The 46,832-nt window shown below is 68.6% G+C and carries 62 protein-coding genes (1 of these 62 running past the window's edge); 41 read left to right on the top strand and 21 right to left on the bottom strand.

Features of this window, described 5'->3' with window-relative positions; genetic code table 11:
- The 7 genes from ACPEH2_RS13735 to ACPEH2_RS13765 all read right to left on the bottom strand — a co-directional run.
- A protein-coding gene (locus ACPEH2_RS13735; protein ID WP_423718905.1) for a crossover junction endodeoxyribonuclease RuvC crosses the window boundary here: on the bottom strand, positions 1 to 91 show its 5' portion. The gene continues 449 nt to the left of window position 1, outside the view; the window shows 91 of its 540 coding nt (coding positions 1-91); the start codon lies at positions 89 to 91; the stop codon falls past the left edge of the window.
- Positions 88 to 282, bottom strand: a complete 195-nt coding sequence (locus ACPEH2_RS13740; RefSeq protein ID WP_423718906.1) for a hypothetical protein — start codon at positions 280 to 282, stop codon at positions 88 to 90. Before ACPEH2_RS13740 ends, ACPEH2_RS13735 begins: the two co-directional genes overlap by 4 nt.
- Positions 283 to 343: 61 nt before the next feature.
- A complete protein-coding gene (locus ACPEH2_RS13745) occupies positions 344 to 571 on the bottom strand; it encodes a hypothetical protein (RefSeq protein ID WP_423718907.1) in 228 nt (75 codons plus the stop codon).
- A complete protein-coding gene (locus tag ACPEH2_RS13750) occupies positions 568 to 726 on the bottom strand; it encodes a hypothetical protein (protein WP_423718908.1) in 159 nt (52 codons plus the stop codon). The genes ACPEH2_RS13745 and ACPEH2_RS13750 overlap by 4 nt, the downstream gene beginning before the upstream one ends.
- Positions 723 to 902 (bottom strand): hypothetical protein, encoded by a 180-nt coding sequence (locus ACPEH2_RS13755; RefSeq protein ID WP_423718909.1) that lies wholly within the window; start codon positions 900 to 902, stop codon positions 723 to 725. Before ACPEH2_RS13755 ends, ACPEH2_RS13750 begins: the two co-directional genes overlap by 4 nt.
- Positions 899 to 1,126, bottom strand: coding sequence for a helix-turn-helix domain-containing protein (locus ACPEH2_RS13760; protein ID WP_423718910.1), 228 nt, complete (start codon positions 1,124 to 1,126; stop codon positions 899 to 901). The genes ACPEH2_RS13755 and ACPEH2_RS13760 overlap by 4 nt, the downstream gene beginning before the upstream one ends.
- The gene (locus ACPEH2_RS13765; RefSeq protein ID WP_423718911.1) at positions 1,123 to 1,413 is read right to left on the bottom strand and encodes a helix-turn-helix domain-containing protein; all 291 of its coding nucleotides are present in this window, start codon (positions 1,411 to 1,413) and stop codon (positions 1,123 to 1,125) included. Before ACPEH2_RS13765 ends, ACPEH2_RS13760 begins: the two co-directional genes overlap by 4 nt.
- A gap of 87 nt (positions 1,414 to 1,500) precedes the next feature.
- Here ACPEH2_RS13765 and ACPEH2_RS13770 point away from each other — a divergent pair, with 87 nt between their 5' ends.
- The 6 genes from ACPEH2_RS13770 to ACPEH2_RS13795 all read left to right on the top strand — a co-directional run bounded on the left by ACPEH2_RS13770 (position 1,501) and on the right by ACPEH2_RS13795 (position 5,013).
- Entirely contained in the window at positions 1,501 to 1,869 is a 369-nt protein-coding gene (locus ACPEH2_RS13770; RefSeq protein WP_423718912.1) for a hypothetical protein, read from the top strand.
- On the top strand, positions 1,866 to 2,324 hold the full coding sequence (locus ACPEH2_RS13775; RefSeq protein WP_423718913.1) for an ImmA/IrrE family metallo-endopeptidase: 459 nt from the start codon (positions 1,866 to 1,868) through the stop codon (positions 2,322 to 2,324). The genes ACPEH2_RS13770 and ACPEH2_RS13775 overlap by 4 nt, the downstream gene beginning before the upstream one ends.
- The gene (locus ACPEH2_RS13780; RefSeq protein ID WP_423718914.1) at positions 2,321 to 2,608 is read left to right on the top strand and encodes a hypothetical protein; all 288 of its coding nucleotides are present in this window, start codon (positions 2,321 to 2,323) and stop codon (positions 2,606 to 2,608) included. The genes ACPEH2_RS13775 and ACPEH2_RS13780 overlap by 4 nt, the downstream gene beginning before the upstream one ends.
- Positions 2,608 to 3,771 (top strand): tyrosine-type recombinase/integrase, encoded by a 1,164-nt coding sequence (locus tag ACPEH2_RS13785; RefSeq protein WP_423718915.1) that lies wholly within the window; start codon positions 2,608 to 2,610, stop codon positions 3,769 to 3,771. The genes ACPEH2_RS13780 and ACPEH2_RS13785 overlap by 1 nt, the downstream gene beginning before the upstream one ends.
- Before the next feature lie 176 nt (positions 3,772 to 3,947).
- On the top strand, positions 3,948 to 4,238 hold the full coding sequence (locus tag ACPEH2_RS13790) for a hypothetical protein (protein ID WP_423718916.1): 291 nt from the start codon (positions 3,948 to 3,950) through the stop codon (positions 4,236 to 4,238).
- 472 nt (positions 4,239 to 4,710) lie between these two features.
- Entirely contained in the window at positions 4,711 to 5,013 is a 303-nt protein-coding gene (locus ACPEH2_RS13795; protein WP_423718917.1) for a hypothetical protein, read from the top strand.
- Position 5,014: 1 nt separating this feature from the next.
- Here the strand turns inward: ACPEH2_RS13795 and ACPEH2_RS13800 are convergent, their stop codons facing one another.
- The gene (locus ACPEH2_RS13800) at positions 5,015 to 5,284 is read right to left on the bottom strand and encodes a hypothetical protein (protein WP_423718918.1); all 270 of its coding nucleotides are present in this window, start codon (positions 5,282 to 5,284) and stop codon (positions 5,015 to 5,017) included.
- Between the two features lie 101 nt (positions 5,285 to 5,385).
- On the opposite strand from ACPEH2_RS13800, the gene ACPEH2_RS13805 reads away from it, so the two are divergent.
- The 25 genes from ACPEH2_RS13805 (at position 5,386) to ACPEH2_RS13925 (ending at position 28,028) form a co-directional block, all read left to right on the top strand.
- Positions 5,386 to 5,745, top strand: a complete 360-nt coding sequence (locus ACPEH2_RS13805) for a hypothetical protein (RefSeq protein WP_423718919.1) — start codon at positions 5,386 to 5,388, stop codon at positions 5,743 to 5,745.
- 16 nt (positions 5,746 to 5,761) lie between these two features.
- Positions 5,762 to 7,429 (top strand): hypothetical protein, encoded by a 1,668-nt coding sequence (locus ACPEH2_RS13810; RefSeq protein WP_423718920.1) that lies wholly within the window; start codon positions 5,762 to 5,764, stop codon positions 7,427 to 7,429.
- 13 nt (positions 7,430 to 7,442) lie between these two features.
- Positions 7,443 to 8,951, top strand: a complete 1,509-nt coding sequence (locus ACPEH2_RS13815) for a phage portal protein family protein (RefSeq protein WP_423718921.1) — start codon at positions 7,443 to 7,445, stop codon at positions 8,949 to 8,951.
- Positions 8,948 to 10,162, top strand: coding sequence for a head maturation protease, ClpP-related (locus ACPEH2_RS13820; protein WP_423718922.1), 1,215 nt, complete (start codon positions 8,948 to 8,950; stop codon positions 10,160 to 10,162). The genes ACPEH2_RS13815 and ACPEH2_RS13820 overlap by 4 nt, the downstream gene beginning before the upstream one ends.
- 1 nt (position 10,163) lies before the next feature.
- Positions 10,164 to 10,532, top strand: a complete 369-nt coding sequence (locus ACPEH2_RS13825) for a DUF2190 family protein (RefSeq protein ID WP_423718923.1) — start codon at positions 10,164 to 10,166, stop codon at positions 10,530 to 10,532.
- A 10-nt stretch (positions 10,533 to 10,542) separates the two neighbouring features.
- Complete coding sequence (locus ACPEH2_RS13830) at positions 10,543 to 11,460, top strand: hypothetical protein (RefSeq protein WP_423718924.1); 918 nt, start codon at positions 10,543 to 10,545, stop codon at positions 11,458 to 11,460.
- Positions 11,460 to 11,846 (top strand): hypothetical protein, encoded by a 387-nt coding sequence (locus ACPEH2_RS13835; RefSeq protein ID WP_423718925.1) that lies wholly within the window; start codon positions 11,460 to 11,462, stop codon positions 11,844 to 11,846. Before ACPEH2_RS13830 ends, ACPEH2_RS13835 begins: the two co-directional genes overlap by 1 nt.
- Positions 11,847 to 11,861: 15 nt before the next feature.
- The gene (locus tag ACPEH2_RS13840) at positions 11,862 to 12,227 is read left to right on the top strand and encodes a hypothetical protein (protein ID WP_423718926.1); all 366 of its coding nucleotides are present in this window, start codon (positions 11,862 to 11,864) and stop codon (positions 12,225 to 12,227) included.
- Positions 12,224 to 12,559: a hypothetical protein gene (locus ACPEH2_RS13845; RefSeq protein ID WP_423718927.1), complete on the top strand. Its 336-nt coding sequence runs from the start codon at positions 12,224 to 12,226 to the stop codon at positions 12,557 to 12,559. Before ACPEH2_RS13840 ends, ACPEH2_RS13845 begins: the two co-directional genes overlap by 4 nt.
- A 13-nt stretch (positions 12,560 to 12,572) precedes the next feature.
- A complete protein-coding gene (locus ACPEH2_RS13850; RefSeq protein WP_423718928.1) occupies positions 12,573 to 12,899 on the top strand; it encodes a hypothetical protein in 327 nt (108 codons plus the stop codon).
- Positions 12,892 to 13,320, top strand: coding sequence for a minor capsid protein (locus ACPEH2_RS13855; RefSeq protein WP_423718929.1), 429 nt, complete (start codon positions 12,892 to 12,894; stop codon positions 13,318 to 13,320). Before ACPEH2_RS13850 ends, ACPEH2_RS13855 begins: the two co-directional genes overlap by 8 nt.
- Positions 13,317 to 14,096 carry a phage tail tube protein gene (locus tag ACPEH2_RS13860; RefSeq protein ID WP_423718930.1) on the top strand — a complete coding sequence of 260 codons (780 nt, stop codon included), beginning with the start codon at positions 13,317 to 13,319 and terminating at the stop codon, positions 14,094 to 14,096. Before ACPEH2_RS13855 ends, ACPEH2_RS13860 begins: the two co-directional genes overlap by 4 nt.
- 67 nt (positions 14,097 to 14,163) lie before the next feature.
- Positions 14,164 to 14,613 (top strand): DUF7426 family protein, encoded by a 450-nt coding sequence (locus ACPEH2_RS13865; RefSeq protein ID WP_423718931.1) that lies wholly within the window; start codon positions 14,164 to 14,166, stop codon positions 14,611 to 14,613.
- On the top strand, positions 14,511 to 14,939 hold the full coding sequence (locus ACPEH2_RS13870; protein ID WP_423718932.1) for a hypothetical protein: 429 nt from the start codon (positions 14,511 to 14,513) through the stop codon (positions 14,937 to 14,939). Before ACPEH2_RS13865 ends, ACPEH2_RS13870 begins: the two co-directional genes overlap by 103 nt.
- Before the next feature lie 6 nt (positions 14,940 to 14,945).
- A complete protein-coding gene (locus ACPEH2_RS13875; protein ID WP_423718933.1) occupies positions 14,946 to 18,953 on the top strand; it encodes a phage tail tape measure protein in 4,008 nt (1,335 codons plus the stop codon).
- Positions 18,946 to 19,734: a hypothetical protein gene (locus ACPEH2_RS13880; RefSeq protein ID WP_423718934.1), complete on the top strand. Its 789-nt coding sequence runs from the start codon at positions 18,946 to 18,948 to the stop codon at positions 19,732 to 19,734. The genes ACPEH2_RS13875 and ACPEH2_RS13880 overlap by 8 nt, the downstream gene beginning before the upstream one ends.
- Positions 19,727 to 22,615 carry a hypothetical protein gene (locus ACPEH2_RS13885; RefSeq protein WP_423718935.1) on the top strand — a complete coding sequence of 963 codons (2,889 nt, stop codon included), beginning with the start codon at positions 19,727 to 19,729 and terminating at the stop codon, positions 22,613 to 22,615. Before ACPEH2_RS13880 ends, ACPEH2_RS13885 begins: the two co-directional genes overlap by 8 nt.
- A gap of 9 nt (positions 22,616 to 22,624) precedes the next feature.
- Positions 22,625 to 22,978 carry a hypothetical protein gene (locus ACPEH2_RS13890; protein ID WP_423718936.1) on the top strand — a complete coding sequence of 118 codons (354 nt, stop codon included), beginning with the start codon at positions 22,625 to 22,627 and terminating at the stop codon, positions 22,976 to 22,978.
- Between the two features lie 65 nt (positions 22,979 to 23,043).
- Entirely contained in the window at positions 23,044 to 23,976 is a 933-nt protein-coding gene (locus tag ACPEH2_RS13895) for an SH3 domain-containing protein (protein ID WP_423718937.1), read from the top strand.
- Complete coding sequence (locus ACPEH2_RS13900) at positions 23,973 to 24,380, top strand: hypothetical protein (RefSeq protein ID WP_423718938.1); 408 nt, start codon at positions 23,973 to 23,975, stop codon at positions 24,378 to 24,380. Before ACPEH2_RS13895 ends, ACPEH2_RS13900 begins: the two co-directional genes overlap by 4 nt.
- Positions 24,377 to 24,868 carry a hypothetical protein gene (locus tag ACPEH2_RS13905; RefSeq protein ID WP_423718939.1) on the top strand — a complete coding sequence of 164 codons (492 nt, stop codon included), beginning with the start codon at positions 24,377 to 24,379 and terminating at the stop codon, positions 24,866 to 24,868. The genes ACPEH2_RS13900 and ACPEH2_RS13905 overlap by 4 nt, the downstream gene beginning before the upstream one ends.
- Positions 24,868 to 25,164 carry a hypothetical protein gene (locus ACPEH2_RS13910; protein ID WP_423718940.1) on the top strand — a complete coding sequence of 99 codons (297 nt, stop codon included), beginning with the start codon at positions 24,868 to 24,870 and terminating at the stop codon, positions 25,162 to 25,164. Before ACPEH2_RS13905 ends, ACPEH2_RS13910 begins: the two co-directional genes overlap by 1 nt.
- Positions 25,161 to 25,472, top strand: a complete 312-nt coding sequence (locus ACPEH2_RS13915) for a hypothetical protein (protein ID WP_423718941.1) — start codon at positions 25,161 to 25,163, stop codon at positions 25,470 to 25,472. Before ACPEH2_RS13910 ends, ACPEH2_RS13915 begins: the two co-directional genes overlap by 4 nt.
- Before the next feature lie 2 nt (positions 25,473 to 25,474).
- Positions 25,475 to 27,100, top strand: a complete 1,626-nt coding sequence (locus tag ACPEH2_RS13920; protein WP_423718942.1) for a hypothetical protein — start codon at positions 25,475 to 25,477, stop codon at positions 27,098 to 27,100.
- Position 27,101: 1 nt separating this feature from the next.
- Positions 27,102 to 28,028 (top strand): hypothetical protein, encoded by a 927-nt coding sequence (locus tag ACPEH2_RS13925; protein ID WP_423718943.1) that lies wholly within the window; start codon positions 27,102 to 27,104, stop codon positions 28,026 to 28,028.
- Between the two features lie 63 nt (positions 28,029 to 28,091).
- Here ACPEH2_RS13925 and ACPEH2_RS13930 read toward each other — a convergent pair whose 3' ends face one another.
- From ACPEH2_RS13930 to ACPEH2_RS13950, 5 genes are all read right to left on the bottom strand, one after another.
- The gene (locus ACPEH2_RS13930) at positions 28,092 to 28,877 is read right to left on the bottom strand and encodes an SGNH/GDSL hydrolase family protein (protein WP_423718944.1); all 786 of its coding nucleotides are present in this window, start codon (positions 28,875 to 28,877) and stop codon (positions 28,092 to 28,094) included.
- Positions 28,878 to 28,911: 34 nt separating this feature from the next.
- The gene (locus ACPEH2_RS13935; protein WP_423718945.1) at positions 28,912 to 29,247 is read right to left on the bottom strand and encodes a hypothetical protein; all 336 of its coding nucleotides are present in this window, start codon (positions 29,245 to 29,247) and stop codon (positions 28,912 to 28,914) included.
- A 28-nt stretch (positions 29,248 to 29,275) separates the two neighbouring features.
- Positions 29,276 to 29,551, bottom strand: coding sequence for a hypothetical protein (locus tag ACPEH2_RS13940; protein ID WP_423718946.1), 276 nt, complete (start codon positions 29,549 to 29,551; stop codon positions 29,276 to 29,278).
- A gap of 30 nt (positions 29,552 to 29,581) precedes the next feature.
- Positions 29,582 to 30,610 (bottom strand): hypothetical protein, encoded by a 1,029-nt coding sequence (locus tag ACPEH2_RS13945; protein WP_423718947.1) that lies wholly within the window; start codon positions 30,608 to 30,610, stop codon positions 29,582 to 29,584.
- 61 nt (positions 30,611 to 30,671) lie between these two features.
- Positions 30,672 to 30,974 (bottom strand): hypothetical protein, encoded by a 303-nt coding sequence (locus ACPEH2_RS13950; RefSeq protein ID WP_423718948.1) that lies wholly within the window; start codon positions 30,972 to 30,974, stop codon positions 30,672 to 30,674.
- A 62-nt stretch (positions 30,975 to 31,036) separates the two neighbouring features.
- Between ACPEH2_RS13950 and ACPEH2_RS13955 the strand changes: the two genes are divergently transcribed.
- Positions 31,037 to 31,216, top strand: coding sequence for a hypothetical protein (locus ACPEH2_RS13955; RefSeq protein ID WP_423718949.1), 180 nt, complete (start codon positions 31,037 to 31,039; stop codon positions 31,214 to 31,216).
- 3 nt (positions 31,217 to 31,219) lie between these two features.
- Here ACPEH2_RS13955 and ACPEH2_RS13960 read toward each other — a convergent pair whose 3' ends face one another.
- Positions 31,220 to 31,588 carry a hypothetical protein gene (locus ACPEH2_RS13960; RefSeq protein WP_423718950.1) on the bottom strand — a complete coding sequence of 123 codons (369 nt, stop codon included), beginning with the start codon at positions 31,586 to 31,588 and terminating at the stop codon, positions 31,220 to 31,222.
- A gap of 91 nt (positions 31,589 to 31,679) precedes the next feature.
- Here ACPEH2_RS13960 and ACPEH2_RS13965 point away from each other — a divergent pair, with 91 nt between their 5' ends.
- Positions 31,680 to 31,952 (top strand): DUF3263 domain-containing protein, encoded by a 273-nt coding sequence (locus tag ACPEH2_RS13965; protein ID WP_423718951.1) that lies wholly within the window; start codon positions 31,680 to 31,682, stop codon positions 31,950 to 31,952.
- A 152-nt stretch (positions 31,953 to 32,104) separates the two neighbouring features.
- Here ACPEH2_RS13965 and ACPEH2_RS13970 read toward each other — a convergent pair whose 3' ends face one another.
- The 5 genes from ACPEH2_RS13970 to ACPEH2_RS13990 all read right to left on the bottom strand — a co-directional run bounded on the left by ACPEH2_RS13970 (position 32,105) and on the right by ACPEH2_RS13990 (position 38,972).
- The gene (locus ACPEH2_RS13970) at positions 32,105 to 33,244 is read right to left on the bottom strand and encodes an acyltransferase family protein (RefSeq protein WP_359921185.1); all 1,140 of its coding nucleotides are present in this window, start codon (positions 33,242 to 33,244) and stop codon (positions 32,105 to 32,107) included.
- A 118-nt stretch (positions 33,245 to 33,362) separates the two neighbouring features.
- Positions 33,363 to 34,643 (bottom strand): hemolysin family protein, encoded by a 1,281-nt coding sequence (locus ACPEH2_RS13975; RefSeq protein ID WP_359921183.1) that lies wholly within the window; start codon positions 34,641 to 34,643, stop codon positions 33,363 to 33,365.
- Between the two features lie 62 nt (positions 34,644 to 34,705).
- Complete coding sequence (locus ACPEH2_RS13980; protein ID WP_359921180.1) at positions 34,706 to 35,743, bottom strand: TerC family protein; 1,038 nt, start codon at positions 35,741 to 35,743, stop codon at positions 34,706 to 34,708.
- A 193-nt stretch (positions 35,744 to 35,936) separates the two neighbouring features.
- Positions 35,937 to 36,839, bottom strand: coding sequence for a hypothetical protein (locus ACPEH2_RS13985; protein WP_217531409.1), 903 nt, complete (start codon positions 36,837 to 36,839; stop codon positions 35,937 to 35,939).
- 33 nt (positions 36,840 to 36,872) lie between these two features.
- A complete protein-coding gene (locus ACPEH2_RS13990) occupies positions 36,873 to 38,972 on the bottom strand; it encodes a S9 family peptidase (RefSeq protein ID WP_359921208.1) in 2,100 nt (699 codons plus the stop codon).
- Between the two features lie 185 nt (positions 38,973 to 39,157).
- Here ACPEH2_RS13990 and ACPEH2_RS13995 point away from each other — a divergent pair, with 185 nt between their 5' ends.
- From ACPEH2_RS13995 to ACPEH2_RS14025, 7 genes are all read left to right on the top strand, one after another.
- On the top strand, positions 39,158 to 40,411 hold the full coding sequence (locus ACPEH2_RS13995; RefSeq protein WP_217531408.1) for an inorganic phosphate transporter: 1,254 nt from the start codon (positions 39,158 to 39,160) through the stop codon (positions 40,409 to 40,411).
- On the top strand, positions 40,408 to 40,743 hold the full coding sequence (locus ACPEH2_RS14000) for a peptidase (protein ID WP_217531407.1): 336 nt from the start codon (positions 40,408 to 40,410) through the stop codon (positions 40,741 to 40,743). Before ACPEH2_RS13995 ends, ACPEH2_RS14000 begins: the two co-directional genes overlap by 4 nt.
- Positions 40,744 to 40,780: 37 nt before the next feature.
- Positions 40,781 to 41,683, top strand: coding sequence for a phosphodiesterase (locus ACPEH2_RS14005; protein WP_359921177.1), 903 nt, complete (start codon positions 40,781 to 40,783; stop codon positions 41,681 to 41,683).
- Between the two features lie 42 nt (positions 41,684 to 41,725).
- Positions 41,726 to 42,115 carry a MerR family transcriptional regulator gene (locus tag ACPEH2_RS14010; protein ID WP_311285560.1) on the top strand — a complete coding sequence of 130 codons (390 nt, stop codon included), beginning with the start codon at positions 41,726 to 41,728 and terminating at the stop codon, positions 42,113 to 42,115.
- Positions 42,112 to 43,095, top strand: coding sequence for an aldo/keto reductase (locus tag ACPEH2_RS14015; protein WP_359921174.1), 984 nt, complete (start codon positions 42,112 to 42,114; stop codon positions 43,093 to 43,095). Before ACPEH2_RS14010 ends, ACPEH2_RS14015 begins: the two co-directional genes overlap by 4 nt.
- A 65-nt stretch (positions 43,096 to 43,160) precedes the next feature.
- Positions 43,161 to 44,618: an aspartate ammonia-lyase gene (locus tag ACPEH2_RS14020; RefSeq protein WP_311285561.1), complete on the top strand. Its 1,458-nt coding sequence runs from the start codon at positions 43,161 to 43,163 to the stop codon at positions 44,616 to 44,618.
- 80 nt (positions 44,619 to 44,698) lie between these two features.
- Positions 44,699 to 45,142: a DUF4190 domain-containing protein gene (locus tag ACPEH2_RS14025; RefSeq protein ID WP_423718952.1), complete on the top strand. Its 444-nt coding sequence runs from the start codon at positions 44,699 to 44,701 to the stop codon at positions 45,140 to 45,142.
- Between the two features lie 64 nt (positions 45,143 to 45,206).
- Here the strand turns inward: ACPEH2_RS14025 and ACPEH2_RS14030 are convergent, their stop codons facing one another.
- On the bottom strand, positions 45,207 to 46,076 hold the full coding sequence (locus ACPEH2_RS14030; RefSeq protein ID WP_359921167.1) for a fumarylacetoacetate hydrolase family protein: 870 nt from the start codon (positions 46,074 to 46,076) through the stop codon (positions 45,207 to 45,209).
- A 149-nt stretch (positions 46,077 to 46,225) separates the two neighbouring features.
- Here ACPEH2_RS14030 and ACPEH2_RS14035 point away from each other — a divergent pair, with 149 nt between their 5' ends.
- Positions 46,226 to 46,555, top strand: a complete 330-nt coding sequence (locus ACPEH2_RS14035; RefSeq protein ID WP_026095586.1) for a hypothetical protein — start codon at positions 46,226 to 46,228, stop codon at positions 46,553 to 46,555.
- On the opposite strand, the gene ACPEH2_RS14040 is transcribed toward ACPEH2_RS14035, so the two are convergent.
- Positions 46,536 to 46,832, bottom strand: a 297-nt coding sequence (locus tag ACPEH2_RS14040) for a transposase (protein WP_423718953.1), incomplete at its 5' end; no start/stop codon positions are given. The two genes, ACPEH2_RS14035 and ACPEH2_RS14040, sit on opposite strands and share 20 nt — an antisense overlap.

Genomic DNA, 46,832 nt, shown 5'->3' on the forward strand with positions numbered 1-46,832 from the left:
CTGACTTCACACGCCGCGTCGAGATGCTGTCATCCGTGCTGATGGCGAGCCCGGTGCACGACAGCGACGGGTCGATACCGACGACGATCACGGGATCACCGCTAGACCGACCACGACCGCCGCGAACGCGACGACCCCGGTCACGATCGTCGCAACGTGCAGCACGCTCAGGACGCGGCCCTCGCGGGAGTACTCCGCGGGCTGATCGTCGACGACGACGCGCCGCGCAGGCACCGGGCGGCGGACGCTGAGCGGCGTCCGGACGCGAAGCTTTCGGGTCATCAGGGGTCTCCAGATAGAGCTGGTGTGCGGGTGTGGAACGAAGGGGACGCGCGTGGTCGCGTCAGAAGGGGGAGCCCGCCGGGGACTCGGCGCTGGGGGAGGCCGGCTCCTGGGGGGACGGAGCGTCCCCGGCGGGGGTCTGGGTGCGGCGCATCACGAGCGCCAGGAACAAGAAGGGCGAGGCGACGCAGATGAGGTCCGCGCTGTTCACGCCGGGCTGTGCCGCGTTCGGGGCGACGAGCGCGACGACGGCGAACAGGGCAACGATCGCGACGGTCCGGCGGATCATGCGGCGACCACCTTCGGGTAGACGACGTACCCGCTGACGCGCTGCGCGATGCGCTCCGCCTCCGTGGCATCCGACGTGCGGATCATCGGCTCGTCGTGCCGGCTCATCACGACGCATTCGCCCTTCGCGAGCGCCGCCTCCGTCGCGCGGCTCATGAGGCCACCTCGCGAACCTTCGTGACGCCCCGCCCGTAGACGGACTCGAGGGACTTGGCGATCTTCCGGGCGATCGCTTCGTCCTGCGCCACCGCGACCACAGTCACCCCGCTGCCTGTGACGTGCTTGACGACGATCTCGTGCGTCAGCGGAGGACGACTATCCAGTGCGCTCACGATGCCGCCCTCACATCGACTCGGGATGCCTCGATCGCTGCGTCGACCTCGTGACGCTCGTACCGGACCAGTCGGCCGATCTTGTGGAACGGGAGGACCCGGACCGCGCCGTCACGGCGCCAGTAGCGGAGAGTGTCGACGGGGATGCGGGTGTGCGCCGAGACCTCCTTCTCGGTCATCCACACGGGGCCGCTCCCCACCGCGGCGGCAGCCGGCGCGGTCATGATGCGACCACCTGGGGGAGCTGAGCGCGGCGGACGACGTCGACGAGGCTGATGCCGAGCCAGTCGCACGCCGCCGCGAGCTCGATCACATCGAACGGGATGTCACCCTTCAGACGCCGACCCGCGGTGTGAGCGGAGATCCCGAGCACCTCGGCGAGCTCCCCGCCGGTGCGCTTCTGCCGCGCCATCTCAGCCCGAAGGTCCCCAGCGATCCACTGCGCGATCCGCAGCGCCTCGGCCTGCGACGCCTGTCGCTCGACCTCTTCGTCGCTTGCATGAAGTTCCATGCGGCTAGATTGCATGGACTTTCATGCGGTGTCAACTTCACCATGCATATTGACGAGAATTCATGCAGTAGGGCAGACTCGTCTCCCGTGGATACCGACTACCCGCAGAACTTCTCCGACGCCCTGGTCTCAGAGATCAAGGCCGAGATGGGCCGCCGCGACCTCTCCTCCCGCGGCCTCGGCCGCCTCATCGGGAAGTCGTCGCAATACATGAGCGACCGGCTCGACGGCGGCAACTCCAAGACCGGGAAACGCGTCACCCTCAACGTCACCGACCTGTTCGCGATCGCCGCGGCACTCGACCTCGACGCCGCGACCCTCATCGAAACCGCGCAGCGCGCCGCGACAACACCCTCGAACGTGGTCACCGGCCGCTTCGGTGTCGGAACCCCCGCCCAGGATGAGCTCGACGCCGTAGCCCGCCCCACCGACCCGGAGCCCGACGAAGAGCCGTGACCCCAGCCGACCACTACCTCGCCGACCTCGTCGACCAAGCCGGGATCACCATCGAGTACGGACGCATCCGCGACGGCCGCGACGGCGAATACCACCACGCCCGCAACCTCATCCGACTCCGCCCCGGCATGAGCGCCCGCAAGCACCGCTCCGTCCTCGCGCACGAACTCGCGCACGCCGCGTTCGCGCACGTCCCGTCCCGGTTCGGACCCGTGCACGCCAAGCAGGAACGCATGGCCGACGAGTGGGCAGCGCTGCGCCTCATCGACATGAACGACTACCGGCACCTCGAAGAACTCCACCACGGCCACGCCGGCGCGATCGCCCTCGACCTCGGCGTCCTCCGCAGCATCGTCATCGCCTACCAGCGCGTCCTCCTCCGCCTCGGCGACACCACCTACGTGCAACCCAAGATGGGCACCGGCATGTACGCGCACCGCGAGGAGATCGCGTGAGCGTCGACCCGACCCCGATCCGCACCCAGCAAGACGGCCACCCCATCGTCCGTGTCGCCTACCGCCGGCACCAGCAACCCGCACCCACCGTCGACCCCACCGACCTCACCGCCGGCTACGCGTACGCCTGGCCGCTCGACCAGCCACCCCAGATCGGCGACCGCGTCATCCTCGAACAGGCCGGCGGAGACACCGGCGTCGTCATCGGCCTCCACACCCGCTACCCCGACGAACTCCTCACCGTCCACGCGATCGCCAAGCAATCGCGACGAGGATCCCGCTGATGGCCCGCCCACACCTCGAGCTCGAAACGTGGGGCAAGATCAACCGCACCACCGTCAACGGGATGCCCGCAGCCGAAGCCCGCTACCGCGACTCCGACGGCGTCACCCGCCGCATGCAACGCCAAGGCAAAACCCCGGCCGAAGCCGAACGGAACCTCATCAAGGCGCTGAAGAAGCGACTCGCGCCGGCATCCGACGACCTCACCCCCGACAGCACCATCGAGCAGCTCGCCGAGAAGTGGCTCGACACGAAGACCAAGCTCGCCGACGGATCCCGCCGCATCTACCGCAACGCGATCGCCACCCACATCACCCCCGGCCTCGGCTCCATCCGGCTCCGCGAGATCACCGTGCCCCGTCTCGACCGGTTCATCAGCACCCTCGCCACCACCTCCGGGCTCGGCACCGCCACCACCGCGCACGTCGTCCTCCGCGGCATGTTCACCCTCGCCGCCCGACACGGCGCCGTCCGCCCCAACCCGATGACCGACGTCCCCGGCCCCGAGAAGCCCAAGCGGAAGAAGAAGCCCGCCTCACCCAAGCCCGAGCAGATCCGCGGCATCCGCACCCGGTTCGAGCAATGGGATGCCGGCACCGAACCCCGACCCGACGGCGACCGACGCCGCCGCCGGCCCCGCGCATCCGACCTCCTCGACACCGCCGACATGATGATCGGCACCGGCATGCGCACCGGCGAAGTGTTCGCCCTCCAATGGGAGCAGCTCAACCTCGAGCAGAAAACCGTCACCATCACCCGCACCATCGCGCAGAGCGAGGACGGACGATTCTTCGTCCAGGACTTCCCCAAGAGCGAAGCCGGCGAACGCGTCCTCCACCTACCCGACCACGTCGTCGACATGCTGCTCCGACGCCGCGTCGCGTCCTACTCCGCGTTCGTGTTCCCCTCCAGCGTCGGCACCTTCCGCCACCCGAACAACTACCGCACCGTCTGGCGCGCAGCCCTCGCCGACACCGAATGGAAGGGCCTCACGCCCCGCTCATTCCGGAAGACCGTCGCCACCGTCGTCCGCGACGAACTCGGCATCACCGCCGCCCGCGACCAGCTCGGCCACGAGTCCGAACGCACCACCGGGATCTACACCGACGACCAGCTGCACACCGGCCCCGACGCCCGCGCCGTCCTCGCCAAACTCTTCGCCTGACCCCCACGACACGCCGACCCGAACCGGCGATGTTGACACCTGAGTACTTGCCGCCCCTACATTCATCGTTAGACAGTTCTCACACACCGAGAACACCGACGAAGGCCCCGCCGAGCACCGACTCACGGGGCCTTCGTCGTCCACCCGGGACACCACCGAGGCGCTATCGTCCGACTATGACCAGCACCCTGAGCGAACGGTTCAAGATCGCCCGCCCATGGCTCATCGCCGGCGCTCTGATCGTGATCTCATTCGGCCTAGGGCTCGCCGCCCAGAGCTACACCCCCGAACTCGTCTACTACGAGCCCCGACCAAACGGGCACAGCATCTACCGGTACGAGTCGACACCAGCATGGCCAGGCGCGCTCCAGCTACTTAGCGGGCTCCTCGGCGCCGTCGGCGTCATCTGGTTGTTCATCCTGTTCGTCAGATGGCGTATGCGCCGCAACCCCGACGGCTGGATCTGACCAGCCCACAGACCCGGGCCGGGAGTACGAGCCCATCACCGCCGACGGCGCCCGTGGAACGGCCCCGGCGGATCGCTCCTCCCGGCCCGAACACCCCACCAAGAAACGCGCCCTGAAAACGCGCCCTGCCCACCAGACCACAGGGCGCGATATTCGAGACAGGGCGCGATCAGGGCGCGATCGAAAACGACCATCGGACCCTCACCTAGCCGCATGATTCCGCGGATCTACCCCCTACAGGGCGCGATAGGGCGCGATATTCCCAATGATGAAATCTCTTTGATTAGTTACTAGGTAACGGAGTTATACGCGCGCAGGGCCGGTATAGCTCCCAGAGCACCAATATCGCGCCCTGCCCACCCACCAACAGACCCCTCAGCCGGGAGTCGAGCAGACCGCGACAGCAGGACCTCGGGTGTCCCGCACACGCCAGCTCCTCCCGGCTGAGGCATCCCCGCCACTGGAGGACACCATGGCCGGAACCCGCACTAACACCCGCCGGCAGCACAAGCTGCGGCAGGAGTACCGCGCCGAGTGTGAAGCCGCCAACGCGCCCTGCTGGCTCTGCGGCCTGCCCATCGACTACGCCGCCGCGTGGGACGACTGGACCAACGACGACCGGTTCCAAGAGGACCACTTCTGGCCCGTCTCCACCCACCCCCACCTGCAGGACGACCCGACCAACAAGCGGCCCTCCCACGCAGGGTGCAACCGCGACCGGGGGAACGGTGCACCCGTCGTCGACCTCGGCCCACCCTCACGCGAGTGGGTCTAGGTCAGCGCAGGAACAGCGCCAGGATCGCCGCCATCGTCGCGATCGCAGACAGCACGGTGCTCGCCACCGCCAGACGCTGCGACTGCTTCGCGAGCCGGTGTGACTCCGCAGCCAGACGGTTAGCCGCCTCCGTGGACCGCTCACGCGAACGGCGGTCCAGCTCCTCCATGTAGTACCCCGTGCCCACGGAGGTGTGCTTCGCGTGCCTGTCGTGCTCCGCGATGAGCTCCTCGTCCGAAGCAGCCCGCAACTGGTCGATCGTCCTCACCATGGCGTCAACCGTAGAGCCACAGACCCCCACCCCCTCGAAAATCCAGCGAAGAGGCATGGGGGCGGACCACCACCGGGGGAGTCTTCCTCTCTCCCCGGGCGATGACGCTCGATTTCTACCAGGGGGTGCCGATGTCGCCGAGGAAGTCGCAGCGCCCGCACCGTGCCGCGTTGACGCGGATGTTGCGGGCGACGGGTCTCGCCCAGATGCCCGATGAGGCGCCCCTTGTCGAGCTGCTCCGTTCGCTCGCCGACGAGATCGACAACGGCGGCGGTTCGCGGCCTCGGATTGAGTACCGGAACGCGCTGAAGGATGCGCGGGCGGTGCTGAACGCGGCGGCCAAGCCGGTCCGGGGGACGAAGGCGCCGGCGGAGAAGGTGGCCGAAGAGCCGGAGCCGGCGTCGCCGGCTGGCGTGCCGGACAACCTGCTGCAGTTCGAGCAGAAGCACGGGCTCGCGTAGTCCTCGGGAGGTCCGTGTGGCGAAGCTCTTCGGTCGCACGGAACCCCGCCTCTGGACGAAGCCGCTCCGCGACCTGACGCCGGAGACGTCGCTCGGCTTCCAGGTGATCGACTTCGCCCTCACCGTTCTCGGCGTCACCCTCTACCCGTGGCAGCGGTGGCTGCTGATCCACGCGCTCGAGCTGCTCCCCGACGGGACCTACCGGTACAAGCGCATCATCGTCCTCGTCGCGCGGCAGCAGGGGAAGACGATGCTCGCGTCGGTGCTCGCCGCGTGGTGGCTGTTCGTCGACTCGAAGCGGCATCCGGACCGGGTGCCGCCGCTGAAGTTCAAGGTCGTCGGCGTCGCGCAGAACCTCGACATCGCGAAGGAACCGTGGCAGGTCGTGAAGACCTGGTGCGACCCGAAGCCCGAGACCGAGGAGGACGCCGAGCTCGCGATCCCCGCGCTGCAGGGACGGACCGCGAAGGTCGTCGACACGAACGGTGCGCTCTCGATCGTTGCCCGCACCCGCGCACACTACGAGATCCGCGCCGCGAAGAACGCCCGAGGCAAGCCCGCCGCGCGCGTCCTCATGGACGAGATGCGCGAGCAGAAGGACTGGTCGGCCTGGAACGCGGTGTCGCAGACGACGAAGTCGTTCTTCAACGGGATGCTCATCGGCTTTTCGAACGCGGGCGCGGCGGATGCCGTGGTGCTGCACACGCAGCGCGCCGCGGGGATCGAAGACCTGGGGACGTGGGCGGCGTACGTCGAAGCCGGGCTCATGTCGGCGGAGGAGTACGCGAACACGCACGACGTCTCCCTCGGACTGTTCGAGTGGTCCGCTCCGGAGGGCTGCGAGAAGGACGACGTCGACGGGATCCTTCAAGCGAACCCGTCGATCGGGCACGGCGAGATGACCGTGCAGTCAGCTCTCGCTGACATCCGAGGCATGACGGATGCCGGCTACCGCACCGAGGTGCTGTGCCAGTGGGTGCTCTCCCGGGTCGAGCCGTACATCGACGCGGCGTCGTGGGAGCAGGCCGCCGACGCGCCCGAGCTCGACAGCGACGGTGTTCCGGTCCGGTTCGGATCGGAGATCGCCGCCGGCTCGCGCATGGTCATGGGCATCGACGTGCACCGCGAGAAGCGACTCACACGATCGAGCATCGGCGTCGCCGGCTACCGCACCGACGGCCGCATCCACCTCGAGCTGATCGCCCAGCGAACCGGGATGACGTGGGTCGTGAATCATGCGAAGGCGGTCCGAGAGAAGACCGGCATCACGCAGATCGCGATCCAGACGAAGGGATGCGACGCGGCAGATCTCGTCTCGCTCCTGAAGGACGCGGGGTTCGAGATCGTCGACATCTCCGCCACGACCCTGCTGATCGCGGCGGGCCGTCTTTCAGACCGTCTCCGCGAGGACAAGGTCAGGCACCGCGCGCAGGGACCCCTGGACATGGCGATCGCGAACGGTGCCACGCGCGAGCTCGGCGGCATGCCGGTTTGGGATCGCGACGCGACACCCGTCGACATCGCTCCCGTCGTCGCCCTGACGTACGCGCTCGTGGGCCTCGAGTCGTTCGTCCCGCCGCCCAAAAAGCCGGTCCCGCCCCCACCGCCGCACGCCGTGACCCTCGAGCGCGCACGCGGCCTCATCGCACGAAGCCGAGAGAACCTCCGCACCGTGCAGTTCTGAACGGAGGCCCCTCGTGGCGAATGAGATCGGCTACCAGACGGCACACCTCCCGACGTGGGGGGCGTTCGGCGCGCAGGCGCACGAGACCAACCCGCAGCTCGTCTGGCCGCGATCGAACGACGCCTACGACAAGATGCGCCGCGAGGAGCCGCAGGTCGTGTCGGTCCTCCGTGCGGTGATGCTTCCGATCCTGTCGGCGAAGTTCCAGCTCGAGCAGGGCGAGGCCGGCGACGAGGTCGTCGAACGAATCGCCGCCGACCTCGGGATCCCGATCAAGGGCCGCGACCCGGTGCCGCCCACGCGGACCCGTGGGCGCTTCTCGTTCCGCGAGTACCTCCGGCTGTCGCTGCTGTGCCTCGTCTACGGCCACTCGGTGTTCGAGCAGGTGTACGAGCCCGACGCGTTCGGCCTGCTGCGACTCAAGAAGCTGGCGTGGCGGCCGCCGCGCACGATCTCACAGTTCCTCGTCGCTCCCGACGGCGGGCTCGAAGCGATCACGCAGCACGGTCTTCTGAACGGGCAGCGCGGCGCGGTCAAGATCCCGATCAACCGTCTCGTCGTCCACGTCAACGAGCGCGAGGGCGCGAACTGGATCGGGCACTCGCTGCTGCGATCGGCATGGAAGATGTGCCTCCTGAAGGATCGCGTGCTGCGCGTCCAGACGATGTCGATCGAGCGCAACGGTCTGGGCGTGCCCGTCTACACCGGCGCTGAGGTGCCTGACGGTGCTGACGTCGACGAGCACAAGAAGTGGGTCGAGTCGGAGCGGGAGGCCGGCCTGCAGATCGCGCAGGACTTCCGCGCCGGCGACGACTCGGGAGCCTCCATCCCGAACAGCGCGAAGCTCGAGCTCCTCGCCCTCACCGGCAAGCTGCCCGACACCGACCGGCCGCTCAATTACTTCGACGAGCAGATCGCGCGAGCGGTCCTCGCCCACGTCCTGAACCTCGGCGGCGACGACAGCACGGGGTCCTACGCGCTCGGCGACACCCTCGAATCGATCTTCACCAACTCGCTGAACTCGGTCGCTGCGGACTTCGTCGACGTGACCCAGCAGCACGTCATCGAGGACCTTGTCGACCTGAACTTCGGTCTCGACGAGCCCGCGCCGCGCCTGGTCGTGTCCCGGATCGGTTCGGAGACGCCGGTCACCGCTGACGCCATCCGCGCTCTCGTCGACTGCGGAGCGCTCACCCCGGACGAGGCGCTGGAGGGTCACGTCCGCGAGCTCATGGGGCTCCCCGCTCGGCTCGCCGAGGTCATCCCCGACCCGGAGGGCGGCGTGACGCCGGCGGCCGCCGAGGGGCTGGCGCGGACCATCGCGCATGCCACGGACGCCGAGGAAGCGCGCTTCGCCGCCGAGACGCTCCAGAAGGCGTACCTCGGCGTCGGCAAGGTCCTGAGCCGCCGCGAAATCCGGGAGCTCGTGCGCCGCGCCGGCGCGGACATCGACCCGGACGCAGCACCTGATCCGGCGGACCCAGAACCGTCGTCGACCGCTCCCGAGGAGGAAGCAGCATGAACCCGTTCCGCACACCGCGCACCGGCCCGCGCACGCCCGTCCTGGCCTCCATCCCCCAGGGCATCGACGTCGGCGGCGGAACGGTGACGCTGCGCCTCTACGACCCGATCGACTCGTACGGCGGGGAGTGGGGCGTCTCGGCCAAGGAGTTCGCAGCCGCGGTCGACGCGCTCCCCGACGGGACGACGGAGATCCACCTGCTCATCAACTCGCCCGGCGGCGAGGTCTGGGACGGCATGGCCATCCTCAACACGCTGCGGAAGCATCCTGCGCGGGTGGTCGCCATCGTCGAGGGGATCGCAGCATCCGCAGCTTCGTTCATCGCTGCCGGCTGCGACGAGATGGTCATGGCCCGCAACTCCGAGGTCTACATCCACAACGCCTGGGGCTGGGCTTCCGGTGACGCGGAGGACATGCGCGCCGCGGCCGACGACCTCGACCGCCTCGACCGGAATCTCGCGACGATCTACGCCGAGAAGTCCGGGAAGACCGTCGACTACTGGCTCGCCGAGATGCCCCGGGACCGCTTCATGAGTGCCGAGGAGGCCGTCGAGTCCGACCTCGCCGACCGCATCGAGGGGGAGGGTGACGCGCCCGCCGCGCGCGCCCGCTTCGACCTGTCCGTTTTCGCGCGAGCTCGAGGCGATCGCACGCCCCGCGCCGCGCTCCCTGAACTCCCGGTCTCGACCGAGCCGGGTGAACCCAACCGAAAGGACGATCTCGTGGCTTACGAAGATCTGACGGCTGGCCTCCGCGAGCGGCTCGGTGTGACCGAGACCACCCTCACGGACGACGAGCTGCTCGCTGCTCTCGACGAGTCTCTCGCCGAGCGCGCCGAGACCAACCCCGCTCCCGCTGCCGAGACCGCACCCGTCGTCACCGACGGCGCCGTGCTCGTCGAGGCTGGCGCTCTCGCGGAGCTGCAGCGTCAGGCTGCGCTCGGTGCGTCGGCGCACGCGTCGCAGGAGACCGCCCGTCGCGAGGGCATCGTGCAGGCCGCGATCAACGAGGGCCGCATCGCCCCCGCGTCGCGCGAGCACTTCCTCGCACTCCTCGGGAAGGACGAGGCCGGCACGACCGCGGCGCTCGCGACCTTCCCGAAGGGGACAATCCCGGTCGCCGAGCTCGGTCACTCCGAGTCCGAGGCCGTGACCGACAACCAGCGCCTCGCCGCCAAGGCGGGCTGGGGCCAGACCCAGAAGGGGGCTTGACGTGTCCGACTACCTGCCCAAGTTCAACCCCGGCGCTCAGGTGCCGCTGACCGTCGGCGCAACGCCGGTCGTCGGCGGCCGCCTCGTCGAGGTGTCCACGGCCAACGCGATCGTCCCCTCGGGTGCCGACTCCGCGAAGGTGCTCGGCGTCGCCGCGCAGGACGCCAAGACCGGTGAGCGCGTGACCGTGTTCGCCCGCTCCGGCGGCGTGCACCGGCTCACGGCATCCGGAGCCATCGCCGTCGGCGCTCGCGTGATCTCGGCAACGGCCGGCAAGGTCGCGACGATCGGCGCCGGCGCCAACCCCATCGGCATCGCCCTCGAGGCCGCTGCCGCCGACAACGACGTCATCGACGTCCTGTTCATCTGAGGGAGATGACGTGTCCTACACCTACCCGGTGAAGCACCCCGAGGGGACGCTCACCACGGAGGAGCTGCACCTCCTCCTGTCCAACCCGACCGTCATCGCGCACCGCGTGGCCGAGCTCGCCGACCAGAAGTTCATCGCGGATTTCCTGCTCTCGGGCCGCTTCTCGGCGCAGGGCGGCGGCGTCTTCTACGAGACCGGTGAGGAGATCTACGCGGGCGAGAACCCCGAGGCCATCTCGCCGCTCGGCGAGTACCCGACCGTGACCCTCGAGTCCGGCGAGGTCGTCTCGGCGAAGACCGTGAAGTGGGGCCTCGACTCCGTGGTCAGCGACGAGAAGATCTCCCGCCAGGGGATCTCCTACGTCAACCGCGGCATCACCCGCCTCGTCAACACGGTCGTCCGTCACGTCGACTCCGTCGCGATGGCCGTCATCGCGTCGCGCGTGACGAGCACGTTCGCGTCGCTCGACACCTGGACTAGCGCCGGCCGCGCCGTCGAGGCCATCACCACCATCCAGGCGGAGCGCGCGGCGCTCGGCTTCGGCATCGACCTGGAGACCGTCGTCCTGCGCCCGGCGCAGTACGCCAAGGTGATCCGCCTCCTCATCGACGACAAGGCGCTGCCGCGCGAATCCGGCGACACCGCGATCGCGGGCAACCTGCCCGTCAACGCGCTCGGCCTGACGTGGGCCACGACCCCGCACTTCCAGGGGGCGAACCCGCTGCTCGTCGACCGCGACCAGCTCGGCGGCATGGCCGACGAGAACCTCGGCGGCCCCGGCTACGTCCGGACCGAAGCGTTCGGCGTCGAAGCGAAGACGATCCGCGAGGAGAAGCCCGAGGGCTACACCCTCCGCGCGCGTCGCGTCACCGTCCCCGTCGTCACCGAGCCGCTGGCCGGCGTCGCCCTGACGAACACGGGCCTCTGATGGCTCGCCTCCTGGTGACGGGTGCCGTCGCCGTCCTGCCCACCGCAGACGGCCGCGAGCAGTACTTCTACAAGGGCGCCATCGTCGACTCCGACGCCTTCACGGAGAAGGGCGTTGAGCACGCCCGCAGCATGGGTCTCGTCGACGACGCACCCGAGCTGCCCGAAGAGGACGAGGACCAGGCGCTCACCGCGGCCGACGTCGAAGCTGCCGCGCAGCTCGTCGAGGCCGCGGCGCAGAAGGTCGCCGACGCGAAGGCCGAGCTCGAGCTGGAGCGCCAAGCGCTCGACGCCGAGAAGGCCGAACTCGCCAAGGAGCGGGAGGAGTTCGACGCCGCCAAGGCGAAGGCTCCCGCCGCGAAGCAGACCGCCGCGAAGCAGTCCTGACAGAAGGGGGCGATGATGCCGATCACGCATACGGACATCACCGCGGACGAAGAACTCGGCCGCCGGGTACTGGCGCGTGCTCGCGTCATCGCCCCCTGCCTCGACTCTCTCGACAAGGAGAGCGAGGAAGGGAAGACCGCGATCGCCATCATCAAGGCGGTGATCGCCGAGCTCCCCTCTGCGGGGGAAGCCCGGCTCCGGACGGTCAGCCGGAACGGTTCGTCCGCCTCGTTCGCCGAGATCTCCTCCGCGTTCGACGGCGACGCCACCGTCTCCCTCCGGGCGCTGTGCGGCTCTGCCGCGCAGGTAGGGCTACCGCGTGGCCGCTTCCCCGAACGCTCGGCAGCGAGCCGCTCGTGGCCAGAGGAGCGGTACCCGTGAGCTGGCTCGCGAAGTTCTTCTCGCCGCACACCGTCTCCGTCCGTGCCTACGCCGGCCGAACCGGCACGGGCTACTCGTACGAGGCGGCGCGCGACGTCGCCTGCGAGGTGAAGGACGAGAAGCGGATGGTTCGCGACACGAACGGCGCGGAGGTCGTCTCCTCAACGCAGGTCACCGTCCCTCTCGACGAAGTGGTCCCGCTGCGCTCGCTCGTGACCGTGTGGCCGGGTGTGCCGGGCGCGACGCGCGAGGCCGAGGTGATCGCGATCGAGCGGCACGACAACCGAGACACCCCGGGGCTGCGGTCCCACCAGGTGCTCTCGCTGAAGTGAGGAGGCCCGCAGCATGAAGATGCTCGTCCCCATCCTCAGCATCGGCGAGCAGGCGGCGCAGGCCGGCCTCCGCGAGGTCGCCGAGCAGACGCTCGAGCGCTCGAACGCGCTGTCCCCGACTCTCACGGGCGAGTCTGACGAGTCCGGCTTCGTGGACGTCGACGACCTCACCGCGCAGGTCGGTTACACGTCGTTCGTCTCCCTCCGTCAGCACGAGGTCCTCGACTACAACCACCCGCGCGGCGGGGAGCCGAAGTTCCTCGAGAAGGCGGCCGCCGAGATGGAGTCGCAGGTCGAGCAGGTCATGGCAGCCAAGGTGAGGGCGGCTCTCGGTGGCTGACCTCCGCAACGACGCCGAACTGAACAAGCTCATCTGCCGCTGGGTCGCGACCGTCGCCGGCGGCCAGTGGAACGAGACCGGCGCGACCTACTCGCCGGACTCGCTCACAGTCGTCTACGGCCAGATCGACGAGACGAGCGATCGCGAGATCGCCGTGCAGATCTACCTCTGGACCGACGACGACATCCGCTTCCTCCACTGGCGTCGCGTTCAGTTCCGGATTCGCGGCCGCCGCCACGACCTCACCGACGCGGACGAGATCGCGTGGTCGATCTTCTCCGCCCAGCACACGCTCTCCCGCGAGGGAGGGATCAGCGACGCCCGTCGCGCATCCGTGGCACTCCTCGGTGCCGACAACAACGGCCGTGAAGAGCGGACCGACAACTACACGATCACCCTCGATAACCAGGAGTCATCATGACCAACGCAGTGCAGCTCCCGGCCGGCACCGAGCTCGGCAAGAGCTTCGAGTACGGCCTCGACGTCAACATCGGGACTCACGCGTCCCCCAACTGGATCCCGTTCCGACGGCTGTTCAACTTCAACTTCACACCCACCCCGACCACGCAGGACGCGACCACCTACGACGACAAGGGCTCGACCGCGAGCCTCGTCACGGCGTGGGCATGGGCGCTTGCCTTCGCCTCGCAGGTCAACCGGTCCGCGTCGTCCGGTCAGTACCTGCCCGAGGTCGAGGCGTTTCGTCAGCGGACGCTGCCCGCCTCGGTCGGCTCCCTCGCGGAGATCGAGGTCCGGTGGTACCACAAGCCGGCCACGGGCACCCCCAACCCGGCAGACGCCGGCCAGGGCGTCGCGACCGTCGCATACACCCGGCAGAACACCGGCCCCGAGGGCACCGTCGAGGTGTGGAACTGGACCCTCACGGGCGTCGGCTCCTACGTCCCGATCGCCAACCCGTTCAGCGGGTGGGGTGAGGTCACCAAGCCGAACGTGACCAGCGCAAGCCCCGAGGGTGCGCTCGCTGGTCAGCAGGTGACGATCTCCGGCACCGGCTTCGACGGTGTGACCGCCGCCGACGGTGTGAAGTTCGGCACCGTCAACGCGACCGGCTACGTGGTCCTCAACTCGAGCACCATCGTCGCTATCGTCCCCGCCGGATCCGCCGGGTCCGCGCCCATCAAGGTGAAGAACTCGGCCGGCACGTCGACCGACTTCCCCTACACGCGCGGCGCGTAACGCCGCCTCGGGTGGGGCACTCCGTCACAAGTGCCCCACCCACCCCCTCACCCGAGAGAGGACCACCATGACCGCTGTCGACTTCGACGACTGGGCCGCACCCGACCTCGTCCTCACCATCAAGGGGAACGAGTACCGCGTCCCCCCGCCGTGCACGATCGACGCGAAGAAGATCCTCGCCGCGGCCGCGCTCGGCGAGATCCGACTCGGGCTCGTCAGCGGCGAGGCATCCGAGGAGGTTCAGCGCATCCTCACCGCGGTGCGCCCCGACGACCACTTCGCCCTCACCAACCGGGTGTACGAGCAGATGGTCGCCGACCGTGTCGCGAAGACCACCATCGACCGGATGGCCTACTACGCCGTCTTCTACTGGGCGCGCGGCAAGCAGTACGCCGACATGGTCGCCTCACTGATGTGGTCCGGAGAGATCGCGCTCGAGGCCGCGGCGAAGGCGGCAGACGAACTCCCAAAAGCGCCGCGCTCCTCACGCCCGAAGACTGGGTCCAGTACGGCGTAGGGGAGCCGATCGACCACGACGATGCCGGGCTGCCGATCTTCGCCGACTACCGGCCGCCTCGAGCGGCGATCGAAGCAGCCGCCGTCGACGCGAAGGCGACGGGATCCGAGCCCGAGAACCCGGGATCGCAGACGGTCACGATCGACATCACCACCCTCGGACTCGTCCTCCACTGGGATCTCGTCATCGTCGACATGCGCGAACGCTTCCAGATCGACATGCACTCGCCCGCCGTGCTCGCTCAGCCGTGGCCGCACATCCGCGGCTACGTGCTCTCGCTTCTGTACTCGGAGACCCGACTGCAGGCAGCCCTCATCCGGAGGTGACCGACAATGCGCGTAGCCGAGCTCGAGACCCTGTTCACCGCGAACGTCGACCAGATCGAGAAGGCTGAGCGCCAGGTCCAGCAGACCGGACAGCGCATCGAGTCGAAGCCCATCAAGGCGAAGATCGACGCCGACGCGAAGGGCGCACTCGGCGCCATGGACCGCGTCGAGGGGCAGGCAAAGCGACTCGTCTCCAAGGACCAGGTCGTCCGCCTCGACGCCGACGTATGCCGCGGCGAGGCATCCGTCAAGCGCATCAACGACCAGCTCGAGGCGCTGCGCATCAAGGCCCTTGGCGGGCTCGACGTCACCGCCGAGACGAAGCGCGCCGAGGCGCAGCTTCAGAAGGTCACCCGCAACCTCACCGCGCTGAAGACCGCGCGGAACATGATCGAGGTCCAGGCCGACCCCGCCGACGCTCTCGCCGGCGTCGCGCAGGTCGAGGACGCCGCGAAGCGTCTCGTCACGATGAAGACCGCCCTCCAGGTCAACGCGAACATCTCGAGCGCGGAGGCCCGCGTCGAGCAGCTCAAGTCCCAGATCGAGTACTTCCGGGCGATGTCCCCGACCGTGCAGGTCGACGCCGACATCGCTCGCGCCGAGAACCGTCTCAAGGGCGCCGAGGCCGCGCTCCGTGACCTGAACGGCGCGCGCGCCATGATGGTCGTCGACGTCAACGAGGGTGGCGCTGAGCAGAAGCTCAAGAACGTCGCCGACGTCGCCGAGGAATCGGGCAACGACGGCGGCCGCCGCAGTGGCGCCGCGCTGGTCGGCGGCATCGTCGGCGCACTCGCATCCATCCCGATCGCGGGCGCCGTCATCGGCGTCGGCAAGGCCGCGGCGCAGGCCCTCCTCGACTCGTTCCAGGCTGGCCTCGCGCAGGAGAAGGGTCGCGACGACCTCCAGGCACTCACGGGCATCAGCGAGGCCGCAGCCGCCCGCCTGGCGCGCGCTGCCGGTGAGGCGTACGCGAACGTCTTCGGCGACTCGATCGAGTCCAACATGGACACCACGCGCCTCGCGCTGCAGTTCGACCTGATCGACGAGGACAACACGACGTCGGCAGCTCAGAAGACCATCGAGGGTCTCGCCGGCATCGCCGACGTGCTCCGCGAAGACGTGCAGCCGACCGCGACCGCCGTCACCACCCTGCTGAAGACCGGCATGGCGAAGTCGGCGCAGGAGGCATTCGACCTCCTCGCCACCGGTCAGCGGGAAGGCGCGAACCGCGCCGAGGATCTCCTCGACACCTTCACGGAGTACCCGGTCGTCCTCGCACGGCTCGGCCTGACCGGGCAGGAAATGCTCGGCCTGATCAACCAGGGACTCGAGGCCGGCGCGCGCAACAGCGACGTCGCGGCGGACGCGCTCAAGGAGTTCCAGATCCGCGCGACTGACGGGTCGAAGGCGTCATCCGACGGCTTCAAGCAGCTCGGGCTCGACGCGGAGGACATGACCGCCCGGATCGCCCGCGGCGGGAAGGACGCCCGCGCCGGACTGCAGGAGGTCCTGGACCGACTGCGCGACACCGAGGACCCCGTGATCCGGAACGCGGCCGCCGTCGCGCTCTTCGGCACGAAGGCGGAGGACCTCGGCGAGGCGCTGTTCGCGATGGATCTCACCAGTGCCGTCGACCAGCTCAACGGCGTCGAGGGCGCCGCGCGCCGAATGTTCGACACGATGGCGGACAACGACGCCACCAAGCTCGAGGGCGCTCAGCGCAACATCGAGGTCGCGGTCAGCTCCATGCAGGGCGCCCTCGCCGTCGCCTTCTCCGAGCCGCTGGGCGACTTCGCCGACTGGGTGTCCTCGAACCGTGGACCGCTGCTGCAGTTCTTCGTCGACCTCGCGAACGGGGCCCTCGACTTCGCCGAGACCGCCACCGACGGGATCGGTGCCTTCGTCTCGGGCCCGCTGGCCGAGATGGTCGCTGGTGTCGCCGGCATCATCGACGTCTTCAACGGCAACGAGGGGCGACCCAAGGAGCTCGACGACCTCGCCGAGGGGATGCGCCAGTTCACCGACTACACGGACGGTGCGATCGGCAAGATCGACGAGGCCCGGACCAAGCTCAACGAGTTCGCAGAGCCCGCAGTGGCCATGGCGAACCTCAACGACGCGCAGCGCCGACTCGCCGAGTCCATCGGCCAGGTCGGCGACGAGACGGGCCGGGTCGAGGACCAGGTGCGTGCGGCGCTCCAGGCACTGAAGGACGAGGGAGAAGCGGCCGCGGCGACGGGGGAGAACGTCACCGACCTCAACGCGCGCTACAAGGCGGGCACGGATGCCCTGCTCGACCAGATGGTCGCGACGGGGATGACCCGTGATGAGGCGAAGCGTCTCATCGACACGGTCAAGTCCGGCGCGCGCGGCAAGCTCACATTCGACGTGAACACCGCGGCCGCGTCGAACGCCATCAACCGCCTCATCTCTGCGAACAACGGACGCCGGATCACGCTCAACGTCGTGACCAAGGAGTCCCGCGTCGTCTTCTTCGGGTCGAGCCACGTCGCCACCTCGAAGGCCGTCGGTGGTCCCATCACCGGCCCCGGCTCGGGGACGTCCGACGACGTGCCGATCTGGGCGTCGAACGGCGAGCACATGCTCACCGCCGACGAGGTCATGAAGGCCGGCGGCCACGGGGCTATCTACCGCCTCCGCGAGGCGATCCGATCCGGTGCACTCCGGGAGCGCCTGAGATACGCGACAGGTGGCGAGATCAGCCTGTCGCACGCGCGGCTCATGGTTCGCCGCGCCGAGGAGAAGGTGCGCGCCTCCCGCGGGAAGAAGAAGGACGTCCGCGAGCGTGCCGCCGAGGAGCTCGAGCGCGCTCAGGAGCAGCTCGAGTCGACGCGCGCGTCGATCCGTGGCGAGCACCTCGACTTCAACACCGCGCAGCGTCGCGGCGAGAACCGTGAAGCCGGCATGAACGGCCGCGGGCTCTCGCTGATCGACGAGCTCACCGAGCTGTCGTACTCACTCGGCGGCAAGCAGGGGCCGAGGATGCGCACGCAGGCCGCGTCGATGGAGAAGCAGTACCTCTCCCTCGAGAAGGCCGCAGAGCGCGCAAGCGAGAGCGTCGAGAAGTCGGGCAGTCGACTCTCGGATCTGAAGGACCGGATCGCGTCGATGGCATCTGCGGTGTCGAACTCGCTGCGGCGGACGTTCGACGTCTCTCAGTGGACGGCGAGCACCCGGCAGGTCACGTCGACTCGCATGGTCGACGGGGTCGCGATCACCTCAGCGCAGACGAAGGATGTCCCGCTCACCGCGAAGAGCATCCGCGCCGACGCGAAGGCGAAGGCGCAGGCGATCGAGCGCTTCCAGAAGAAGCTCTCCCAGATGCGGGGCAAGGGGTACGCGGCCGCGCTCGTCGAGGAGATCGCGATGCTCGGATCCGAGGCGGGTGAGCCCGTCGCGGACGCGCTGCTCGGCGGGTCGAAGGACGACGTGAAGTCGATCAACGACTCGTACCAGAAGGCCGGCAAGTTCTCGGACCTCGCCGGCACCCAGTCGGCCGAGGCGCAGACCGAGAACGGCAAGACGATGCGCGAGCTCGTCGACGCCGCGGAGAAGCAGCTCGCCCTCGACGAGCGGAACCAGGACCGGATCGAGGCGAAGCTGTCCACCCTCACCGACAAGGTGATCCGGGCGCTCGCCTCCGGCTACGGGTCGGCGCAGAAGCGCGCGAACGGTGGGCCGATCTTCGGGCCCGGCACTCGCACCTCCGACAGCATCCCGATGTGGGCGTCCACGGACGAGCACATGTGGTCCGCTGCGGAGGTTGACGGCGCTGGCGGCCACCAGGCCGTCGCCCGGATGCGGAAGGCCGCGGTCAGCGGGCAGCTCGACGGGATGATCACGAAGGTCGTCCCCGTCGCGGCATCGCCGGCCGTCAACCGGCAGCTCACGGTCGCTCCACAGTTCGTGAACCCGATCGTCAAGAACCTCGAGCAGGACGCGTGGGAGACCGCGCAGATCCTTGCCGCGGCCGCCGGAGGTGAAGGTGTATAGCGTCGACGGAGTCCCGCTGCAGAACCCCGGCATGGGCTGGAAGTTCCGCGGCCCGTCGAAGCCGCTCTCGGATCTGACGGTGCAGCGCACGTCGCTGCGGGTGCCGGGTCTCCCCGGTGTCGTGGCGGGCGTGGAGAAGACGCTGGAGGCGCTGGACGCGCCGACGCTGATGCTCGTGGTCCAGACCCCTCGATCGGCGTACGAGGACGTCCTGGCGCTGCTGAGCGCCGGGAGCGTGCTGTCCATCACGGACCGTCCGGAGAAGCAGGCCGAGTACGAGCTGCTGACGACCTCCTACGAGGGGCACGGCAACGCTGACGCCATCATCGACGTCACCGCGGTTGTGCGCCTCCCTGGGGTGTTCTGGCGTGACGCCGAGGATACGACGCTCACGACGGACCTGACCAGCGACTCGGTCGTCGCCGACGCGTGGCGGATGACGGGGCTCGTCACGGATGCCGTGATCCGGGTCCGTGGGACGACCGGTCTGCGTCTCATCTCCAGCTCGGCGTACGTCGAGTACTCGCCGACCTTGACCTCGGGCTCGTACTTCCGGTACGAGTGCGCCACCGGCCGGGCGTTCGTCACGACGACGGACACCTGGATCGGTGGCACCGAGGTGTCCGGGGCGGTGGAGGACGATGGGCCGGGCGACAAGTTCGGGATCTACCCGTGGCGGCCGACGCCGCTCGAATCGATCGCACGGCTCAGGGTCGCGTCGACCGCCCGCGCCGCCGGCGCCCGTGTCGAGCTGAGGGGGAGGGGAGCGCACCTTGTCTGACTTCTCGATCCGGGTCCGCCGGTACAACACACCGACGAGCCGCGGTCGAGTCATCCAGGGTGCGCAGATCACCTTCACCGACGTCGCCGACGAGGCATCCGTCCTGACCCTCACCGTCCCCGAGGCAATCGCCGGGACGCTGCCGACCCCGTTCTACGCGGGCATCGAGGTCCGTGGTCCCAGCGGATGGGTGAAGCCCCGCAATGACCTGTTCACCTTCCACCGTCGCGCGGGGAACCAGAAGGACCTCGCCGCGATCAAGGACCTCTCCGGTGTGCAGTACGTCGCCGACCGGCTCGGTGCGCACAAGCTCGACCCGACCGAGTTCGGCGACGGCGAGGTCGCGTGGCTGAACGCCTCCGCCGGCGGTGTGCTCGCCGACTTCCTGTCCCGCATCCCGGGCACCGGGATCACCCGGGACTTCACCGCCGCGGTCGACAGCGCCGGCGCCGCGTGGCCGACCGCCGACAAGGCCGACCACAAGGCCGGCCAGTTCGCGTCGGGCAAGGCGATCCTCGACGCGCTCACCGCGGCGGCGTTCTGCACCTGGTGGTCTGAGGGCACGAAGCTCGTGCTCCGCAAGACCGGCACGGGCGTGAAGCGGAACATCCGCATCGACCCGCCGGCGAAGGACATCCTCGTCGACGAGGACACGACGGAGACCGCGTCGAAGTTTTACGTCGTCACCGACACCGAGGTCGACACGCAGATCGTCTACAAGCCCGAGCTCGGCGCAGGACCCCGGGAGGCGGTCGTCACCGTCGCCGGTGCGACGACGCCGCAGATCGCGCTCCGCATGGCGGATCCGCTGATCAAGGCGGCGGCGAAGGTCCGGCGGCAGATCACGGTGAACTACGACGCGGCGAGCCTCCCGGCTCGCCCGTTCGTCGACTTCCAGGTCGGCGACGACTTCGACGTGCACGACGGTGTCTACCGGCTCGTCGGCATCCAGGTCACGAAGGGCGACGCCGTCACGGTGCGGCTCACCTTCGGCGAGATCTTCCGCACCCTCGCCGCGAAGCTCGCCTCGCGCACGGCATCCCTGTCACTCGGATCCGGGCCGACGTCCATCGGCCGCCCGATCCCGTCGACGACCACACCACCTGCAGGCGTGCTCGCGCCGCCGACGCCGCCGTCCGTGACGTCCATGCTCGCGACGATCACCGTCGGCTGGGGGCGCACGCTCACCACCGGCGCACCGGGGGAGGGCTTCGCCGGAGTCATCGCTGAGGCGAAGCGCGCGAACGTGTCGACGTGGGTCCAGGTGGGCCAGGCGTTCGAGCGCGGCGGGATCACCTTCCCGGCATCCCGTGTCGGCGCCGTCCTCGGCAACCTCGTGCACGTGCGCCTCCGCGCGATCAACACGAAGGGCGTCCTGTCGGCACCGTCCGACGTCGTCGAGGTCGAGGTCGTCGGCATCGACGGCCCGGACATGGAGTTCGGCAGCGTCTCGACGAACCACATCATGGCCGGCGCGATCCGTGCGATGCACCTCGCTGTCGGCGTGGGGGAGACCGGTCAGCGGATGGAGCTGACCGGCGCGGGCATGGTCCTGTTCGACGAGGACGACACCCCGGTGGTGTCGCTGACCACCTCGAGCGCGAACGTCCTCACGATCAGCCAGCGCAACGACGAGGGCCAGGCCGTCGCGGTCGCGGTGATCGACGAGAACGGTGACGCCGCGTTCCAGAACCTCGACGTCTCGGTGGACGCGCTCTTCCAGGGCGCTCCGCTGATCGGTACCTTCGCCGACTCGCAGACCAACGGCGTCGACCTCTCCGACGTCGCTATGTTCGACCGCCTCGCTCGAGGCGTCGTCGCCGTCGGCGACATCGGGACCAGCGGTTACCCGAACGTCACGCACCAGCGTGCCGGGCTCGCATCGTTCCAGGTCGACCTTCGCGCCGGCCGGGTCTACCGGTTCGAGTTCTACGGGAACATCGTCTCGGAGTGGATGGAGCCGGGATCCGGCGAGCAGCTCTCGATGCAGGTGCACTGGTCGACCAACACGCAGTCGATCGTAAACCCGCAGACCGCGGGCGGAGGCTGGTCGCACGCTCGCATCCTGAACTCGGGCGCCGAAGCGGGGCTGGACTTCACCTACCCGTACATCGCGTTCCGCGAGTTCGTGGTCCCGACCGACGACACCTACAACGTGCTCGTCTCGCTCACCAACCCGTCAGCGCGAGCGTTCGCGTTCTTCCCGGGTGACTACCCGCAGAACCCGCCGCGCATCGAGACGGTGGACCTCATGCCGATCGAGGCGTGGGCGCGCGTCGACGAGGCGCTCGAGGACTACAGCACGCGGGCTTACGTCGCATCGTCGGGCGGCAGCAGCGGCTCGACCGCACCGGCCGCCCCGAAGACCGTCACGAAGGTCTGGAACGCCACCTGGTCGGTCCTGTGGGGGCCATCGGGGTCGATCCGTCCTGGGAGCGGGAACCTCTACGACGACGGCCGGATGCTGCAGGGCGGTGGCTCGTCGATTGGCGACGGCCGCGCGGGTCGCGTTGGCTTCCCGGCGCTCGGGATCTCCGGCAAGACGATCAAGGGCATGTGGCTGAAGGTCCGAGTCCGGCACACGGGGCTCACCGAGGCAACGCTCCGGATCGGCACCCACGGGAACACGGAGCCGCCATCGGGTGGGAGCCCGAACCTCGCGAACCAGTTCACCAAGCGGGTGAAGCGAGGGCAGACGTACTGGATCCCCGTGCCGAAGTCGCTGTGGGCGGCGGTCGCGTCGGGCTCGATCCGAGGCTTCCAGTTCGGCGGTCCGAACGTGAACGTCGGGAAGAGCGACTACGTGATCCTCGACGGCTACCCGTCCTCCAACGCGGCCGGCAGCTCTGTGCGGCCGCAGCTCAAGGTCACCTACCAGTAGGAGCAGCTCATGGAGTTCACGATCGTTGTCGGCGACCGGGTGCAGGCGCGCAAGAGCGCCGGCGACGACGTCGTGACGACGGAGTACACGGTCACCGCGATCGAGGGGGGAGCCTTCGACGGTTCCCCCCTCGGGGCGCTCGACACGGCGCAGGGGTGGAGCGTCGAGCTGATCCGCCGTGGTGACCCGGCAATGCCCGACGGGATGGCTGACATTGCTGTGTGGCTCGCGCAGAACCCGACCGAGCCGTGCCACGTCTTCGGCTCGCCCGCCTTCGGGTGGCGGACCCCTGACGGCCGCCCCATCGATCCGGCCGACGTCCTCCACTGGGAGCCGTGGGTAGAGCCCGAACCGCAGTCCTGACCCGCACCGCTCATCTCAGCCCTCGCCACCGGCGGGGGCTTCGTCGTTCCTGAGGAGGAACCAGCATGTCGCTCGCCAACATCAAGGAGTCCTACGCTCCCGCCCGCATGGGCCGGAAGTACGGCTACCGCGACCCCGACGTCTACACGATGAAGGGGTATCACCGAGCTCAGGACATCCGAAAGCTCGACCCGTCTCGGCGGTTCTCCGTGGTGACCGACGTGCACTCGCTGTCCGCCGGGAAGGTCGTCTACATCGGCCGCCCCAACGACCTCATCGAGCTCACGATCGTCGTCGACACGGGCCGCCGTCGAGGGCGCTACGAGTGGCACTCCCACAACGCCGTCCCCGTCGTGAAGATCAACCAGAAGGTCGGCGCCGGTCAGAAGCTCTGCCGAAACGCCGCTGCCGACGAGAACCCTGGCACCGCGTGGTCGGGACCGCACGACCACATGGGCATCTCCGACTACATCGACGGCGCCTGGCGCAACCGGCCCGAGTACGATCCGCGCCCATTCATCGCGGAGGCCCTCGCCGCCGTCGACAAGCCGAAGCCCACCCCGAAGCCCGCCGGCGTCAGCAAGCCGAAGCCCACCAAGATCACCTACTACGGCGAGCAGGTGACCACCGCAGACGTCAACCTCCGAGCCGAGCCGAGCACGAAGGCGGCGATCCTTGGTGTAGTCCCGAAGGCCACCGTCGTGAAGAACGGCGCAGCCATCAACGGCTGGCACCCCGTCAAGTGGGGCACCAAGACCGGCTACATCCGAGGCGACTACATCGTCGTGCGAGGGAAGACGGTCGCGTCTGACAAGGGCCTCAACCTCCGGAAGACTCCCTCGGAGAAGGGCACCATCATCACCGGGCTCCGCAAGGGCACGAAGGTGACGGTCCTCTCGGTCCAGGGTCTGACAGACAGCGCCCGCTGGTGGAAGGTCCGCGTCACCGTGCGCGGGATCGCCCGCACCGGATGGGTCGACTCGAGGTTCCTGAAGTGATCCCCGCCGCGTGGCGAGACAAGCTTGCGCACCTGTACGTGCCCGAGCTGTTCACCGCGATCCTCGGCGTCGGATCCGGGGTCTTCGCGATCACGATCCTCACCATGCCCGCGCGGTACCAGGAGATCCCGTCCTTCGCGCAGGCGTTCGCGATCGTCCCTCCTCACTGGTGGGGGCTGGTCATGCTGGCCGTGAGCGTCGCGATGCTGAGCCTCCTGGCTCACTCGCGCGCCGCGGCCGCCGTGCCGACCTTCCTGCTCGGCGCCGTCTGGGTGCTGTGGGTCGTCCCGATCGTGCTGTCACCCGGCTTCGCCCCGTCTGCTCCGATCGTCTACGGCATGATCTCGCTGCTCACTCTGACGGCGGGCCTCGCGTGCCTCGTGCCCCGAGAGGAGCGCAGATGAGCGACACCAAGCCCGTCCGCTGGTCCTCGACGACGAACGCCTGGGCCACCGGCGCGCAGATCATCTCGCTCCTGATCCCCGTCCTGTCGGTCGTCGAGATCTACCAGCCGGTCGCCCTTGAGGCGATCGGGATCGTCGTCGCCGACGCCTGGCAGTGGGTGCTCCTGGTCGCTGCGACCATCTCCCTCGCCGCCTCGCTCGTGATGCAGTTCGCCCTCGGCGACGGCAGCCGCATGCGCGCCGTCGTCCGGGTCGAGGCAGTCGCCACCGGTCTCGTCGCGCTGTGCTTCCTGTTCCTCTGGCACGCCCTCGTCGACGAGTACGGATTCGCAGCCAACCCCCTCACCCAGCTCCTCGTCGGCGGGCTCGGACTCGCCGCCGCGGGCCGCGTGGGGCAGATCGTCTGGGACCTGTGGAAGTACCGCCGCGCCCTCCGATTCGGACGCACCACGAGCGTGGAGGCGATCGCCCAGCCGAAGGACACCTGATGTGGACGGTCGAGCAGTGGGGCGTGCTGCTCGGGGTGGTCGCCACCCTCATCCTCGCCCTCGCCGGCATGACGAAGGCGATCACCGACCTCATCACCGCCTTCCGCAAGAAGGACACCAGCCCCGCCCCCCAAGTCGGGATCCCCGCCGTCGCGCCGCCCCCCGGCGACGACATCGACTATCGCGCCTTCGAAGAGATGAAGAAGGACCGCGACTGGTGGCGGGCTCGCGCTCTCGGCTCGGCCGAGCACCTCGACGAAGACACCCACCCCATCGACCCCAAGGAGTCACCATGAGCACCGAGATCGTCCCCACCAGCACCAAGCTCGCCGCTAAGCGCGGCTTCGTCCGCACCACCGCGCAGGCGTACGCCGCGACCCTGTCGGCGGGTCTCCCGTCGGCGGCTGTCATCGTCGCGGTCATCCAGGACCCGACCGGCTGGCTCCTCGCCGGCATCACGATCGCGCTCACCCTCGCATCGCCGCCGGCGGCTGGCCTCGCGTCGTACCTGTCGATCGTCTCGAACGGCGTCCCCGGCGAGTACGTCGAGGCGGCACTCAACGAGGCGGCGGAGAGCGACGGCTTCACCACCCCGGAGGGCTGATCATGACGACCATCAACGTCGACGTTCGCATCGGAGGTGGGCAGCCCCCTTCGAGCGGCGGGCGGGGCAAGTCGTACGTGCTGTACGCCCCCCGCACCGTGGTGAACACGTCGGCGGGGAAGACGATCGTGCCCGTCCCGGACCGCGTCGAGCTCGACCCGGCCAGCGGCACCGCGACCGTCACCCTCGACGCGCTCCCCGCCGAGACCCCGTACGTCTTCCAGTTCGAGGTCGACAACGGCTACTGGAAGTCGAGCGAGATTGTCGCGATCGTCCCGGCGTCCGGCACGCACAAGCTTGCTGACCTCGTCGTGCTCGGCGACGACTTCACGCCGCCGGCCTGGTACTCGAAGGTCCTGACCGCGCAGCAGGTCGTGGAGGACGCGGCGGCGGAGATCCCCGAGCTGGTTGCGGACGCGGTCACGCAGGACATCGCCGGCCGCGACCTCGTCGATGCGGCGAACGGCTTCCCGGCATCCGCCGCGGGTGGCTTCATGGGCGAGAACGGTCGCGCGACGGACCTCCTCGTCGATGTGAACGGTGACGTCATCCCGGAGACCATCACGCGGTGGGCGCCGCGCATCGGCGCGGCGGGCGGGTTCCTGTCCGGGCTGGTCGAGTCGCCCTGGTACGGCGGCGGCTTCGTCGGCGAGAACGGGCGGGCAACCGAGCTCAGCGTCGATCTCTCCGGCGACGTCCCGCCCGAGATCATCCAGCGCTGGTACGCGCGCGCTACGCCGCCGACGCAGCTCAACATGGACATGATCCGGTCCGGCCCTGACATTCTCTGCGTCGGTGACTCGCTCACCGCCGCCGGGGGTGTCGCGAACCGGCTCGCAACCCTGACGGGTCGCACGGTCCGGAACATGGGCGTTGGCGGCGAGACGACGACGACGATCCTCGCGCGTCTCGGCGTGTGGCCGTTCCTCATGAGCCCCGCCGGGATGGTCATTCCCGCGAGCGGGTCCGTCGATGTCACCTTCGCGTCCTGGTATCACTCGGGTGGCAGCAACGCATGGCCGCTTCTGCAGGGAGACGGCGTCGCGGGGGATGACCTCTGGGGCACCGTTGCAGGTGTTCGCGTGAAGCTCAGCATCCGCGTGAAGGACTCGGCGGTCGCCTACCCGTCGCACGGCGCGGGCGACATCTACCAGCTCACCCGCGACGGATCCGGGAGCGCCATCACGCTGAAGCGTCCCGAGCCGTTCATGCCTGAGTACGGGCAAGCTCGCGCAGGCGACAAGATCCTTGCGTGGCTCGGGCAGAACGGACCGAGTGACGACGCCACCTACGCGGGCTTTCAGGCGCTCGAGCAGTGGACGAAGAAGGCGGACTCGCAGTTCCTCTTCATGACCAAGCCGACGGGAGACAACACCGGCTGGACCGACTTCGAGAAGAGGATGGCTGACCGCTGGGGACGCCGCTACCTCAACGTGCGCCGGTTCCTGATCGACGACGCGCTCCCTCTGCTCGGCCTCACGCCGACGTCAACCGACCTGGCCGACATCGCGGCGGGCCGAGTCCCGACGCAGCTCCGCACCGATTCCGTCCACCACACCGCGGCCGCTCAGCAGGCAATCGCTGATTGGCTCGTCTACCCGCGCATGCGCGAACTGGAGATGATCTGACATGGGACGCTTCATCCCGCTCACCGGCGTCAACCCGCCGAGCACACGGCCCAAGGTGAACACGCTGCATCCGCTCCTGCCAGAGAACGGCGGCGCGCTGCTCCTCGTCGAGCCCGGTGCGCCGGGTGGGCTCGGCTTCCCGACTGCGGGCGTAGTTCCTCCGAGCAACAACTACGTCAAGAACATCGCGCTTGCTCAGGCCCTTGCTGCTATCCCGGGGTCGGACGAACTCAAGGTCTCGCCCCAGCTCTACTACGGGTCGTTCCTGGCGGACGGAGCCACTCGAGGGAAGATCGAGCGGACAGCCAAGGGAGGCCTCCACACCCTTATCCGGCCCGCCGACGAGAGTGTGACGACGGGCCTCGCGGAGCTTCACTCGGAGCTTCGCTTCACGGGGGCAGCGGGCGGGCTGGTCGCGTTCCTGGAGGCGCGCAAAGCGACCGACTCCTTCTTCTGGACGACATGGTTCATCGACACGTACATCCCGAGTGGGGCATCCACGTCCTACGACGACATGATGTACGCGATCTCGAACACGGCGGCCTCTGGGAACTTCCTCGTCCGTCTGCGGCCGAACTCGAACGAGAACGCCGACCTCGGCTCCAAGCTTCCGGTCAACCAGGTCAACGTCGCCACCTATGGATCCGCCGGAACGAACGATCAGACCGGGACCAGCCCCATCCAGAACGTGCACGCAATGCTGACCGGTCCGTACGGGAGCCTGAACTCTTACAACGGCGGGGGCGCCACGTACGGGAAGCACCGCTCGCGCGCCTACTACCTGGCGTACATCGAGGATCTGACCATCAGCGGCCGGACCTACGCCCAGGTCGAGGCGATCAACGCGGCTGCCCACGCGGCCGCATTCGGTCCCGGCGGACGTTACGCCGGGGACACCTGGACGAACCCGGCGACCTGGACCCCCTAGAACACCGCGCACCACAAAAGCCCCCGGCCAGCATCCGTAGATGCCGGCCGGGGGCTTTTGTGTTTACTGCGACAGTTCGGAGTTGATGGCCTCCGCGATCGCGGCGTGGCCTGCGTCATTGGGGTGCACGCCGTCGTCGGAGAGCAGCTCGTCCCGGCCTCCGAGGGGCTGCCCTATCTCCAGGAACTCAGCGTCCACAGAGGCGGCTGCGTCTCGCTCCCAGGTAGTCATGTCCGCGAGGATGGCGGGCGGCTCGGTGCTGCCCCAGAGGGGTGAGGTGACGATGATCCTGGCATCGGGAACTTCCGCACGTAGCTCGGCGAAGAAGGAGTCGATCGTCGCGTGGAGCGCCTCGGGATCGTCGCCAGCGTTGTTGCGGCCACCGCTGACGACCACGACCGCGGGCTGGAGCTTCGCTGCGGCATCGATCATCTCGACGTAGGACTCGCAGTAGTCCTTCCCGCACCCCTTCCGCGCCAGCTCGGGGTCGAGGTTCTCGCGGGTGATGAAACCCGTGCCGCCTCGGCCGAGGTTCTTCGCGAGCCAACCCTGCTCGGCGGCGACGAGCTTGACGAAACCGCCGTCTGTGCTGCCCGCGCCGGCTGTGTAGGAGTCGCCGATGAACGCCGCGACGGGCTTCTTCTCCGGGACGAACATCGACGGGAGCGGGCGAGGTGCAGCTTCGCTTCGCTGCGGCGGCGTGAGGGCGGCCGGCACCGCGACCGCGACCGCAGCGATCAGGGCGACGAGCGCGAGGCCGAGGCCCCAGACGGGCATCCCGCCGTACTGCTGCCGCCACCAAACGTTGCTACGAGACCGTCGCCTGCGGCGTCGTCGATTCCCACCCATGCGCGAGATTCTATGGGAGGTGGTGACGCTGCATTTACGCCCAGTCGAGCATCCTCTGCAGCAGCTCCTTCGTCACGCGCACTCTGACGCGCGACTCCTCGACGCGGTCGTGACCGATGATGAGCTCGAAGTAGTTGCCCTTATTGCCGCCGTGTCGGGTGAACGAGAAGAGCTCGGGCGGGAGGTGGCTGCCCATGATGATCTCGTGGCCCTCCACCGCGAAGGGCGCTTCGCTGTTGAGTGCCTGCTCGTGGAAGTCGCAGACTGCCGCCTGACGGACGGGGCCGTCCCCGGGGAAGTTCCAGACGACGGTCGCCGGCTCGGCGCAGTCGCGGACGTAGCAGGTCGGCAGTGAGGGCTGTTCGGTCATGGCCGGGAGCCTATAGCCGGCCACCGACTCAGACCTCGCGCACCTCGAGCAGCCGCCAGCCGTCCGGCACCTTCGCGAGCAGCGCGCCACGATCGTCGGCTTCGACTTCGCGGATCCCGTCGACGCGCCGGTACGTCGCGGTCGCGGTCAGCGCGGTACTGCCCTTGATCATCTGCACGGGCGCGGCCGCGAGCTCAAACCCGTCGGGAAGCTGCGCGATCGCCGCGGCATGGATCTCCTCGAGCGAGTTGCCGGTGAGCTCGGCGGTGCGGGTCTCGTCGGGGCGGATCGTGCCGATGTACATGACCACCAGCCTAAGAACTTCGCGTGCTGGTCAAGATCCGGAAGCCGGGAGACGCTTGAGGATGGCCTCCAGTAGCGACTGCACTGACGCGGTCTCGTCCGAAGTTGGCTTCCCGTGCTCCGGCGCGGACAGCAGAAGCCGCTGCGCGAAGCTCTCGAACAGGCGGCCCTTCAGTTCCTCGTCCCGGATCGACTCGGCAAGAGCGGGGAAGGTCTTGAGCTGGACCAGCAACGCCGATGCCCAGTTGCCGTTGCGGCGGTGCATGCCGGCCTGCCGTCCGAAATAGGTCGCCAGGCCAGCAGCACCGGCAATGATCGCCAAGCGATAGATGGCGCCCGCGACATCGTCGCTCGCAGGATGAGGCACGACGATCGCGGCGAGCAAGGTCAATGCGATCAAGGAAGCCGCGAACCATCGGAAGAACTCGGCCGCCTGTAGCTGCTTCTTCGCGTAGATCGAGAGTGCCTCCGCTTCGCCCGCGATCCCACTCACGCCTGCGGCCTTTGCTGTTACCTCCGCCAATCGGGTCGCCTCTTCAGCAGCGTCGGCGGCGGTGGCCCGCAGCCTCTCTATGTCGGCCATGTAGGAGCGTTCCCGATCAACCTGCGCACGTTCGCTCAGGAGGAAGTTGAGGTCCTCGACCTCCTGTGAGAGCAGGTGATCCAGTGTGGAGGGCGGGTCGTCCTCTGGCGGAGGCCCGTCGGCTTCGATGATGCGATTCATCTCGCTGACCAGATCCTCGCCGCAGGAGCTGATGTAGTTGTCGACCACGAAACCATTGGGCGAGATGTCATCCCCTCCACCAGCCAGGCTGGACCTCAGCTCGTAGAGCATGTTCTCGATCTGGGAGGCGCTCGTCACGATTCGGGTAACTAGCGCGGGAGTCACGGCGCCCGAGAAGAAAACCCGCCTGCATATTTCGAGATAGCGCTGCGCACGGTCCAGTGCGCCGCTGATGTCACGCCGGACAGCGCCGGCGGGCAGTTCTGCTTCGATGACGCCCCGGGTTGCGATCGCATCTTCTTGGGCACGCGTCAGAACCTCGGGTGTCTCATCCATATGCGCGTCTCCTTGCTAGTCCCGCCGGAGTCTACAGAGGACGCCGGGGGCGACTACCCGATCAAGCCCGACGACTCACCGCGTTCCGCCAGACGATCACCGACCGACGGCCCCCGTGCGCTTCCCACTCGACGCACACGACCCGGTCGTTCCACCCGGTCGCGATCGCGGGTATGCGTGTCGCCGGCCCCTCCGCCCAGGAGATCCATGCCCACACCGGCTCGCCGCGGTTGGTCCACTCGAACGGCTGCGGGCCGAACGCCTGCTGCGGGAGCGTCGTCGCGCCGCGGACGTTCGCCGATTCCATGATGCGAGCGTCGTTGAGGCTGTCGTAGTGCGCCTCGTAGCGGCGATTCTTCGTCACGGGTGGCCGGGATCCTTCCTCCGGCCGAGGATGCCATCGTACGCCGACATAGGATCGTCCCCATGAGGCTCCCGGCTGACCCCTTCGAGGGTGGCGAGCAACCCAACTGCCCCGCCTGCGGGACCGTCATGCGTGACGCCGACGGCGGCTACCAGTGCGGCGGGTGCGGATGGTTCCAGGACGTCCCTTGGATCAAGCGCCCCAGCAACGGCGACGACGCTCCGAGCATCCGCGGAGGCTGAGGGTCAGTCGATCCAGTCGCCTCCGAGCGTTTCCTGCATGGCCTCGGCTTCGGGGGAGTTGATGACCCAGTTCTCGCCGACGAGGAGGGTCGGCTCGCTGATCGTCCCCTCGCTGAGGAACGAGACCAGCTCGTCCTTCTCGTCCGTGTTGGCGAACAGCATCAGGACGGTCTGATCGGAGCACTCGCCCGAGGCGGTCGCATCCGTGACGACGTCGGTCTGCTTCCAGTTGCAGACACCGCCGGCGTCGATGAACGCGTCCTTCAGCTCGTCAATCGTGGAGATGCGGCCGAGCTCCTGCTGCTCGGTCTCCTGCGGCTGCGCCGACTGAGCGCTGCAGCCCGCAGTTGTCCCGATCAGCAGCGCGGCCATGGCTGCCGTAGTGACGATCCTTTTCATTCCAACGAGCCCCCGTGAATCGATGTGACGTGCGTGTGCGTCGTCAGTATGCCAGCCACCTGCGATGTCGGTGGTCGATGCGACCCTCGTGGGGATGCCTACCCCGACGACATCCCAGCTACTCGCCTTCGAGGTGCGCCATCCCGGCCACCCTGGCGACAAGCAGCTCGCGATCGAACGTGAGCTCGGCGTGACCGCCGCGCGGTACTACCAGTTGCTCGGCCGGGTCATTGACGAGCCGGAAGCGGAGCAGCTCGACCCGATCCTGGTGCACGGGCTGCGGCGTCTCCGGGATCGCGCGGACGCGCGTCGCAGGCGTCAGCAGCGGGCCGCGTGATCCGCCGTTTACTCGCCGTTTTGAGTCACGAATGTCCACTACTAGCCACCACTCGACGGCCACCCGGCCCCGGTCAAGCCGCGGAATCACGCGGAAGTCACCATTCCCCACGACTCACCACTAACCGCATCCCATAAACGGGGGTTGCAGGTTCACGTCCTGTAGCCGACATTGCTCACGGGAACAGCCGCTGCGTCGCTTTTCGCCCGTTCGCGTCGGACGCGCAGGCGCAGGAACGGACGCTCGACGAACCAGTAGGACGCTTCCGCGACGAGCAGGAGTGCCAGGAGTCCGCCGATCGTGAGCCCCCCGAACCAGGTCTCGTTGTGCCGGGTCAGGAACAGCTGCTGGTAGAGGTAGAGGCTGTAGGAGATCAGCCCGATGTGGACCATCGGTCGCCAGTTCAGGAATCGTCCGAACGGCGAGGCGGGTGCCCGCATCATCCACACGATGACGAGCGCCACCGCGAGAGCATCGCCGACGTAGCCGACCGTGTACATCCACACGCCTTCGAACCTCGACGTGAGCGCCCAGGACAGCGGCAGCCACACCACCACCGCCCACTGCAGGTGACGCGCGAAGATCCAATCGGTGAGGCGCTCGAACCATCGCTCTCCCGCGCCGTACGCCAACAGGCATCCGATCATCAGCGCGTCCGCGCGAGTGTGGAACATGTAGGTCACCCCGCCCTCGGGCACGAAGGGCAGGAGGTAGGTCCCGATCCGGACGAACGGCGAGATGAGCACGCCGATGACGAGCACCTTCACCGCGACCCGGCGCGGCATGAGGATGACGGCGAGGGGCCAGAGGACGTAGAACTGCTCCTCGACGCTGAGCGACCACGTGTGCCCCGTCCACCACGAGCCGTCGAGCGGCCAGTAGTCGCGGAGGAACAGGGCGGGGCTGATGATGTCGCGAGGGCCGAGCCCGTCGATCACCCGGGTCACCGCGAGCGCGGAGACGACCGCGAGGAAAACGAACAGCGCGGGAAGGATGCGGTACGCCCGACGGCGGTAGAAGGCCGAGAGCGAGATGCGACCCGTCTTGCCGCGCTCGCGCAGCAACAGCGTCGTGATCAGGAACCCCGACAGGACGAAGAACGCCTGCACGCCGAAGTATCCGCCGGGAAGGTTCGCTCGGAGGAACACCACGACGTCGTTCTGGGGAAGCGTGGCCGCGCCGTGCCCCCAGATCACGCAGAGCACCGCGAGCGCTCGGATCCCGTCCAGCGACGGGATGGTGCGGGCGAGCGCCGGATCGGTCGCGCGCGAGACGGTCGACGCACTCGTCATGTCTTCCCCCAAGAAGTCGCGAGCAGCGCAGGTCCCCACCGCGCTCAGCCCGTCTAGGGCATGACGCTACCCGCTCGCACGACGTTTCGCGAGGGTCGAGCGAGCGGGTAGCTTCGGCTCACGCCACCGGCGTCTCGGCCTCACGAGGCGTGACGCGGACCTCCGCGATGCGCCGGCGGTCCATGGCGGTCACCTGGATCGTCGCGCCGTCGACGTCGATCGTGTCGCCCACGACCGCGAGGCGACCGAGCTGCTCGGTCACGAATCCGGCGACCGTGTCCGAGGCGCCGCGGGGGAGCGTGATCCCCGTCGCCTCGGAGAAGTCCTGCAGGTTGAGGCGCCCGTCGATGATCTCGCGATCACCCACGGGGGCGACGGCGTCGTCGTACTCGTCGAAGATCTCACCGACGACCTCCTCCACAAGGTCCTCGAGGGTCACGATGCCGTCCGTACCGCCGTACTCGTCGACGACGACCGCGATCTGGTGCCCCTCCGCCCGCATCTTCGTCAGCGTCGGGAGGACGCGCGCCGTCGACGGGAAGTAGGGGATCGGCCGGACGATGCTGGACAGGGGGGCCGCCGCATCCGCAGCCGCCTCGAAGAGATCCCGGACGTGCACGAAGCCGACGATGTCGTCGATGGACGTGTCGGCGACGGGGTACCGCGAGAACGGCAGTTCGTGCACGGCGGAGATGGCCTCGCCGATCGTCGCGCTGTCGTCGAGGGAGGTGACGTCGGGACGCGGTCGCATGACTTCGCTCAGCTGTCGTTCCCGCAGCGAGAGGACGTCCTCCAGGATGCGGCGCTCGTCCTCGGGCAGACCTTCGTGGCTCGCGACGATGTCGCGGACCTCCTCATCCGTCATCTCCTCACCCGTCTTGTGCGGGTCTCCGCCGAGGAGGCGCACGAGGGCGTTCGTCGAGACCGATAGCAGCCAGATGACCGGCCTCATCACCTTGGCGAACCCGTCGAGGACGGGCGCGACGACGTAGGCGAACTGCGTGTTCCGCTGGATGGCGAGACGCTTCGGCACGAGCTCCCCGAGCACGAGCGACAGGTACGCGATGAGCAGCGTGAGGATCAGCGTCGCGATCGTCAGAGCCAAGCCCGGGTCTGCGCCCCACGATTCGATGAGCGGCGCCACCGACGGGGCGATCGAGGTCGCGCCGTACGCGGCGGACGCGAAGCCCGCCACGGTGACGCCGATCTGCACGGCCGAGAGGAACGTGTTGGGGTTGCGGGCGAGGCCCGCCACCTTCTGCCCACGTTTGCCGCGCGCGGCGATCGCGTTGATCTGGCTCTCCCGCAGGGTCACCAGCGCCATCTCGGTCGCCGCGAACACCCCGCCCACCAGGACGAACACCACGACGAGGGCGATGTTGAGGGCCAGATCGTTCATCGAGTCACCTCGATGCCGTCGGTCTCAGTGGTGGGCGGGATCGTATGATCGCTGTCCATCGGTCAGCGGTGCTCCTTCGTTTCTGCGGGGGAGGGGGTCGAGGTCGGTGCGCCGGCGTCCAGCTCGCGCTCGCGGTCGCGACGGGTCTTGGCGAGGCTCGCCACCGTCGCGACGACGATCGTGGCGGCGATGAACAGGAGCGAGAACCAGATCGGGATCTCGGGAGCCCAGAGCATCGGCTCGCCGCCGTTGATGAACGGCAGCTCGTTGACGTGCATGGCGTGCAGGACGAGCTTCACACCGATGAAGGCGAGGATGACGGCCAGGCCCTGTGCGAGGTACACGAGGCGCTCGAGCAGACCGCCGATGAGGAAGTACAGCTGACGCAGACCCATGAGGGCGAACGCGTTGGCCGTGAACACGATGTACGCCTCGTTGGTGAGACCGTAGATCGCGGGGATCGAGTCGACCGCGAAGATGAGGTCGACGAAGCCGATCGCGATGATCACCAGCAGCATCGGGGTGACGAAGCGCTTACCGGCCTTCTTCACCGTGAGCTTGTCGCCGTTGTACTCGTCGCTGACGGGCAGGATGCGGCGGACGAACTGCATGAACTTGCCGTTGGCCGGGTCGGACTCACCGTGTGCGAACGCCTGACGGTAGGCGAGGAACAGCAGCAGCGCGCCGAAGACGTAGAAGATCCACGAGAAGTTCTCGATGAGCGCGGCGCCGACGGCGATGAACGCGCCCCGCATGATGAGCGCGATGACGATGCCGATCATCAGCACCTTCTGCTGGTACTTCTTCGGCACCGCGAACCCGGTCATGACGATGAGGAAGACGAAGAGGTTGTCGATCGACAGCGCCTTCTCGGTCAGGTACCCGGCGAAGTACTCGCCCGAGTACACCCAGCCCCAGCCCGGGATGAGGCCGATGACGACACCGAAGATCAGCGCGAGACCGATGTAGAACGCGGACCAGCGCGCCGACTCGCCGATCGACGGTTCATGCGGCTTGCGGACGTGCGCGAAGAATTCGTAGACGAAGAAGGCGATCGTGACGGCGATCGTGATGCCCCAGACGAGAGGGGTGATTTCCACAGGAGTCTCCTCAATGGCGTGATGAAAGGACGCCAGAGTCTTCTCCATCCCGAGTGATCGGGACCGGTGGTCCGGGATGCACCTTCACATCCGTAATGACGAACCGACCGTCGTGGAGTACTCCCCCTGGGACTGAAAATGTTACGGGATCGGCGCGGGCAAAACTGACAATTGCCTGACGCGGCCGAGCCTGCTAGCCGCGGGAGGGTTCCTTGAGATCGTCGCTCGCGTACGGCGCCGGCGCCGGCGCGTGCGCGTACGGGATGAACCAGCTGGCGAAGTCCAGCGGAGGTGTCGCGGCGGCGGCATCCCGCTTGCTGATCGCATCCTGCTCGACGAAGAGGGATTCCGCGTCGAGATCCTGGAACAGCACGGTGTCCAGGTGCTCGCGCCAGCCCTCCGGCAGGTCGCCGGTGAGGCGTTCGGCGCTGCGCGCCGCCTCGTCGAGCACGAGCTTCAGCGCCAGCTCGTGGGCGACGGTGGGAGGGTACACGGGTGAGGCGCTGAGCCGGGAGGTGACCTCGATCGTGGCGGCGAGGAACTTCTGCGCGAACGCCCGGTCGTAGTGCGTCGCGTACTGCGGGGGCAGTTGCGAGATCACGTGCGTCTCTCGCCAGGCGGATCGCGTGTCGGCCGCGTCCGCCAGCTGGCGGACATCGTCGAAAAGGCAGTCGACGACCAGGACGGAGGCGTTCCAGACGAGCCCCTTGATGATCGTCCGCTGGCGCAGCTCGGATGCCGTCGCCTCGGTCGTCGGTCCGCCGAAGAGTTCGTCCAGTGCCCAGTCGATCCCCGCCAGGCGCGCACCCGCCCGGGCGACCCGCGCGGTGTCGGAGGATCCTTCCGGAACCTCGCCCGACGTGCCCTCCCACTCCGAGTCGACGATCGAGGAGTTGGTGGATTCGATGCGCACCAGCTGCTGCGCGCCGTCGGCCACCGACACCTCGATCAGCGACAGCAGCGCGTCCTCGGCATCCATCGACGACGCGGACATCCGTGACGCGTCATCCATGCCGCCGACGAGATCGTCGGGGTGCGCGCAGACGAGGTCGAGATCGATGCGGACCGCCGCGCGGTAGCGGGGAACGGGTGCCATGGGGGCATCGTACCCACGGCCCCGCTTACAGTGTCAGTCCGCGTCGGCCAGTCCCAGGACGTCGAGGAGCCAGGCGAGCTCGAACGCGCGCTCGCGCCACGAGTTGTACCGCCCGCTGACGCCACCGTGCCCCGCCACCATCTCGCATTTGAGCAGGGCGTCCGCACCGACCTCGCGCAGCCGCGCGACCCACTTCGCCGGCTCGACGTAGAGCACCCGGGTGTCGTTGAGCGAGGTGACGGCGAGGATGCGGGGGTACCGGACGCCCTCCTGCACGTTCTCGTAGGGGGTGTACGACTTCATGTAGGCGTACACGTCGGCGTCGTGCAGCGGGTCGCCCCACTCGTCCCACTCGATCACGGTGAGCGGGAGGGACGGGTCGAGGATCGTCGTCAGCGCGTCGACGAACGGGACTCCGGCGAGGATGCCCGCGAACAGGTCCGGGGCGAGGTTCGCCACGGCGCCCATGAGCAGACCGCCGGCGGAGCCGCCCTCCGCGACCAGGCCGTCGGGGGAGGTGTACCCCTCGGCGACGAGGTGACGGCCGACGGCTACGAAGTCCGTGAAGGTGTTCCGCTTGTGCAGCAGCTTGCCCTCCTCGTACCACTGGCGCCCCATCTCGCCACCGCCGCGGACGTGAGCGATCGCGAAGATCACGCCGCGGTCCAGCATCGACAGGCGCGCGACCGAGAATCCGGGCTCGATGGAGTGCTCGTACGAGCCGTAGCCGTAGAGGTGCAGGGGGCGGGGCGCCGCTCCCGGTTCGCCGAACGACCGCTTCCACACGAGAGAAACGGGGACGCGCGTGCCGTCGTCGGCGGTCGCCCAGACCCGTTCCTGACCGTAGTCGGCCGGGTCGTACCCGCCGAGGACCGGCTGGCTCTTGCGCAGCAGGAGCTCGCCCGTCGCCACGACGTAGTCGTACACCGTGCCGGGCGTCACGAACGAGGCGTAACCGAGACGGATGACCGGGGGCGCCCACTCCGACGATCCGCTCGCCCCGGCGGCGTACAGCGGCTCGTCGAAGGCGATCTCGGTGACCTCATCGGTGGCGTAGTCGAGGAGCCCGACGCGCGCGAGGCCCTCGCGGCGGTACTCGACGACCGCCCAGTCGCGGTAGGCGGACGCGTCGAGCAACCGCCGACCCGGCTGGTGCGGCAGCACGACGTGCCGCTGCCCGGTGGGGTCGGATGCCGCTACCCGCACCAGCTCGAAGTCCAGCGCGCCGTCGTTGTGGAGGATGTAGAGCACGTCGTCCCCGTCGATCACCGCGTGGGTCAGCGAGTACTCGACGCCCTCGCGGCGCGGCCACACCGATCGGGGCTCCGCCGTGAGGTCGTCGGCCGGGACGAGGAACTCCTCCGAGGTGATGGAGGACCCCACCCCGATGACGAGGAAGCGGTCGCTGCGGGTGAAGCCGGCGCCGACCCAGTACCGCTCGTCGGGTTCGGTGAAGATCACGCGGTCGGATGCGGCATCCGTCCCCACTTCGTGCAGCCAGACGGTGTCGGGTCGCCAGGCGTCGTCGACGGTCGTGTAGACGACGTGACGACCGTCGGGGGAGAAGACCGCGCCGGAGAAGGTGTTCTCGATGACGTCGGCGAGGTCGTCGCCGGTCACCAGGTCGCGGACGCGGAGGGTGTAGCGCTCGTCACCGGCGACGTCGACGGCGTACAGCATCCGGGTGCCGTCGTTCGAGACGTCGAGGCTGCCGAGGGAGAAGAAGTCGTGGCCCTCGGCCTCGACGTTGCCGTCCAGGAGCACCTGCTCGCCGGGGACGTCGGTGTCGGGGGAGAGCACGGGCGGCGTCCAGTCCGCGACGTCCGCGATGGGGGCGCGGCAGTTGATGCCGTACTGCTTGCCCTCGACGGTGCGGCCGTAGTACCACCACCGCCCGCGGCGCGAGGGGACGGAGAGGTCGGTTTCGAGCGTGCGGCCCTTGATCTCCTCGAAGATCCGCTCGCGGAGGCCGGCGAGGTGCGCCGTACGGCTGTCGGTGTAGTCGTTCTCCGCCTCGAGGTGGCCGATGACGGTCTCGTCGTCCTTCGCGCGCAGCCACTCATAGGGGTCCGAGACGGCGTCTCCGTGGTGCGTGCGGGTGAACGGGCGGCGGTCGGCGACGGGCGGTGTCACGGCTACGGAGGTCACCCGACCACGCTAACCGACCCTCGCGGGCGCGCGCGGGTTATGCCATGGCGGATCGTGTGCGAGGATTTCCCAGGCCCGATTGAACCCCTGGTGACGTCTGGGTGAACTTTTCGTTCGCAACGCCGATCGCCGCGGCACCCGTTCCCCCGATTCCCGACGGAAAGCGAACTGTGGAGACCGCAGCACTCATCGTCGTCCTGGTCATCGCACTGGCACTCTTCTTCGACTTCACCAACGGCTTCCACGACACGGCGAACGCGATGGCGACGCCGATCGCGACGGGCGCACTCAAGCCCAAGGTCGCGGTGCTGCTGGCTGCCATCCTCAACCTCGTCGGCGCATTCCTGTCGACGGAGGTCGCCAAGACGATCTCGGGCGGCATGATCCGCGAGGATCAGCTCTCCCCCTCGATCTTCCCCGCGATCATCTTCGCCGGGCTGATCGGCGCCATCACGTGGAACATGCTCACCTGGCTGCTCGGCCTTCCCTCGAGCTCCTCGCACGCACTCTTCGGCGGCCTCATCGGGGCGACGATCGTCGGCGCGTCCGTCAGCGCGATCAACGTCGGTGTCGTCCTGTCGAAGGTCGTGCTCCCCGCCCTCATCGCCCCCCTCACGGCCGGCATCATCGCCTTCGCCGCCACGAAGATCGCTTACGCCGTCACCCGCCGCTACGACAACAAGCCGGACGGCCGCGACGGCTTCCGCTGGGGTCAGATCTTCACGTCGTCGCTCGTCGCCCTCGCGCACGGCACCAACGACGCGCAGAAGACGATGGGCGTCATCACCCTCGCCCTCATCACGGTCGGCTGGCAGACGCAGTCCGAGCCCGAGCTCTGGGTCATCTTCGCGTGCGCGTTCACGATCGCTCTCGGCACGTACATGGGCGGGTGGCGCATCATCCGCACGCTCGGCAAGGGCCTCACCGACGTCAAGCCCGCACAGGGCTTCTCGGCGGAGGCATCCACCGCGTCGACGATCCTCGCCTCGAGCGCGCTCGGCTTCGCCCTGTCGACGACGCAGGTCGCCTCGGGGTCCGTCATCGGGTCGGGCCTCGGTCGCCGCGGGTCGAGCGTGCGCTGGCGCACCGTCGGGCGCATCACGGTCGGGTGGGTCCTCACGCTTCCGGCCGCCGGCATCGTCGGTGCACTGGCCGCCCTCCTCATCGTCGGACTCGAGAACCTCTTCGGCGAGGGACCGGGTGAGCTGATCGGCGTCATCATCGGCGCCGTCGTGGCCGTCGCCGTCGTGCTCGCGATCTTCCTGCGGTCCCGGCGCAACGAGGTCACCGCGGCGAACGCGATGAGCAGCGAGGTGGCCGACTCGGGTGCCGCCGTCGGTCTCACGGAGGAACCGCCCCCCACACGCCGTCAGCAGCGCGTCGCGCAGTCCGCCGCCGCATCCGACGAGGAGGGAACCCGATGAGCGTCGACGTCAACTGGCTCGCCTTCGTCCAGGTCTTCGTCGCGGCGCTCCTCGCCGCCGCGACGGTGGTCGCCTTCTACGCGATCGGTCTGCGTCTGCTCGTTCGGGCGGGACGGGTGCCGGTGGTCATCCCGGCCACCTTCACCGACGCGCTGACCGTGATGACGCCCAAAGAGCAGAAGCGGGCCGCCAAGGCCGCCAGGAAGGCCGCCAAGAAGAACCCGCTGAGCCCGGCGCAGAAGCGCATCGCCCTCGTCGGGGCGTACGCCGCGTTCGCGGTCTGCGGCCTGGTCGTGCTGGGCGGGCTCCTGCTCATCCTGTTCAACCACTGATCGCCGCGCGTCCGGAGGCGTCAATAGGCTGGGCGGCATGCAGCCCGTCTCCTTCGGTCGCCATGCGCCCGCCGTCCGCACGATCGTCCATCTGAGCGACACCCATCTGCTCGCCGGCGATCGCCCGCTCGGTGGCGCCTACGACGCCACGGGCGGTGTCGCGGCGGCCCTCGCAGCCGTCGAGCGCACCGGCATCCGCCCCGACGCGATCGTCGTGACGGGCGATCTCACCGACCTGGGAGAGCCCGCCGCCTACCGCCGGCTGCGCGAGCTCGTGGAACCGATGGCCGAGCAGCTGGATGCGCCGGTCGTGTGGGTCGCGGGCAATCACGACGAGCGACCCGCCCTGCGGGAGGGGCTCTTCGATGAGCCGGGCTCCGAAGCGCCGCTCACCGCGGTCCACGACCTGGGCGGGCTGCGACTGGTCGTCCTCGACTCCACCGTCCCCGGCTGGCATCACGGCCTCGTCGATGCGGCGCAGCGCGAGTGGCTCCGGGAGGTGCTCGCCGAGCCGGCGCCACTCGGCACGCTGCTCGCGTTGCACCATCCGCCGATCCCGAGCCACATCCCGTTCTTCGACATCCTCGAGCTCCGGGAGCAGGACGAGCTGGCGGCCGTGCTCGCCGGCACCGACGTGCGCGGCATCCTGGCCGGTCACCTGCACTACTCGACCTCGGGCACCTTCGCCGGCATCCCCGTGAGCGTCGCCTCCGCGACCTGTTACACGATGAACCTGCAGCGACCGGCGACCGAGGTGAACGGCATGGATGCCGGACAGTCCTTCCACCTCGTCCACGTCTACGACGACACGATCACGCACACGGTCGTCCCCGTGGTCGAGGCGCCGACGGGGGACTACTTCTCGGCCGAGTGGGTGGAGCGGATGGCCGCCCTCACGCCCGACGAGCGCCTCGAGGCCTTCTCCCGGAAGCCCGCCTGAGCCTCTTGACTTCGAGCGCACTCGAAGTCCTACCGTGAGGGCATGTCCCTCCTCTCCACCTCTGCCGGCGCCTCCATCGCCGAAGCGGCGGACGCGACCGGAGTCAGCGCGCACACCCTCCGCTACGACGAACGTGCGGGCCTGATGCTGCATCCCGTGGACCGGACATCCTCGACCCACCGGCGCTACTCGGACGCGGACCTCGCCTGGATCCGCTTCCTCACGCGGCTCCGCTGGACCGGGATGCCGATCGCCACCATGCGTCGCTACACCGAGCTCGTGCGCGAGGGGGACGCGACGATCGCGGAACGGCGTCGACTGCTCGTCGAGCACCGGGAGGTCGTCCGCCGCCGGCTCAAGGAGGTCACGCTGAGTCTCGCCGTCATCGACCACAAGATCGACATCTACGACAAGGAGATCACCGCATCATGAAGACCACCGCACTCGGCCAGAACGGGCCCCGGGTCGGCCGCATCGGCCTCGGACTCATGGGGATCAGCGCCTTCTACACCGGCGCCGGACAGGACGACGCCGGCGGTGCCCGGACGATCCTCGGCGCCTTGGACCGCGGCGTCACCCTCCTCGACACGGCGGAGATGTACGGGCCGTACACGAACGAGGAGCTGCTGGGTCGCACCCTCGCAGAGGCCGGCCGCCGCGACGAGGTCGTCATCGCGACCAAGTTCGGGACCATCCGCCACGCCGACGGCGACCAGCCGGGCATCGACGGCAGTCCCGACAACGTCCGGATCGCCGTCGAGGGCTCACTGCGCCGGCTGCAGACCGATCGCATCGACCTGTACTACCAGCACCGCATGGACCCGTCCGTCCCGATCGAAGACACGGTCGGTGTGCTGGCCGACCTCGTCCGGGAGGGCAAGATCGGCGGGTACGGACTGTCCGAGGCATCCGTCGCCACCATCCGACGCGCTCACGCGGTGCACCCGGTGACCGCCGTGCAGACCGAGTACTCGCTCTGGACCCGCGATCCCGAGGCCGAGCTGCTGCCCGCGCTGCGCGAGCTCGGCATCGGGTTCGTGCCGTACTCGCCGCTCGGTCGCGGCTTCCTGACGGGTCGGATCCGCTCGGTCGACCAGCTCGACGAGAACGATTTCCGTCGGAACAACCCGCGGTTCGAGGACGAGGCGCTCGCCGCCAACCTGCGGATCGTGGACGTCATCGAAGGCGTCGCGGGCGAGGTGGACGCGACCCCCGCTCAGGTCGCGCTCGCCTGGCTGCTCGCGCAGGGCGAGGACATCGTGCCCATCCCGGGTACGCGCAAGCTCGAGCGCGTCGACGAGAACATCGGCGCCACCGAGCTCGCGCTCTCGGACGACCAGCTGCGCCGGCTGAGCGAGGTCGCGCCGGCGGTCGGCGACCGCTACGCCGACATGTCGAGCGTCAACCGCTGAGGTCGGCGGGGTGCGGGGATAGGCTCGTCCTATCCCCGCACCCTGTGACCCACAAGGACACCGCAATGGCACCTGACGCGATGACGCGTACCGAGACCGACTCCCTGGGATCGATGGAGATCCCCGCCGACGCCTACTGGGGCATCCACACCGCGAGAGCGCTCGAGAATTTCCCGATCTCGATGCGGCCCATCTCCGTCTACCGCGACCTCGTCGTCGCCCTCGCGATGGTCAAGCAGGCCTCCGCGCGCGCCAACAAGGAGATCGGCGTGCTGGAGGCATCCCGCGCCGACCTCATCGACCGTGCGGCGCAGCGCGTCATCGACGGCGAGTTCCACGACCAGTTCGTCGTGGGCGTCATCCAGGGCGGGGCCGGCACCTCGACCAACATGAACGCGAACGAGGTCATCACCAACGTCGCGCTCGAGATGGCCGGCCGTGAGAAAGGCGACTACGCGTTCCTCTCGCCGATCGACCACACGAACCGCAGTCAGTCGACGAACGACGTCTACCCGACGGCGATCAAGGTCGGCCTCGGCCTCGACCTGCAGTCCCTCCTCGAGGAGCTCGACCTGCTGCGGCAGGCCTTCCTGAAGAAGGCCGACGAGTTCCACGACGTGCTCAAGGTCGGCCGCACCCAGTTGCAGGATGCCGTGCCCATGACGCTCGGGCAGGAGTTCCACGGCTTCGCGACGACGCTGGGGGAGGACTACCACCGGCTCCGCGAGAACGCGTACCTGCTCTACGAGATCAACATGGGTGCGACGGCCATCGGCACCGGCATCACGACGCACCCCGACTACTCCGGCTCGGTGCTCCGCCACCTGCGCGAGATCAGCGGTCTCGACCTCGAGACCGCCGAGGACCTCGTGGAGTCGACGAGCGACACCGGCGCCTTCATGTCGTTCTCGTCGTCGCTCAAGCGCAACGCCATCAAGCTCTCGAAGATCAGCAACGACCTGCGGCTCCTCTCGAGCGGCCCGCAGGCGGGCTTCGGCGAGATCAACCTCCCGCCCCGACAGGCCGGCTCGAGCATCATGCCCGGCAAGGTGAACCCGGTCATCCCCGAGGTCGTCAACCAGGTCGCCTTCGCCGTCGCGGGCGCCGACCTGACGGTGACGATGGCCGTCGAGGGCGGGCAGCTGCAGCTGAACGCGTTCGAGCCGGTGATCGCGCACTCGATCTTCCAGTCGATCACCTGGATGCGTCGCGGTATGCGCACGCTGCGGGTCAACTGCGTCGACGGCATCACGGCCAACCGCGAACGCCTCGGGACGATGGTCGGGTCGTCGGTCGGCGTCATCACGGCACTGACGCCCTTCATCGGCTACACCGCCGCCGCGGCCCTGGCCAAGACTGCGCTGCTCACCAAGCGGAACGTCGGCGACCTCGTCGTCGAGGCCGGCCTGATGTCGCGCGACGAGGTGGACAAGCAGCTGTCGCCGGCACGCCTGTCGGGGCTGCAGGCGGTCACGCGGGCCATCCCCGTTATCACGAAACCGGGTGACGTGGAGCAGCACTGATTGCCGGTTGTCTGGGAGAACGGTGAACGCTAGCGTCGGGGTCGTAATCCCGGCCGATGACCGACCAGAAGGACACTTCCATGACTGATCCCAACCAGCCGAACTCCCAGAACGTCCCCCCGGCACCGCCGGCCTATGAAGCGCCCGCCTACAGCAACGCGCCGCAGTACAACGCCGCCCCCTCGGGCGGATCGACCCCCGGCCGCACGATGGCGATCGTCGCCCTCATCCTCGCCATCATCCCCGGCACCCAGGTGATCGGTCTCATCCTCGGCATCGTGGCTCTCGTGCAGAGCCGCAAGGCCGGCGTGAAGAACGGTCTGGCGATCGCGGCGATCATCGTGAGCGTCGTGCTGCTGATCATCGGGATCATCATCATCATCGCCCTCGTCTCGTTTGCGGCGAGCGTCGGAGGCGATCTGATGACACAGGTCAACGCCTGCCTGGAGGACCCGACCGGGTCGGTCACGTACCAGGGGATGACCTACACCTGCCAGGAGCTGCTGGAGCAGTCCGGCTACTGATCCGAGCTTCGCAACGACGAAGAGCCCTGGATGCGCGGCATCCGGGGCTCTTCGTCGTTGCGGGTCAGTCGGTGATCCGGCAGAACGTCGTCAGCTCACCGATGCCGTCGATGCCGACCGTGACCGTCGAGCGGTCGCGGAGGAAGATCTGCGGATCGCGGGAGTAGCCCGCGCCACCGGGGGAGCCGGTCGAGATGAGGGTGCCGGGGAGCAGGGTCGCCGACCGCGAAAGGTAGGAGACGAGCTTGGCGACGGGGTGGATCATCTGGCCCGTCGAGGCATCCTGCACCGTCTGCCCGTCGACGACGGCCCAGATGTGCAGATCCTGCGGGTCGGGGATCTCGTCCGCCGTCACGACGAAGGGGCCCGTCGGGGTGAAGCCGTCGAACGACTTGCACCGCGACCACTGTGCCTCGGAGAACTGGATGTCGCGGGCCGTGATGTCGTTGACGACCGTGTAGCCCCAGACGTGGTCGAGTGCGTCCTCGAGCGCGACGTCGCGGGCCGCTGGGCCGATCACGACACCGAGCTCGGCCTCGTAGTCGACCGACTGACTCAGCGAACGTGGCCAGGTGGTCGTCTGGCGGTGCCCGCCCAGGGACCCCGGCCACAGCGTGAAGATGGTCGGAGCGGCGTCCGCCTTCAGTCCCAGCTCGCTCGAGTGCGCGGCGTAGTTCAAGCCCACGGCGATCGTGACGGGCGTGTCGAGGATCGCGGACGCGAACACGGGGGAGCCCAGCGGCATCCACTCGACCTCGGGGTCGGCGGCCGCGTCCCGGACGTGGGCGAGGAGGGCGTCGCCTCCTTCGATGAGCCGCTGCAGGCGCGAGGGTGCACTGTCGAAGAGGCGCGACACCACCGTCGCGCGATCCTCCTCGACCAGGATCAGCTGCGGCTCGTCGACTCCGTCGGGGACAACGTGGGCGAAGCGCATGCTCCCAGGCTATCGTTCCCGTGCGCGGCGGCGGCTCGTGCGCGCCCGCCCCTAGGCTGAGCGCATGTCGTTCCCGTCGCCGCTAGGGCGTGTTGATCAAGAAGGTGCGGGGTGGCCAGCCGCCGCGAGTTGCGCGGGAGAATGGGCGTGTGAAGATCCAGGTGCTGCATATCGAGGATTGCCCGAATTGGCAGGAGGCGGGCGATCGAGTACGGCTGGTGCTCGACTCGATCGGACGGGGCGATGTTCCGGTGGAGTTCGTGTTGATCCGCACCGAGGCTGAGGCGGTGAGCTCTGGTTTCGCGGGCTCGCCCACGATTCTTCTGGACGGTCAGGACTTGTTCCCGTCCCAGGGGAACACTGCCGACTTGGCGTGCAGGGTCTATCTGACCGAGCGCGGCTTTGCGGGTGCGCCGACGGTGGGACAGCTTGAGCGCACGCTGCAGGAGCGCGAAGCGCTCAGCGGAGATCGGTCTTGATCCAGATCAGCGCCGCGGCGAGGCTGACGGCGGCTCGGTAGTTGCGGGCGAGTTTGTCCGAGCGCATCGCGATGCCGCGCCACTGCTTGAGACGGTTGAAGCAGCGTTCTACGACGTTGCGTCCCTTGTAGCGTTCCTTCTGCTTGTCGCCGAAAGCGATCGGCCGGCCCGGCTTCTTGCGACGGTGCGCGATCTGGTCGTCCCGCTCGGGGATGGTCGCCGCGATCCTCCGGTCGCGGAGCCAGGCGCGGTTCGCCCTTGAGGGGTACCCCTTGTC

The sequence above is a fragment of the Microbacterium sp. NPDC064942 genome, from assembly GCF_049545525.1.
In the GTDB taxonomy this organism is placed as follows: domain Bacteria; phylum Actinomycetota; class Actinomycetes; order Actinomycetales; family Microbacteriaceae; genus Microbacterium; species Microbacterium gawkjiense.

Coding starts and splice junctions, on each gene's coding strand:
- ACPEH2_RS13915 (WP_423718941.1), top strand. CDS start 25,161: ATGAGCACCGAGATCGTCCCCACCAGCACCAAGCTCGCCGCTAAGCGC.
- ACPEH2_RS13930 (WP_423718944.1), bottom strand. CDS start 28,877: ATGGGTGGGAATCGACGACGCCGCAGGCGACGGTCTCGTAGCAACGTT.
- ACPEH2_RS13925 (WP_423718943.1), top strand. CDS start 27,102: ATGGGACGCTTCATCCCGCTCACCGGCGTCAACCCGCCGAGCACACGG.
- ACPEH2_RS13785 (WP_423718915.1), top strand. CDS start 2,608: ATGGCCCGCCCACACCTCGAGCTCGAAACGTGGGGCAAGATCAACCGC.
- ACPEH2_RS14000 (WP_217531407.1), top strand. CDS start 40,408: ATGAGCGTCGACGTCAACTGGCTCGCCTTCGTCCAGGTCTTCGTCGCG.
- ACPEH2_RS13740 (WP_423718906.1), bottom strand. CDS start 282: ATGACCCGAAAGCTTCGCGTCCGGACGCCGCTCAGCGTCCGCCGCCCG.
- ACPEH2_RS13840 (WP_423718926.1), top strand. CDS start 11,862: ATGCCGATCACGCATACGGACATCACCGCGGACGAAGAACTCGGCCGC.
- ACPEH2_RS13895 (WP_423718937.1), top strand. CDS start 23,044: ATGTCGCTCGCCAACATCAAGGAGTCCTACGCTCCCGCCCGCATGGGC.
- ACPEH2_RS13795 (WP_423718917.1), top strand. CDS start 4,711: ATGGCCGGAACCCGCACTAACACCCGCCGGCAGCACAAGCTGCGGCAG.
- ACPEH2_RS13750 (WP_423718908.1), bottom strand. CDS start 726: ATGAGCCGCGCGACGGAGGCGGCGCTCGCGAAGGGCGAATGCGTCGTG.
- ACPEH2_RS14020 (WP_311285561.1), top strand. CDS start 43,161: ATGGCACCTGACGCGATGACGCGTACCGAGACCGACTCCCTGGGATCG.
- ACPEH2_RS13905 (WP_423718939.1), top strand. CDS start 24,377: ATGAGCGACACCAAGCCCGTCCGCTGGTCCTCGACGACGAACGCCTGG.
- ACPEH2_RS13985 (WP_217531409.1), bottom strand. CDS start 36,839: ATGGCACCCGTTCCCCGCTACCGCGCGGCGGTCCGCATCGATCTCGAC.
- ACPEH2_RS13800 (WP_423718918.1), bottom strand. CDS start 5,284: ATGGTGAGGACGATCGACCAGTTGCGGGCTGCTTCGGACGAGGAGCTC.
- ACPEH2_RS14010 (WP_311285560.1), top strand. CDS start 41,726: ATGTCCCTCCTCTCCACCTCTGCCGGCGCCTCCATCGCCGAAGCGGCG.
- ACPEH2_RS14025 (WP_423718952.1), top strand. CDS start 44,699: ATGACTGATCCCAACCAGCCGAACTCCCAGAACGTCCCCCCGGCACCG.
- ACPEH2_RS13960 (WP_423718950.1), bottom strand. CDS start 31,588: ATGGCCGCGCTGCTGATCGGGACAACTGCGGGCTGCAGCGCTCAGTCG.
- ACPEH2_RS13805 (WP_423718919.1), top strand. CDS start 5,386: ATGACGCTCGATTTCTACCAGGGGGTGCCGATGTCGCCGAGGAAGTCG.
- ACPEH2_RS13965 (WP_423718951.1), top strand. CDS start 31,680: ATGTCGGTGGTCGATGCGACCCTCGTGGGGATGCCTACCCCGACGACA.
- ACPEH2_RS13910 (WP_423718940.1), top strand. CDS start 24,868: ATGTGGACGGTCGAGCAGTGGGGCGTGCTGCTCGGGGTGGTCGCCACC.
- ACPEH2_RS13920 (WP_423718942.1), top strand. CDS start 25,475: ATGACGACCATCAACGTCGACGTTCGCATCGGAGGTGGGCAGCCCCCT.
- ACPEH2_RS14005 (WP_359921177.1), top strand. CDS start 40,781: ATGCAGCCCGTCTCCTTCGGTCGCCATGCGCCCGCCGTCCGCACGATC.
- ACPEH2_RS14030 (WP_359921167.1), bottom strand. CDS start 46,076: ATGCGCTTCGCCCACGTTGTCCCCGACGGAGTCGACGAGCCGCAGCTG.
- ACPEH2_RS13875 (WP_423718933.1), top strand. CDS start 14,946: ATGCGCGTAGCCGAGCTCGAGACCCTGTTCACCGCGAACGTCGACCAG.
- ACPEH2_RS13765 (WP_423718911.1), bottom strand. CDS start 1,413: ATGGAACTTCATGCAAGCGACGAAGAGGTCGAGCGACAGGCGTCGCAG.
- ACPEH2_RS13955 (WP_423718949.1), top strand. CDS start 31,037: ATGAGGCTCCCGGCTGACCCCTTCGAGGGTGGCGAGCAACCCAACTGC.
- ACPEH2_RS13865 (WP_423718931.1), top strand. CDS start 14,164: ATGACCGCTGTCGACTTCGACGACTGGGCCGCACCCGACCTCGTCCTC.
- ACPEH2_RS13890 (WP_423718936.1), top strand. CDS start 22,625: ATGGAGTTCACGATCGTTGTCGGCGACCGGGTGCAGGCGCGCAAGAGC.
- ACPEH2_RS13935 (WP_423718945.1), bottom strand. CDS start 29,247: ATGACCGAACAGCCCTCACTGCCGACCTGCTACGTCCGCGACTGCGCC.
- ACPEH2_RS13745 (WP_423718907.1), bottom strand. CDS start 571: ATGATCCGCCGGACCGTCGCGATCGTTGCCCTGTTCGCCGTCGTCGCG.
- ACPEH2_RS13940 (WP_423718946.1), bottom strand. CDS start 29,551: ATGTACATCGGCACGATCCGCCCCGACGAGACCCGCACCGCCGAGCTC.
- ACPEH2_RS13850 (WP_423718928.1), top strand. CDS start 12,573: ATGAAGATGCTCGTCCCCATCCTCAGCATCGGCGAGCAGGCGGCGCAG.
- ACPEH2_RS13970 (WP_359921185.1), bottom strand. CDS start 33,244: ATGACGAGTGCGTCGACCGTCTCGCGCGCGACCGATCCGGCGCTCGCC.
- ACPEH2_RS13790 (WP_423718916.1), top strand. CDS start 3,948: ATGACCAGCACCCTGAGCGAACGGTTCAAGATCGCCCGCCCATGGCTC.
- ACPEH2_RS14015 (WP_359921174.1), top strand. CDS start 42,112: ATGAAGACCACCGCACTCGGCCAGAACGGGCCCCGGGTCGGCCGCATC.
- ACPEH2_RS13945 (WP_423718947.1), bottom strand. CDS start 30,610: ATGGATGAGACACCCGAGGTTCTGACGCGTGCCCAAGAAGATGCGATC.
- ACPEH2_RS13760 (WP_423718910.1), bottom strand. CDS start 1,126: ATGACCGCGCCGGCTGCCGCCGCGGTGGGGAGCGGCCCCGTGTGGATG.
- ACPEH2_RS13835 (WP_423718925.1), top strand. CDS start 11,460: ATGGCTCGCCTCCTGGTGACGGGTGCCGTCGCCGTCCTGCCCACCGCA.
- ACPEH2_RS13975 (WP_359921183.1), bottom strand. CDS start 34,643: ATGAACGATCTGGCCCTCAACATCGCCCTCGTCGTGGTGTTCGTCCTG.
- ACPEH2_RS13860 (WP_423718930.1), top strand. CDS start 13,317: ATGACCAACGCAGTGCAGCTCCCGGCCGGCACCGAGCTCGGCAAGAGC.
- ACPEH2_RS13820 (WP_423718922.1), top strand. CDS start 8,948: ATGAACCCGTTCCGCACACCGCGCACCGGCCCGCGCACGCCCGTCCTG.